Here is a 56,957-nt window from a genome sequence, read left to right on the forward strand (position 1 = left end):
CTCTGCGAATCCTTGTACCATGACTGCCTTGCCAACCTTGAAGAAAGTAACCATGGCTGGGTAAACGATCCAACGTCTGCTATCAATTTACAGCTCAACGAGCTGATTGAGCATATCGCAACCTTCGCACTTAATTATAAAATTAAGTACAATGAAGATAATAAGTTGATAGAGCAAATTGATGAATACCTGGACGACACTTTTATGTTGTTCAGCAGCTACGGCATTAACGCACAGGATTTGCAGAAATGGCGTAAATCAGGAAACCGTCTATTTCGCTGCTTCACAAATGTCAGCAGAGCTAATCCGGTTAGTCTTTCCTGTTAAAATTATTACAATTACTAAGGTGAATTTATGTCTGATAAACCATTAACTAAAGTCGATTATTTGATGCGCCTGCGACGCTGCCAGTCAATTGACACCCTCGAACGCGTTATTGAGAAAAATAAATACGAGCTGTCTGATAATGAACTGGCGGTATTTTATTCGGCTGCCGACCATCGTCTTGCTGAACTGACCATGAATAAACTGTATGACAAGATCCCCTCCTCGGTATGGAAATTTGTTCGCTAAGCATTGAAGAGAGATAGTAAAGGCATAACGCCCATTGTTAAGCTGAGTTTACCTTTCGTATTACGCTACAAGTGCAAACGCCAGGTTCCCGTATAAAACGTATCTCTGCGCAGGAATGTTGTGACTCCCGTCACAGCCACTTTTAGGGAACGTTCCCTTTTTGGCTAATCCTCTTTACGCTACGTAAAATGATTCCAGAGAGGTTCCTATGAGTGAAGAAAAACAGAAGATGATTGCAGGTGAATATTACCGCCCTGGCGATGACACGCTGAGGGCTGACCGTTTACGCGCGCGTCACCTTATTCACCGCTATAACCATACCGCACCCGATGAGAAAGCCGAACGTCGCGCCTTGTTAGCTGAGCTGTTGGGCCAAAGTGAAGGGGCGTATATTGAACCAAGCTTCCGCTGCGATTATGGCTATAACATCTATCTGGGCAACAATTTTTACGCCAACTTCGACTGCGTAATGCTCGACGTCTGTCCTATTCATATTGGTGATAACTGCATGCTCGCGCCGGGCGTTCACATTTATACGGCCACGCATCCCCTGGATGCGACCGAGCGTAACAGTGGCCTGGAATACGGTAAACCGGTCACCATTGGTGATAATGTCTGGATCGGTGGGCGTGCAGTCATTAATCCAGGCGTGACCGTTGGCGATAATGTGGTTATCGCTTCCGGTGCGGTAGTGACCAAGGACGTGCCGGCCAATACTGTAGTGGGCGGAAATCCGGCGAAAATCATAAAAATGCTCTAAGCGCATCCTGAGTAACTGTTATGCTTTTTCCTGGCATAACTGTTACTTTCTTCGCGTAAATCCCTCTCATAAAATAGGCAGATCACCTGTATTTTCAACAATCATAAAGGCAAAAAATGACAGAGATACAGCGCCTGCTTACCGCCACCATTGACGAACTCAATTCTCGCGAAAAGCGCGACAATCGCCCGCGCTTTAGCATCAGCTTTATTCGCAAACACCCCGGTTTATTCGTCGCCATGTACGCCGCCTGGCTGGCCACACTCATCGTCATGCTGAGATCTGAAACGCTGGTCGATTCCGTCTGGCTGCTGGTTGTGCTGTTCGTGGTGTTTAACGCGTTTTTCTTTTTCGACGTTAATCCGCGTTACCGGTATGAAGATATCGACGTACTCGATTTCCGCGTGTGCTACAACGGGGAGTGGTACAACACGCGTTATGTGCCGAAGGAACTGATCGACAGCATCCTGCATTCGCCGGCTGTCGAAGCCGGGCAAAAAGAGAAGTTGAAGAAAATGGTCACCACCAAGGGCCAGCTCTCGTTCTATGATGTATTTACCCTTTCCCGCCCCACTGCTGTGTAATTAACGCCGGATACCCGGCGCAAGCTGCGAAGCAGAGGTATTGCCGTAACCTAAAACCAGCCCGGTTTGCCCCTGCTTTGTATCAAGGTCATACCCGATCAGCGCAGCGGGTGCCAGCTGAAATGCTCTCGCCTGCTCCACCAGCCGCTGGTCGTTGATACCGTCAATCGCCAGCCGGGTCTCCCTGTCCTTAACAGGGCACTCCCCTCCTCGCGCAGGACGCGATCGTACACATCGACAACTTTACTGCCGATGGCAAAAAGAAAAGTGTTCTGGAAAGCTGGCGAGAAACGCGCGTCTAGCGTCTTTTTTTACGCCCCTGCACCGCCTTAAAGCGCGGGTTAGATTTGCAAATCACGTATAAGCGTCCCTTGCGTTTGACTATCTGGCAATCCGGGTGACGCTGTTTTGCACTGCGTAATGAGTTAAGCACCTGCATGATTAGCCTCGCTTCGCATCAAGAAAGCCGCCAAAACGCTTGCGGAAGCGCGCCGCGCTGCCATCCGTCGAGAAGGTTTTCTGCTTCCCGGTATAAAACGGATGTGATTTAGAGGAGACATCAAGGGTAACGTAGGGGTACGTTTTCCCCTCGAGCTCAATTTCACGGTCTGTTTTAATCGTTGAGCCGACTTTAAAGTATTCATTCGCCGCGGTGTCATGAAACACAACGGTGCGATAGGTTGGATGGATATTCGGTTTCATCTCTGGCCTTCATGTTTTGTTATAACATAACAAAATACTATCTGAGCTTTGTTGCAAAAACAACCCCCGTGACGCTCAGCCTATTTGTGAAAGGTTTATTCTGATACCTGCCTGAGACTGTCGCATGCTATAACTATATCATTTAGCGATAGAAAACCTTCTCCTCTGGCGCGAAAACTCCATGCCCCAGGCGGGCATATGGAAAGGATAAAGCAGCATGCGAACCCGACATCTCGTCAGCCTGGTGACAGGCGTACTGATCTTCTCAGTGCTGGTCCCTGTGTGCCTCAGTATCTGGCTGGCGCATCGTCAGGCAGAGAAGAAATTTGCGGATGCACTGGACAGCTATGCTTCGCGCGTCCTGATCCGTACCGACAGAGTCGTTGCTCAGGCAAAACAGGCGCTCACGCACCTCCAGACAGTTCAGGTCTCACCCTGCACGCCCCCGCATTTACGCGAAATGCGTCGGGTTTCATTCTCATGGAGCTATATTCAGGAAGTGATGTATATCGATAACCTGAAGCCGCTCTGCTCCTCTCTGGAACAATCCAGTAACACGGCTGTCTTACCGGCCCCGATGCGGATCACCGCAGACGGGTATCGCGCGTGGCTCACTTCGCAAAATGACCTCGGCGTTCACCGTTATATGGCCGTTCTGGGAAAAGGACATTATCTGGTGATGGTTGATCCGGCCTCGCTTGTGGATGTTGTCCCGTTTGGTGAAATTTCGATGGATGCCGCCCTGGTGGGCAGCGAAACCCACCGGATATTTGCCAGAAGCAATATTGTCGACCCGTATATTCTTTCGGTCGTTAAGGAGCAGCAGGGCGTCAACCGCGTCCAATACAACGGCTCGATGTACGTATTGAAGCCTGTACCCGAACTGGGGTTTACGGTTATCGCCTGGGCATCAGTAAAACCGCTGGCGGAATCCTGGCACCAGCAGCTGATCATCTGGCTACCGGCTGGCATACTGATTAGCCTGCTTGCTGCCCTTATTGTCCTGCGCATTCTCCGCCGTTTGTTATCCCCGCGTAACCGCCTGCTCGACGCGATCAACAACCGGGAGATCGAGGTTCACTATCAGCCCATCGTGGCACTGTCTAGCGGTAAACTGGTGGGTGCTGAAGCGCTGATGCGCTGGCCGCAGCCAGATGGCAGCAACCTGTCGCCCGATCTCTTTGTTCCGCTGGCTGAGCAGACGGGGCTTATTTCAACGCTGACGCAGCTGGTGGTGAATGAAGTATTTGAGGATTTAGGCGCCTGGCTGCATCATCACCCGGAGATACACATTTCTGTCAATCTTGCACCATCCGACTTAACATCCGCCGGGCTGCCTCGCCAGCTGAGTCAATTGCTCAACAAGTGGGGCGTCCACCCGCGCCAGATCGCTCTTGAATTGACCGAGCGCGGTTTTGCCGATCCCGCCGTCAGCGTGCCTGCCATCGCTGCGTTTCGCCGCACCGGGCACGCTATCTACATTGATGATTTTGGTACGGGTTACTCCAGCCTGAGCTATTTGCAGGATCTGGATGTCGATATCCTGAAGATTGATAAATCTTTTGTGGACGCCCTGGAGTACAAGAACGTGACTCCCCACATCATCGAAATGGCCAAATCGCTAAAACTGGCGATGGTCGCAGAAGGCATTGAAACTGAAGGTCAGCTCGAATGGTTGCATCGCCACGGCGTGGAGTACGGCCAGGGCTGGTATTTCAGCAAGGCGCTGCCTAAAGAGGATTTCATTCTCTGGGCCGGGCACAACCTCAGGAAATAAACCGATTACGCGGTGTTACGTGCGACCACGGCAGCGGCCGCACGTTTCGGCTCAGCTATTCTGCTGCCAGCTAAACGTGTAGCGCAGCCGGCGGTTTTGCAGAATAAAGGCCGGGGCTACGCTCGGGCTCCATGAGTCGTCTCCCCCTACGCCCATGTGAAACGCATCCAGATTCAACCAGCAGCCGGCCTCTTCCCGCAGCAAATGCTGATGCGTTGTCTCATGCAGCTGCTGCTGGCTATAACGGCTCAGTGAGAAATGGAACTGTCCCTGCAATTGATGGGAGCCAAACGTCAGCTCGCGGGTGTCGCAGCGCAAACCGTTCTCCGTCGGGAAGATATACGGCGTCTGCATCTCTTCCAGCGGTAACGCCCAGCGTCCCTGCTGCGCCGCCAGTTTTCTGTCCGGATAGTTCTCCAGCGGGCCAAGCCCTAGCCAGCGCACCGTTTCCGGGATATCCGCCAGCATGACGCACAGGCCCACGCGTGCGGGCTCAGGAACGTCAGACGCCACCGTTACCTGCACATCACCGTGCAGCACACCGAATTCATCAATCCGCCAGACCTTGCCGGAGATAAACAGCGCCTTACCCTGATGCTCCCAGACGTGCTGCGTGGTCACCACCACCTCACGGGCGTGTTGCTCCGCTTCACACAGGAGGAGGCGCGCGGACATCTCATACATCCCTGCCGCTTTCCAGCGTTCCACCCACGCGTTCGGATCGATGCGGGTCGCCTCGCTGATGCCAATGTCATTGTCCAGCGGCGCGCGGGTGAAGTTATCCGTTAGCGGGGAACGGAGCGTTTCAGCGCCCGCGTTCCACCACTGTGTCAGGTTTCCGGTGAGACGGCTAAACTGCCAGCGCTGCTGCTGATGAGTGATGTCCAGTATCTCGTCCTGCACCGTTAGCTGCGGAGGGGTTCCGCCTGCTTTCGGTGGCGCAAGGTACAGCGGAGCCGGGAGCGGCCACTGATCCCAGGCACAACGGTGGCCGGGCGGCGACCACGGCGTGGCCTGCGGCTGAACGATCTCCACGTTGAGCCAGACCTCGCCCGGCTCAGCGTCAAGCTCAGGCAGCGGGATCTCAACGCGCTGCGTCTCCTGAGGCGCAACAGAAAGGGTTATTTCGCCGGAAGTCAACACCGCACCGTCACGCGCCACCGACCATTGCAGATGCTCGTTGTCAGTATGACGGAACAGATAATCGCTCTGGATCTCGACGACCAGCGGAGCGGTGCTCACCAGCGTAAAGGTAAAAAACTGCTGGGCACGCTGTGCCTCGTAAAGGGCGGGATGAGGGGTACGATCGGGAAATACCAGACCGTTGAGGCAGAACTGACGGTCGTTGGGCTTATCGCCAAAATCGCCGCCGTAGGCCCAGAATGCCGTGCCGTCTTCCGCCTTTTTCGTCAGTGCCTGATCGACCCAGTCCCAGACAAAGCCTCCCTGCAACCGCGGATGGCTGCGGAATGCCTGCCAGTATCTGGCGAAGCCACCAAAGCTGTTGCCCATCGCGTGGGCATACTCGCACAGGATCAGCGGACGGGTTTCGTCCGGCATGCCGATCCACTTTTTAATCGACCATTTTGGCACCGCCGGGAACGGCTGATCCTGATCGACGCGGGCATACATCGGGCACACTATATCGGTTGCCGCCGTACTGGCGCCGCCGCCTTCGTACTGCACCGGCCGCGTGGGGTCGGTGGTTTTCAGCCAGCGGTACAGCGCATCGTGGTTCGCCCCATGCCCGGACTCATTCCCCAGGGACCAGATGATGATTGACGGATGATTCCGGTCCCGCTGCACCATACGCGTTACGCGTTCGCTCATGGCAGGCAGCCAGCGCGGATCGTCCGCCAGGCGGCTCATCGGCACCATGCCGTGGGTCTCAATATTTGCCTCATCAACCACGTACAGACCGTAGCGATCGCAAAGGGTATACCACAGAGGATGGTTCGGATAATGCGAGCAGCGCACGGCGTTGAAGTTATGCTGTTTCATCAGTTCGATGTCGCGGCGCATGGTCGCCTCATCCATCACCTGCCCCTTCTCAGGATGATGTTCGTGACGGTTCACGCCGCGGATCAGCAGCGGTTTGCCGTTAAGCTTCAGCAGGCCGTTGCTGATTTCGACGCGTCTGAAACCGACATCGCAGGCTTCAGTCTCCAGCACGTTGCCCTGCGCATCCCGAAGCGACATGGTCAGACGATAGCGTTCCGGGGTTTCAGCGCTCCATAGCGCGGGATTGTTCACGGGTATCGCCACCGTGAGCCGCTCCGCCCAACTGCCGCGTTCATCCACAATGGCCGATCCGGGCTGCTGCGTGGTTTGCGCGCAGGCTTCGCCGTTACGCCACAGGGTAAACGCCACCTCGCATTCGGCGTAGCGTGAGCCTTCCAGCGCAACGTCAACCCTGAGTACCGCCCGATCGCATTCGGCATTCAGATCGGTCACGATCTGATAATCGGCAATTCGCGTTCCCGGCTTGTGCAGCAGCGAGACGTCACGGAAAATGCCGCTCATCCGCCACATGTCCTGATCTTCCAGGTAGCTTCCGTCGCACCAGCGTAACACCATCACCGCCAGACGGTTCTGCCCCGGCCGCAGCACCGCGCTAAGATCGAACTCCGCAGGCAGACGGCTGTCCTGCGAATAGCCCATCCACTGCCCGTTACACCACAGATGAAAAGCTGAATTCACCCCGTCAAAAATTATGCGGGTTTGCCCGCTGCCCAGCCAGGCGTCATCCACCTCAAATGTGAGCGAGTAACAACCGGTTGGATTTTCAGCCGGAACATAGGGCGGATTCACATTTATCGGATAGGTGACGTTGGTATAGATGGGAGTATCAAATCCCTGCATCTGCCAGTTCGACGGCACGGGCATCTCAACGGCGTCAGCCAGATCGTCCGTTATCCATGCCTCGGGAACCTGCTCTGGCGCTGTGAAAAAGCTGAATCGCCAGACGCCGTTAAGCAGACGCTTGCTCAGCGAAGGCTTATCCTCGCGGGCGAAGGTTTCATCGCGCCAGCTATGAAACGGCGCGTGTGCGGCCAGACGATTCCACTGCGTCACGCCCGGGTTTTCCCAGTCACGACGCGCCAGAAGTGCGCTGAGGGTCAGCGGCAATGTAGAAGACATATTAACCTCTTTGCGAAGCGCTCACAATTTCAGCCAACATGCCCTGGTCAAGGGTGGCAGTAAAGTCTTTGATCGTCACCAGGCGAGCACGATCACAAAAGTGCTAGCTGCGCGCCAGTTTCTCCGCCAGCAGCGCCAGCGTTCTGAGCTGTTGCGCCAGATCTTCACGATCGGCCTGCTGTGCTGCGCGCGGCGCGGTGGAATGACGAACGATCAACGTAACGGGAAGTTGTTTCTGCCAGCGTTCTTTGTCATGGACAGGTGCCATGAGCCACTCCACGCTGCGCTCACCGGCCTCACGGAATGCCTGCCGAACGGTGGTCAGCGGAGGTGAAAACCACGCGCTGTCAGCCGTATCATCAAATCCGACAACCGAGATCTGCCCCGGTACCGCGACGCCTTTTTCCGCACAGGCGCGTAAAACGCCAAGCGCCATCTGATCGTTCGCCACAAGGATCGCCTCCGGCAGCTGCGCGCCCGCCAGGAGCTGATGGCCTTTCTCATAGCCCGAGGCCGCGCTCCAGTCCCCGTGTACCACGGCAAACGCCGCCATGCCAGCCTCAGCCAGCGTGGTGTTCCATCCCGCCAGACGAGCCCGGGCAGAGACGGAACTTTCCGGCCCGGCGAGCAGCGCAATTCGCTGGTGCCCCAGCGAAAGCAAGTGCTGCGCCCCCAGGCCAGCGCCCTGTTCGGCATTGAAAACGAGGCTGTTAACCCGAGCTGTCGGGGAAACATCGAGAAAAAGAATCGGGGTCGGCGAGGCCATTTCCTGAAGCATTTCTGCCTGTGAATCTTCCAGCGGAACGTTCACCATCAGCGCTTCCACGCGCTGCGCCAGTAGTTCCTGCAAAGCAGCCTGACACTGCGCGGGCTGCTCCACCATGGAGATGAGCACGGCTGCCCCCTGCTCCACTGCCCGGGATTTTACAGCTGAGGCGATTTGCGACGGTGCATGCAGCGCCAGATCGCTGGTCATCAGCCCCAGCGTGCGGGTGCGTTTCCCGGCCAGCTGCTGCGCGCCACGGTTAGGCACATAGTGTAGCGCCGCCATCGCCTGCCGGACCTTTTCCCGGGTTCGGGCAGAAACATGTTCCGCGTCGTTAATCACCCGGGAAACGGTCTGATAAGAAACGCCCGCCACGCGGGCAACGTCATAAAGAGTGATCGCTTTCATACATTCTGGCGTCGTAAAAGAGAAGTCACTATTTTGACACAGTTACGCCATCCTGGCCTGTGAGCGCTTCGCAAAATTACACAATCTGCTCCGGTTGCGGTGCTTTCGCCAGGCGCGGCCCCTGGCGAAACCACGGCAAACAGAGCTGGATCAGCGGTCCGATGGTTAATGCATACAGCACGGTTCCAACGCCAAATGCTCCCCCGAGGAGGTAGCCGACGATCAATACGGTCACCTCGATCGCGATACGCACGCTGCGGATCGACCAGCCCAGCCGGGCGTGTATGCCGGTCATCAGGCCGTCGCGCGGGCCAGCGCCAAAGCCCGCGCCAATATACATCCCGGTGGCAAGGGCATTCACTACAATGCCGGAAACCAGCAGGATGATGCGTACGGGCAGCGAGGTCAGTTCCGGGATCAGCGCCATTGACGCATCCGCTGCCAGACCGATACAGATCACATTGCTGATAGTACCCAGCCCCGGCAGCTGACGCAGCGGGATCCACAGCAGCAGCACCGCAGCTCCGGTTATAATAATTACCGTGCCGATGCTCATCCCGGACTGGATGGCGATTCCAAGGTGAAAGACATCCCACGGGTCGACACCCAGGTCCGAACGAATAAACATCGCGGTTGAAAGCCCATACAGCCCTAAACCGACATAAAGTTGTACCAGACGACGTACCATTTTCTCTTCTCCCAAAAACCAGATTCCATCTTCGGTGAAAATGGCACTATGATTAATGTCCAGTTTTCAAATAGTGGACTGCACATGTCATCACGTCGTTTTGGTAGCCAGTCTTTGGTTCGCCTGTTAGGGCACTGGCAACAAGCCTCTTCCCGTACCCCGCTTTGGCGCCAGCTGGCTGACGCGTTACGCCTGTTAATTTTGGATGGCAGGCTGGCGCTGAACACCCGCCTGCCCGGAGAACGGGAACTGGCCGCCGCTCTGAGCGTAAGCCGCACCACCATCAGCAGCGCGCTGGCGCATCTGCGGGAAGAGGGTTATCTGGAGAGCCGTCACGGCAGCGGTTCGCGGGCGATCCTGCCAGACAGCCGCGCCGTGCCCACGCTTTCCACTGCCAGCGCGGCGCTGGATCTCTCAACCGCCGCGCTCAACGCAGGGCCAGAGATCCACCAGGCCTATGCCCACGCACTGACGGCCATCACGCCTAATCTGGCACTGACCGGGTACGATCAGCTCGGGCTTCCGGCGCTGCGTGAAGCTATCGCCGCCCGCTACACCGCACGCGGTCTGCCCACCCGGGCAGACGAAGTGATGGTAGTGAACGGCGCCGTCAGCGGCTTCGCCCTGATCTTAAGAATGATGACCGGTCCCGGGGATCGCGTGGTGGTGGATCATCCCACCTACCCGCTGGCGATAGCCGCCATTCAGGGGGCGCTATGCCGGCCCGTGGGCGTCTCGCTGCCTGAAACGGGTTGGGATACCGACGGTTTTGCCGCAACGCTTGCCCAGACCGCACCGCGTCTGGCCTATCTGATGCCAGATTTTCATAATCCGACCGGGCGTTGCATGGATGCCGCGACGCGCCAGACCATTACCGACATCGCCGCGCAAACTCGCACCACGCTGGTGGTGGATGAAACCATGGTGGATCTCTGGTTCGATGCTCCCCCGCCGCCGCCGCTGGCCGCCTTTAACCCGGAGGCCACGGTGATTACGCTGGGCTCCGCAGGCAAAAGCTTCTGGGGTGGGCTTCGTCTCGGTTGGATCCGCGCTTCGTCCCGTACTATCGCCACGCTCGCGCAGACGCGTGACACGCTGGATCTGGGCTCTCCGGTGCTGGAGCAGCTGGCCACGCTGTGGCTTATCGAAAACAGTGAAACCTTCCTGCCTGCCCGGCGGGAAATGCTGGCAGAACGGCACGACCGCTGCGGCCAGATGCTGCGGGAACATTTTCCCGAATGGCGGTTTCAGGAAGCGGAAGGTGGGCTTTCATACTGGATTGAATTACCCGGCATGCTGGCGACGCAGCTGGCGGCACGCGCCGAGGCGACAGGCATCATTATGGGCACCGGCACGCGCTTTGGGCTTTCTGGCGCGTTTGACCGCTACCTGCGTATGCCCTTCTCACTCACTCCGCCAGAACTTGAAGAGGTATTATTGCGAATTAAACCATTGTGGCTTGCGTTAAATAAAAGTGTACCGACAGCTAAACGGAGCCTGGTGTAAAATATTCGTCAGAAACAATAAAAACTGCTGACTGTAACGCATGCAGTCAGCAGTTTTCATGACGAATAGCTTAATGTTGAGGAGGAATCGGGAAGCCTTTCAGCGAAATAATGAAACTTTCACCTTCTTTCTTTATTTTTGCACCGGTATCACACCAGTCAGACGCAATTCGAAAGAACTCATCACTTCCTACATTCCAGCCAAGACGAACATGCTTCACGTAGCCAGAACGTAAAAGAGTGCAGGCTTCATTGTAGTCACTGGCAGTCGATAGTTGATGTTTCATTTTCTCTTCTTCAGAAGTTTACGTAATGCTTTGATTTCTTTAGGAGTAAATGGGGTTACGCTCTCTTCTTCCGTATGCTGATTATCAACATCCTCTTCCGATACTCCCGCCTCTTCTACTGCTTCAAATGCCAGCAGCAGCAGTTTCTCTGTGGTCACGCTTAAATTATCATTATTATCTTCCGCATAGTGGCGAAGTCTTTCTTTTAGCGCTTCATCAATTTTAACGTTTAAAACCGCAGTTACCATGATTGTCACATCCTTACGGAACACGTGTTTAATTTAATACACGAAGATAAGTCTGTTATCCAGATATATATTTTTTAGCTTATGACAGAATAAAGGCATCCGAAAATAAAATGACAGTCTATTATTACAGGTTTATGACATTATTATTTCAGTTAAATGAAGGCTATATTACACACCAGGATAGCAGAATCGGCAAAGCAACCGTTGAACAGCTGCGGACTGTTGACGCAAGGTTTACCATTATCGGTGGCGCAGGATAGGCTAGCGATCGGCAAAGTACCCTTCTAAGGACTAAAGAAATCCTGATCGCTGCTCTGTTTGTAGTAACATTGTCGGCATGTGACGCATTCTGGCTCTTAATATTGTTCCGGATGACACAGGAGCAGTATGCAATTTGAACTTTTTTGTTACCTAGTGGAAATATGATGCGCTTGTTGGAATTGGCCGATCAGCATAGAAAAGAAGCGAATAAGCTGTTAAATCCAAAGACGAAATCTGCACTCGGTCAGTTTATGACGCCGGCTCCGATTTGTCTGTTCATGGCAAGCCTGTTTGACAACATAAAAGGTGACATAAAGCTACTCGACCCAGGCTGCGGAGTGGGCTCGCTCTCTGCGGCGTTCGTAGAACGAGCGTTGCGTCTTGGTGTCGACAAGATGGAGCTCGACGCCATCGACATTGCAGATGTGATGCTTCCGTATCTTAGCAAGACACTGAAAGCCTGTGATGAGGCTGCAAATGGAAAATTATCCCATAAAATTAGTAAGGTAGATTACATACTAGAGGCAAGTTTTCTGGCTAAAAATAGATCGACCAGTGAAGAGCCAGGGACTTACAGCCATGTGATTATGAATCCCCCTTATAAAAAAATTCTCTCCTCGAGCGCTCACCGGGCCTCTTTACGCAATGCAGGTATAGAAACGGTCAACCTATACTCTGGATTTGTGGCGTTAGCTTTAAAACAGCTGAAAAAAGGAGGAGAGTTAGTGGCGATTATTCCACGCTCTTTCTGTAATGGCCCGTACTATCAGCCTTTCCGTGAGCATTTACTCTCTGAAACGTCCATCAAGCATATCCACATTTTCGACGCCCGTAATGCGGCATTTGCTGAGGATGAAGTGCTTCAAGAAAATATCATCATTCACTGTATTAAAGGCGTTCCGCAGGGGCAGGTTATTATCACCTCCAGCCCAACGTCAGATTTTCATCTTGATGAAGAATCCGGGCAAATCACAGCCACCGATATGACGCAGCGCAAGGTGTCGATAGACAAAATAGTTAACCCAGCAGACAAACAAAAGTTCATTCATATCGCGGCAAGTCCCAGAGAACAGGACATAATCGAGAGATTATCCCCTTTTACAACAACTCTGGACGAGCTTAATGTTCAGGTGAGTACCGGGCCGGTAGTTGACTTTCGCCTTAAAAATGACCTCAGAGAAAGAATGGACTCCGGGTCAGTACCGCTACTTTTTCCTCAGCATTTGAACGGCACAGTGAAGTGGCCCCTTGATGGGAAAAAGCCTAATGCTATCAGGGTTTCCGAATCATCACGTCCCTGGTTATGGAAAAACCAGGGCTACTTCCTGATTTTAAAAAGATTTAGCAGCAAAGAGGAAAAGCGTCGCATTGTTGCAACATTGTATGATTCCTCGCTTCCGGGTGAGTTGATCGGTTTCGATAATAAAACCAATGTCTTCCATATTCAGAAGATGGGTATGGATGCAGATCTCGCTCGCGGACTTTATGTCTATCTCAACTGCACTTTACTGGACAAGTATTACCGTCAGTTTGGTGGGCATACTCAGGTAAATGCCTCTGATTTAAGAGCAATTCATTACCCTTCAGTGCAACTATTGCGAAAAATGGGTAGTGAGTTCGATGGTGATATGCTTAAACAGAATCAAATTGACGAAATTATTAACAGGGAGTTAGACCTTATGACGAAAGGAAAAATAGCTGACCCGTTGAAAGCGCAGGAAAAAATTGAGCAAGCTCTTGAGGTGTTGCGTCAACTTGGAATGCCTCGTGCTCAAATAAATGAGCGTTCTGCTTTAACTTTACTTGCATTGCTTGATCTTCATCCTGATGGCGAATGGGAAAAAATTGAACGCCCAATGTTGGGTGTGACACCGATCATGGATTGGTGTAGAGACGTATACGGTAAAGAGTATGCCCCAAACACGCGTGAAACCTTCCGCCGACAAACGCTCCATCAGTTTTGTGATGGCGGAATAGCTATATACAATCCGGATAAACCCGATCGCCCTGTTAACTCCCCTAAAGCCTGCTATCAGATAGCACCTGAACTGCATACCGTGTTACTAAACTATGGTTCTGCCAAATGGGAAACAGCGCTTGAAGAACATATGGGCAACGTACCGACCCTCGTTGAGCAGTATGCCATGGCGCGAAAAATGGAAATGGTACCATTAAAGCTGAATGACGGTACTGAATTAGAATTAAGCCCCGGTGCGCATAGCCAGCTCATCAAGGATATCATCGTTGAGTTTGGTCCTCGTTTCGCTCCTGAAGCAGAAGTTGTATATATCGGAGATACTGGCGCAAAGGAAGATTATTTCAGAAAAGATCGACTTGCGGAACTGGGGGTGAGTGTTGATCGAAAAGGTAAACTGCCTGATGTCGTTCTTTATTGGCAAAAACGCAACTGGCTACTGTTAATTGAATCTGTTACTTCCCACGGGCCCGTCGATGGAAAGCGTCACGGTGAGTTAGCCAAATTATTTGCGTCTGCTAAACCCGGGTTAGTATACGTTACAGCCTTCCCTGACCGGAAAGTAATGGCAAAATATCTGATGGAATTATCCTGGGAAACGGAGGTTTGGGTAGCTGATGCTCCAACTCATATGATCCACCTGAACGGCGATCGATTCCTTGGACCCCATACTTAAACCGAAAGCGTCATCATCGATTAATGGAGCCGGATATAATCGGCTCTACTTCAGGATGATTGTAGAAAAAGAAATGCGCTTTTAAGCAATACGACTTAGCGTAAGCACAAATGGGTGGGGGCCCTGCCAGCTACATCCCGGCACCCACGTCGTCTGCCCTGGCTGCTTCCTTCCGGACCTGACCTGGTGAACAGAGTAGCGTTGCGGGAGAACCAACAGAGCCCCCATTGAGAGCGTTGATAACCAACGCGCTGGCGCATTATCCCCGTGGAGCACCGCAATTGCAAGCCGCTGACAACCGGATGCTGGATTATTGCGCAAACTGCCCCGACAATCTTCCTTATCTTCGTATAACATTACCCTTCGCTGATTTCCCGCAGGAGAAACAATGGACGAACATGACACTTTCCCACAGCGAGTCTGGCAAATCGTAGCCTCGATCCCGGAAGGCTGCGTCACGACCTATGGGGAAGTCGCCCGGCTGGCGGGTTCTCCGCGCGCGGCGCGTCAGGTTGGCGGCGTACTAAGAAGGCTACCGAAGGGAAGCACGTTACCGTGGCACAGGGTCGTCAATCGCCATGGCGCAATTTCCCTCACCGGGCCAGACTTGCAGCGCCAGCGTCAGGCATTACTCTCAGAAGGGGTGCAGGTGTCCGGGGCAGGACAGATTGATATGCAGAAGTATCGCTGGGAATACTGACGCCCTCTCCCGTCAACATGGAGAGGGCGAAAGAGAATTACAGCTGTGTTGGCGGTGTAGGCAGAGTCGGCTGATTGGTCTGCGTTGCAACAGGCACTTCAGTTTGCTGCACCGGGACCAGGGTCAGGTCGATTTTGGTGCCGTTTTTATTGACCGCTTCCTGTACGGTATCGGTGATAAAGACCAGCTTATCGTTGATCGTTACCGCCGCGCTCAGGAGGATACGCGCATTGGGTTGCACGTCAGACGGCTTGTACGGCAGCACAAAGCTGAACGGCGCCTGTTTACCCTCTGTACGAACCGCGCGCTGCGCAAGCACTTTAGACGGCGCATCCGCCAGGGAAGCATCTGACAGCGTGACCGTTAAAACCGCATCCGGCGGCAGCGCAACCTTCTGTTTGATCCAGATCGTACCGGAAACATTTGGCTGCTGAATAGCTTGCTGTGAAAGGGTGTTAATCCCGTTTGCGCTTGCTGTTGGCACCGGCACATCGGCACTCTTACCAGCACAGGCGGACAACGCTACCGCAATTGCTACACCACTGAGCATAGGCACGAGTTTCATTGAAGTCTCCTTATCATCAATGCACCAGCGGGATCGATCCCATCTGATGTCGTTTTATTCACACAACGAATACAAGTGTGGCACAAATCACGGATTTATGCCTAATTTCGTCCGGATATTAAGATTATTCTACCCATCGGACCACTTTCATTTCTGGGTTATACTCAGCGTATCTTTCGCCACGGCGTTTATTGAGGACCACTATGAGTCAGGCACTGAACAATCTGCTGACATTGCTGAACCTGGAAAAAATAGAGGAAGGACTTTTTCGCGGACAGAGCGAAGATTTAGGCTTACGCCAGGTTTTTGGCGGCCAGGTCGTGGGGCAAGCGCTGTATGCCGCAAAGGAGACCGTCCCGGCAGACCGTCTGGTGCACTCGTTTCACAGCTACTTTTTACGCCCCGGTGACAGTGCTAAACCGATTGTGTACGACGTGGAAGTTCTGCGTGACGGTCAAAGCTTCAGCGCCCGTCGCGTGGCGGCCATCCAGCATGGGAAACCCATCTTCTACATGACCGCCTCGTTTCAGGCGCCTGAGCAGGGTTATGAACATCAAAAAATGATGCCTCCAGCCCCGTTGCCGGACGATCTGAAATCGGAAACCGAGATTGCCCGCGCGCTGGCGCATCTGCTTCCGCCTCAGGTTAAAGAGAAATTCCTTTGCGATAAACCGCTGGAGATCCGCCCCGTCGAGTTCCATAACCCGATGAAAGGTCATACCGCCGAACCGAAACGCCAGGTGTGGATCCGCGCCAACGGGACCGTACCGGAAGATTTCCGTGTACATCAGTATCTGCTGGGATATGCGTCGGATTTCAACTTCCTGCCGGTGGCGCTACAGCCGCACGGCGTGGGCTTCCTGGAAAAAGGGATGCAGGTGGCCACGATTGACCATTCCATGTGGTTTCACCGCCCGTTCGATATGAATGAATGGCTGCTTTACAGCGTGGAAAGTACGTCTGCCTCAAGTGCGCGGGGTTTTGTACGCGGAGAGTTTTATACGCAGGATGGCGTGCTGGTGGCGTCGACGGTCCAGGAAGGGGTGATGCGTAACAGAGGATGATGTTGCCCTCACCCAGCCCCTCTCCCTGCGGGAGAGGGAATAAAGACTAAAACGGCAACCAAAGGTTGCCGTTTCGCTTTTTATTATGCGTTGTATGCGTTCTCACCGTGGCTATTGACGTCCAGACCTTCGCGCTCCTGCTCTTCCGGCACGCGCAGCCCAACGGTCATATCAGCCAGCTTGTAACCGATAAAGGCCACAACGCCGGACCAGACAACGGTGATCGCGATGCTTTCCAGCTGTACCAGCACCTGATGCATCATGGTCACGCCTTCCGCGTAACCTACGCCACCCAGAGATTGTGCAGCAAAGATACCGGTCATGACGCAGCCGATAATGCCACACACGCCGTGCACGCCGAATACATCACAGGGATCGTCAACGCGTAAAACACGTTTCAGTGCGGTAACGCCCCACAGCCCCGCAAGTCCTGCGACGATACCGATCAGCAGCGCACCGCCCACCCCCACGTAACCGCACGCTGGGGTAATACCCACCAGACCGGCAATTGCTCCAGAACAGGCACCCAGCAGCGATGGCTTGCCGCGGACGGCCCACTCGCCAAATACCCACGAAAGGATAGCGCCAGCGGTTGCCACCACGGTATTCACGAAGGCCAGCGCGGCGATTTCGTTAGCGGCGCTGGCTGAGCCTGCATTGAAGCCGAACCAGCCAAAGTAGAGGATGGCGGTACCGGTAAACACCATCGGTAGATTGTGCGGCTTGAATGCTTCCTTCCCGAAGCCCACGCGCTTGCCAATCAGATATGCGCCTACCAGACCTGCTACCGCGGCGTTGATGTGAACAACGGTGCCACCCGCAAAGTCCAGTGCGCCATGAGAAGCCAACAGACCGCCGCCCCAGACCATATGCGCAATCGGGATATAGGAGAGCGTCAGCCAGACCACAACGAAAATCAGTACCGCAGAAAAGCGAATACGCTCGGCCAGTGCGCCCACAATCAGCCCCACCGTGATGCAAGCGAATGAGCCCTGGAACGCGACATGAATATATTGATAGAAGCTGCCCATCACCGCGGTTAGCTCGATATTTTTCAGCATTGCCCAGTTAACGTTGCCGAAGAAAGCGTTGCCCTCCCCGAAGGCCAGCGAGTAACCGTAAACCACCCACAGCACGCACACCAGCGCGAACGTGACGGCAACCTGCGTCAGCATGGAGAGTACGTTTTTACCGCGGATCAGGCCGCCGTAAAACAGCGCGATCCCCGGAATTGTCATGAACAGCACCAGCGCGGTGCAAATCATCATAAAGGCATTATCGGCTTTGTCTGCCACAGCAGGAGCAGCCATTGCCAGGCCCGGCAGCAGTGCCAGCGACCCCAGACCTGTTTTCATTGTTGCTATCTTCATTTTCTCGATCCCTATCACTGTGTGCCAGGAGTTACTTACAACGCCGCTTCGTCAGATTCGCCGGTACGGATGCGAATGACGCGCTGTAGTTCAGCAACGAAAATTTTGCCGTCGCCAATTTTTCCGGTGTAGGCCGCTTTGCTGACGACATCAATCACCTCATCAAGCTGATCGTCGGCGATCGCTACATCAATCTTCACTTTTGGCAGGAAGTTAACGCTGTATTCCGCCCCACGATAAAGCTCGGCATGCCCCTTCTGACGCCCAAAGCCTTTCACCTCGGTGACAGTCAGCCCCTGAATACCCATGGAAGACAGCGCTTCACGCACGTCTTCGAGTTTGAATGGTTTGATTACCACCGTAACCAGCTTCATATATCCCCTCCAGTCAGAATTCGGTAATGGCCGTAGCTAACACGAAAGGGATATTGCAAAGGGTGTGCCAGAACTGAAATATGAGGAGGAAAGCGCCGCGGCGCGCATGCGCCGGTAAGAGGTGAAAAAAAACGCACCATGGCAGTGCAGGGTGCGTTTCAGTTTTGCACCAACGGTTAAGACTGTTAGCGCATTGCCTTGTTATGGTGCATCAGGCGCTGAGTGACTCCTCCTCGCGCACGCTGGCGGCCAGCTCATCGCCTGCCAGCTGCAACTGATACATCTGCCAGTAACGTCCTTTCGCCTCAAGCAGCTCTCTGTGCGTACCCCGTTCAACGGCCTGGCCACGGTGCAATACCAGAATGGTATCTGCATCGACTATCGTTGAGAGGCGGTGGGCGATCACCACCAGCGTGGTACGATCCCGCACGGCAGCCAGCGCCTGCTGGATCGCCTGCTCGGTCCCGGAGTCAATGCTTGCGGTCGCTTCATCCAGAATCAGCACCTGCGGCGTCTCAATCAGCACGCGCGCCAGCGCCAGAAGTTGCTTCTGCCCGACAGAGAGGTTGTTGCCCTGCTCGCCCAGCCGGGTATTGATGCCTTCAGCTAACCCGCGCGCCAGATCCGCCAGCTGCACCGTTTCCAGCACCTCCCAGACCTGCTCTGGCGTGAAAGGCCTTCCCAGCGTTACGTTGGCATAAAAGGTATCCGCCAGCACCACCGGATCCTGCTGCACCATCGCGACGCCCTTACGCAACGCGTCATGGCTAAGCGAGGCGAGAGGCCGACCGTCCAGACGGATCTCCCCCTGCGTCAATGGATAGTAGCCCATCAGCAAACTGGCGAGTGTGCTTTTACCACTGCCGGTATGCCCAACCAGGGCGACAAAACCGCGCGACGGTACCTCAAGGTTGATATCCTGCAAGACCAGCTGGTCGTCGCGGTAGGCAAACGAGACATGGTCAAACGCTATGGATCCACTTTCCAGCGGGCGTTCATCATTGCCATAGGTCTGACGCGGCCTGTCCATCAGCTCGAACACACGCTCGCCCGCGACCACCGCCTGTTGCAGCATCGATTGCTGCGTGGTGAGTTCAATCAGTGGTTCGTTAAGGCGGCCAAGGTAGCTGATAAACGCATAGAGTACCCCTACTTCAATGGTTCCGCGCGTCGTCAGGCCAAACAGCATCAACAGCCCGCACAGCACCAGTGCCGAAAAGAGGCTCAGCAGCGGACGTAGCAGGAAGCCGTCGAGACGTAACGTCTGCATTCGCGCCATATAGTGTGAGCGGCTGGCCTCTCCCATTCGCTCGCCAAAACGCGCCTGCTGGCGAAACTGCTGAATAACGCTCATGCCGTTGATCACTTCGTTGAAGCCATCATTGATATCTGCGAGGTAAGTGCGCACGCGACGAACAATCGGCGTGCTGTAGCGCTGGTAAATCACCATCACAATCAGTACCGCCGGGAAAATGGCGATCGCCACCAGCGCCATTCGCCAGTCCAGGCTGAACATCGCCACCAGCATCGCGCCAATCAATGCGGCACTACGCAGAACCGTTGCGACCACGGTCACATACAGGTCGCGGATCACTTCGGTGTCATTGGTGACGCGTGAAATGACCTGCCCGACCGGCTGAGTATCAAACTCGCTCAGCGGCTGGCGCAGCGCGGCATCCATCACATCCGTGCGTAGCTGCTGAACCACGCCCACGGCGGCCCGGTTAAACAACAGTGACTGCGCATAGTGCAACCCCGCCGCCGTCAGCTGTAGCCCGACATACGCCACGCCCAGCCCCACCACCAGCCCCAGCGGCAGATAGCTTTTCGCCACCATGTTATCGATGAAATAACTGATAAGCAGCGGACCGGTCACCTCCGCAATCGCGGCGATCCACAGCAGCAGTACGGCGAGGGAAAGCGGTTTACGCCACGGTGAGCCATAGGCAAGCAGCCGTTTTAACGTCGGCCACATCTGTCCAAACTTACGCATCGGCGATCTCCTCATCCAGCGCAGCTTCAAGCTGTTGATAGCGGTACATATCCCGATACCAGCCGGTCTGCCCGGCAAGCTGGTCATGCTGACCACGCTCTGCAATATGCCCGTGCTGAAGCACCAGAATTTCACTGGCTTCGGTAAGCGCCGACAGACGGTGCGCGCTGATGATGACCGTGCGCCCCTCTCCCCACTGGCGAAGGTTATGCAAAATTTGATGTTCAGTGCGCCCGTCAACCGCGGAAAGCGCATCATCCAGTATCAGGATCTCAGCGTCCAGCAGCAGCGCGCGGGCAATAGAGATACGCTGTTTTTGTCCGCCGGAGAGCATAACGCCACGCTCACCCACTTCCGTATCATAGCCCTGCGGCAGACGCAGAATATCCTCGTGGACGCTGGCTAAGCGCGCCACATGCTCGATCTGGTCCTGTGTCGCCGTCGGGCACCCAAGCGCGATATTATTTGCAATGGTGTCTGAAAACAAAAATGGCGTCTGGCTGACGACCGCCAGACGGCTGCGCCAGTCATCCAGCAGCAGGTGCGGCAGCGGAACGTCGTGGAAACGGATATCGCCCTCGCTCACGTCAAAATGACGCTGAATAAGTGACAGGATGGTACTTTTCCCGGACCCCGTCGGGCCGCAGATGCCCAGCATCTGACCTGGATGCAGCGTGAAGCTGACGTTTTCAAGCACCGGATGTTCCGTTTGCGGGTAGATAAAGGCGCGGATATCAGCCTTGAGAATACCCGGACCTTCCGGTACCGGCTCGCTGCCATCGTTCACGACCGGCACTTCCGCCAGCATGGCGCGGATGCGGCTGTAAGCGGCGCTCCCGCGTTCAACGATATTAAACATCCAGGCCAGCGCCAGCATCGGCCAGATCATCAGCCCAAGGTACATCGCAAAGCTGGTTAACTGGCCGAGGGTCATGGTGCCTCGCACCACCATCCAGCTGCCGCCGCCCACCGCCAGCAGGTTCGCCATGCCAATCGCAACATAAATTGTCGGATCAAAGCGGGCGTCGATACGCGCCACGCGCATGTTTTTCGCACCGGTATCGGCAGCGTCGGCGGCAAACAGCGCGGACTGTCTGTCTTCCAGACCAAATGCTTTAATCATGCGGATGCTGGTCATGCTCTCCTGGGTACGATCGTTCAGGGACGAGAACGCCGCCTGCGCCAGCTTAAAGCGTTCATGCAACTGCTCCCCATAGCGGTTAATCGCTAACGCCATCAGCGGCATCGGCAGCAGCGCCAGCAGCGTGAGCTCCCAGCTAATTTGCGTAGACATCACAATCAGTACCGCACAGCCCATTACCAGGGAATCGACCAGCGTTAACACCCCTTCACCGGCGGCAAACACCACGCGGTCTACATCGTTAGTAGCGCGGGCGATGAGATCTCCGGTACGGTGCCGTAGATAAAACTCAGGATGCTGGCGACTCAGCTGACGATAAAAATCTTCGCGCAGCTCAACGGCAAGCTGATAGGACGCGCCGAACAGCAGTACGCGCCAGACATAACGCAGCAGGTAAACCACCACGGCCGTCAGCACCAGCGTACCGACCCACATCATCACCCGTGCAGCGGTGTAATGTTGTTCCGTAACGCCATCCACGACGTATCCCACCACTTTGGGCGGGATCAGTTGCAGGATGGCAATGATAATAAGCAGGGCCACCGCGCCGAGGTAGCGTTGCCACTCCCGACGGAAGTACCAGCTCAATTGGGCAAATAATCGCACGCGGTATTTTCCTGAAGGTATTTTATGAAGTTATTCAATGGGTAATGCTGTGGTGTATTTAATCTGTTCCATGGCGAAACTGGAGGTGACATCGGACAAGCCCGGTACGCTATTGACCAGCCGCTTGTAAAAATCATCGTAGCGCTTCATGTCTGCCACCTGAACGCGCATCAGATAGTCGTATTCCCCCGCCATGCGCCAGAAGCCGAGCACCTCGGGCATGTCGGAAACCTGGGTGACGAAGCGGCAGTACCATTCGCTGCTGTGGTGCTGCGTTTTTATCAGGACGAAGGCGGTCAGTCCAAGCCCCAGCTTTTCGGGATCCAGCAACGCCACACGCCCCAGCAGAATGCCATCATCTTCCAGCTTCTTGAGGCGCTTCCAGCACGGTGTTGTGGTCAGATTAACGGCATCTGCCAGCGCCTGCAAAGAGAGGGTGCAGTCGCTTTGCAGCAAAGAAAGCAGCTTGCGGTCAATTTTATCTAGCATACCCACCTCGAAGAGAAAATTATTCTCCTTACATTCTATTTTAAAGGTCAGATAGCAACAATTTTTTCTGTGCTTTTCGCTATGCTGGGCACAAAATGACAAACGGATAATTACGATGAATAGCACTTGGGTTAAACATGCCATCAGCGAAATAAATGCCGACTATCAGCGCTCGGCAGATACCCATTTGATCCGCCTGCCTCTGCCTGGATTTCACGGTATCCAGCTTTACCTGAAGGATGAAAGCACCCATCCTACCGGCAGCCTGAAGCATCGCCTGGCGCGTTCACTCTTTTTATACGGTTTATGTAACGGCTGGATTAAGGAAGGCACCCCGATTATTGAATCGTCGTCCGGATCAACGGCCGTCTCGGAAGCCTACTTTGCCCGCCTGCTCGGTCTGCCGTTTATCGCCGTCATGCCTGCCTGCACGGCAAAACGTAAAGTCGAACAGATCGAATTTTACGGCGGACGCTGCCACTTTGTGGAAAGCGCCTGCGAAATTTATGCAGCCTCCGAAATGCTGGCCCGCGAACTGAATGGTCACTACATGGACCAGTTCACCTTCGCCGAGCGCGCCACCGACTGGCGCGGCAATAATAACATTGCGGACAGCATTTTCCGCCAGATGACCCACGAGCCGCACCCCGTCCCCTCTTACATTGTCATGAGCGCGGGCACGGGCGGAACCTCCGCCACCATCGGACGTTATATCCGCTGTCAGGGTTATGATACGCAGCTGATGGTGGTTGACCCGCAGAACTCGGTCTTCCTCGATTACTGGCAATCCCGCGATGCCTGCCTGCGCAGCCCAGTCGGTAGCAAGATCGAAGGGATTGGTCGCCCGCGCGTCGAACCTTCATTCATTCCGGACGTCGTGGATGAGATGCTCCGCGTGCCGGACGCCGCCAGCGTCGCGACGGCGCACTGGCTGGAGACACAGCTTGGGCGTAAAGTCGGGGCTTCTACTGGCACCAATATGTGGGGCGCGCTACAGCTGGCCGCGAGGATGCGTGAAGAAGGCCGTACCGGCTCTGTCGTCACGCTGCTGTGCGACAGCGGGGAGCGCTACCTGGAAACCTATTACAACGCAGAATGGGTGCAGGCCAATATTGGCGACGTTGAGCCGTGGAAAGCGCAGATTTCGCAGCTGGTGAAATAAAAAAAAGCCAGGCTTTAGCCTGGCTTGCTGGAAGGATCTCACTATTCGGGGGAATATGGGAGGTTATTTTTGTCCAGCCAATGCGTCAAAAAATGGGACACCGCTTCGTTACGACAGTGTCCGATAACCGGTAAATGCGGGAGCGCGGCGATAAGCTGCGGCATCGCGTTCCCCATAATCAGCCCACGGCCAACGCTGCTCAGCATCTCGTGGTCGTTCATGGCGTCGCCAAAGGCCATACAGTCCTGCATCGTCAGCCCCAGATGATTGCTCAGCATCGTCAGCGCAGATCCTTTGTTACAGCCCACCGGCAGCACTTCAAGGCAGTCCACCGCCGAGAAGGTCAGGTGCGCCCGGTCGCCCAGCGCCTCGTTAAGCTGAATACGCAGACGGCAGAGATCGTCGCGATCGCCACAGAAGCAGATCTTGGTCACCTTGTGTGCCGGAATGCGGCGTAAATCGATGAGCTGATATTTAAAGCCGCTGTAAACGTGTGCGTGCAGCAAGGCCGGGATCTCACGCCCGGTAAACCAGCCTTCATCATTAAAAACATGCACGCTGGCCTGCGTATCCCAGGTGCTGTGCAGGACAATGTCCGCCACTTCCGGATTCAGATCCTGACGGTGAAGCACATCGCCGTCGACGGAGTGAATGCGCGTCCCGTTGCCGGTGATCAGGAACGCATCGAGGGCAAATGTCCCCAGCAAATGGCGCATCTCCAGCACATGACGACCAGTGGCAAACGTCAGGGTGACTTCACGCTCGCGCAGGCGCTTAAGTGTGTTCAGGGTTTTCTCCCCTAAACGGTGATCCGGCATTAACAGCGTGCCGTCCATATCAAATGCAGCGAGCCGAGCCATGATTACTCCCGAAATGTGATGCGGTTAACTTGTGCATCAGTATTACGTGAGATATACGGAAGTAATAGTGAATAGATGATAATTATTGTTCCGGGTTTTCCATGCGCCAGCTTAACCGTCTTAACCAGTATCAGCGTCTGTGGCACCCGTCCGCCGGCGCACCGCAGCAGGTGACCATCAGTGAGCTTGCCAGCCGCTGCTTTTGCAGCGAGCGACATGTTCGCACCCTGCTGCGCCAGGCGCAGGAGGCGGGCTGGCTAAGCTGGAACGCCCGCTCCGGACGGGGAAAGCGTGGGGAATTACGCTTTCACGTCACCCCGGACTCGTTGCGTAATACGATGATGGAAGAGGCCCTGAAAAGTGGACAGCAGCAGAATGCGCTTGAGCTGGCCCAGCTCGCGCCTGAAGATTTGCGATCGCTGCTGCATCCGTTTATGGGCGGGCACTGGCAGAACGATACGCCGACGCTGCGTATTCCCTACTATCGCTCGCTGGAGCCGCTTCAGCCGGGGTTTCTCCCTGGCCGGGCGGAGCAGCATCTGGCGGGACAGGTATTCTCTGGTTTGACGCGTTTTAATGGTAACAGCAGTGAACCCACGGGCGATCTGGCGCATCACTGGGAAATCTCCGCTGACGGCCTGCGCTGGCATTTCTACATTCGCTCCACCCTGCACTGGCATAACGGCGATAAAATAGAGACGGCACAGCTCCGGCAAAGCCTGACAGCGCTGTTATCGCAGCCAGGCATGAGGACGCTTTTTCGCAGCGTCCAGGGTATCGAAACCACGCGCCCACAGTGCCTGACGTTTATTCTGCATCAACCTGACTACTGGCTGGCGCACAGGCTGGCAACCTACTGTAGCCGTCTGGCGCATCCCGACTACCCCGTGGTGGGCAGCGGTCCCTTCCGGCTGAGCGTTTTTGAGCCTGAACTGGTGCGTCTGGAAAGCCACGAGCAGTATCACCTTGGGCATGCGTTGCTTAAGGCTATCGAGTACTGGATCACGCCCCAGCTTTTTGACTACAGTCTGGGCACCAGCTGTCGCCACCCGGTGCAAATCGCCATTGGCGAGGCCGACGAGCTGGCCAGCCTGCGGCTGGTGAGTAATAGCACCAGTCTGGGCTTCTGTTACCTCACCCTGAAGCGGAGCCCGCGTCTGAGCGAGCTACAGGCAAAGCGGCTGATTAATATCATTCATCTCTCAACGCTGCTGCACACGCTTCCACTAAACGAAGGGCTTATCACGCCTACCGAGGAACTGCTTCCCGGCTGGGCGATCCCTCAATGGCCTGATTTAACCGACGTTGCGCTGCCAAAGACATTAACGCTGGTCTACCACCTGCCGGTTGAGCTTCACACCATGGCCAGCCAGTTAAAAGAATACCTTGCGCGGCAGGGTTGCGAGCTGACCGTCATCTTTCACGACGCCAAGACGTGGGACGGATGCCAGCAGCTTGCCGATGCAGACATGATGATGGGAGACAGACTGATTGGCGAAGCGCCATCGTACACGCTTGAACAGTGGCTCCGCTGCGATGCACTCTGGCCACATCTGCTGAGCGCACCGGCATATGCTCATTTGCAGGCCACGCTGGATGCGGTGCAGACGCAGGCGGACGAGCGGGATCGAGACGCAGGACTACAGGCTATCTTCAGTCGGTTAATGGAGTCAGCCATCCTGACGCCGCTCTTTAACTACCAATATCAAATCAGCGCGCCTCCGGGCGTCAACGGCATACGCCTTAACACCCGCGGCTGGTTTGACTTCACCGAAGCCTGGCTTCCACCTCCAAACGCGTGAAGAAGCTGGTCGCCGCTTTAGCCAGGCGTTAACATGGCGCTTTTACCGTAACTGTCGAGATGATCTATGAAACGTGCCGTCGTCGTGTTCAGCGGAGGACAAGATTCCACAACCTGCCTTATCCAGGCGCTTCACCAGTATGATGAAGTGCACTGCGTCACTTTTGATTATGGTCAGCGTCATTGCGCTGAAATTGATGTCGCTCGTGAACTGGCCCTGAAACTGGGCGCCCGCGCTCATAAAGTGCTGGACGTGACGCTGTTAAATGAACTGGCCGTCAGCAGCCTCACCCGCGACAGTATTCCGGTGCCTGATTACGAACCGGATGCCAGCGGCATTCCGAATACCTTCGTACCGGGCCGCAACATTCTCTTCCTGACCCTGACGGCGATCTATGCCTACCAGGTGAAAGCCGAAGCGGTGATCACGGGCGTGTGTGAGACCGACTTCTCAGGCTATCCGGACTGCCGGGATGAATTCGTGAAAGCACTCAATCACGCCGTCGATCTGGGAATGGCAAAAGAGACCCGCTTCGAAACACCGCTGATGTGGCTGGATAAAGCCGAAACCTGGGCGCTGGCCGACTACTGGGGCAAGCTGGATGTCGTTCGCAATGAGACCCTGACCTGTTACAACGGCATTAAAGGCGACGGTTGCGGACAGTGTGCCGCCTGCAACCTGCGCGCAAACGGGCTGAATCATTATCTTGCGGATAAAGCGGGCGTGATGGCCGCAATGCAGAAAAAGACCGGGCTGAAATAAGGGTTACCTGACCGTGCTGTCGAACGATAAATGTCGACAGCACGGGGCTTCCTGACTATTTCCTACGCGATCATCAGCTCCAGCTTTTCGCGCAACTCCCCTTCAAGCGGCAACGCTTTCTGGGTTTTGAGATCGATACAGACAAAGGTGATCAGCGCATCAGCCACCACCTGCCCTTCTGGCTCCAGCGTAACGACCTGGCTCAATACACCACTTTTGCCATTCAGCTGTTGAACCTCACTTTTCACGGTGAGCACATCCCCCAGCACGGCCGGGCGGCGGTAGTTAATATTGATATTGACGACCACAAACGCGATGTTGTGTGCAGTCAGCCACTGAAAGCTTTCGCTGTTCTCCAGGCCGTCCCAGCGCGCCTCTTCAAGAAATTCAAGATAGCGGGCGTTATTGACATGCTGATAAACATCGAGGTGATAACCTCGGACTTTGATTTGTGTTTGCATAGCGCAATAGCCTTTCGTTGTTATAGGTTCAGAGGTCATAACTGGTATGACCTCTTTATCCTGGCAAATTTTTGCCGCAGTGCAAGTGATTACGCGATTACAGCGTCAAGTGTGCGAGATTGCGCTCAACCAGCGCGCTGCCCATACCCGGCACCTGTTTGAGATCGTCAAGGGTTTTAAAAGGACCATACTCTTCCCGATAGCTGACGATGGCCTGTGCTTTTTTGAGACCCACGCCGTTCATCGCACGAGCCAGATCTTCTGCGGACGCAGTATTGATGCTAACCCGCGTACCCTCCTCTTCGGCAGCTTTCGGGCTGGCCGTCGCGTTAGCTTTAACGTTAACCGGAGATGTTGATTCCGCCTGGTTTTGTGCAGCCTGCGCTTTCGCCGCAGGTGTCGCCGCCAGCGCTCCCGCACTCATCCCGGACGTGGCAATGGCCAGTGTAATTAACAGTGCTTTGATTCCACATTTCATGCTGTTTTCTCCTTGTTTGTTGACAGCCACGCCACAATAGCCGCACGGGAAAACAGGGACAAACAGCAGATTACAGAAATGGAAAAGGCCGCGTAAGCGGCCTTTAGTTTTTGCAGAACGTTACTAAAATCTGCGAGCAGATACGTAATTATTGCTCCTGAGTGACCACATCACCCAGCTTGATTTTGGCTTCTTTACGCAGGTTGCTCATCATCGCTTCGAACGCAATCTGGGCATTGTTCTGGGTAATGCCCTGAACCATGGCCTTCTTCTGCGCCTCTGGCAACGTACCGGCTTTCACTTCATCCAGTGCCAGAAGAACCACGTTACCCTGCATATCGGTCGTGGTGCCATAGACCGGTTTGTCTTTCGCCGGCAGGCTAAGGCCAAACGCCGCCTGGCTGACAGGATCTTGACCGGTACGGCTCAGCGTTTTTGCTTCGCCAAAGCTCAGGCCAGCCGCTTTCAGCGCATCGTTCTTACCGGCTTTCAGGTCGGCCAGAATTTTCTCTGCATCCAGTTTTGCCTGCTGTGCCGCTTTGTTGTGTTTCACCAGCGCCACGACCTGATCCTTCACTTCCGCCAGGGGCTTCACTGCCTCGGCTTTGTGCTCGCTGACGCGCAGTACGAACGCACGGTCACCGTCAACGGTGATGATGTCTGAATTGCTGCCCGGTGTACCGTTCTCACCGACCAGACCACCATTGAAAATGGCATCTGAAACCGGTTTGAAGTTCAGTTCTTCCGGCAGGCTTTCGTGGCTGAACCAGCCCGTCTCAACCGCTTTCACGCCAGCAGCCTGCTCAGCGCCCGCCAGTGATTCGTTGTCGTTGCTTGCGGCATCGCTCACTTTCTGTTGCAGAGCATAGAAGGCGTCCAGCGCTTTCTCTTGCTTCACTTTCGCAGCGATATCATCACGAACGTCAGCCAGCGGCTTGGTTTTCGCCGCCACGACATCGTCCAGACGTGCCACCAGGAAACCAACGGAGGATTTGATTACACCAGACAGTTGGCCTTTCTCTTTCAGGCCTGCATTTTTCAGCTCGTCCGGGGTAGTGGACTCTTCCAGCCAGCCCATATCACCGCCGTTTTTGGCAGAAATAATGTCGGTGGATTTTGCTTTCGCGACGGTGGCGAAATCAGCGCCTTTGTTCAGCTCGTCCAGTACGGCTTTCGCTTCTGCTTCCGTTTTGGTCTGGATCACGCTGTAACGGTTACGCTGCGGCTGAGTGAACTGATCCTGGTGCTGGTCGTAATAAGACTGGATCTCCGCGTCAGTCGCATTTTCCTGCATCGCAGCCGCATCCAGCTTGATGTAGCTTACGCGGAACTGTTCCGGCGAGATGAAATTGTTCTTGTTTTGCTCGTAGTAAGCATTCACGTCAGCGTCGCTGACCTGCTGCTTCGCCGCCAGTGCGTTGACGTCAATCGTCGCTTCACGCACCACGCGTTGCTGCGCCACCAGGGACGCCAGCGCTTCAGTTTCACCTTTCAGCATGAAATCGGTGCCCACCACCGCGTTGATCAGCTGTTGCGTAGTCAACTGGTTACGCAGCGCCTGAGCGTACTGGTCAGCCGTCATACCCATCTGGTTAACAATGCTGTTGTAACGCGCGTTGTCGAACTTCCCATTAGACTGGAAAGCCTGAGTGGAAAAGATGGCTTTTTTTACCTGCTCATCACTGATACCCAACCCCAGACTTTTTGCGTACTGATCCAGCAGCGCTTCGTCGATAAGGCGGTTCAGCGTCTGCTGACGCAGGTTTTTCATATAGCCTTCATTGGCTGCAAGTTCAGAGTATTGGTCGCCCAGCTGTTGCTGCATGCGGTTACGTTCACCAGCAAAAGCATTCTCGAACTGCCCACGGCTAATTTCCTGGCCATTCACTTTTGCGGCGTAGTTCGCGCCACCGCCGATGAGGTAACTACTCACGCCGGTCAATATGAACGACACGATAATGATACCGAAAATAATCTTGAGCACGAGACTGTTAGCAGCCGTGCGTAAGCTGTCCATCATGGTGTAACAACACTCCGCTGTAGGTGACTGGTTACCTGACGCTAACGGAAAATCCTGACCGTCGCGCGTAAAGGCGTATTGTGACAAGAAAACAGGGCAATTGTCAGCCCACAACTCGCATAAACTCGCACAAATCAGGTCTGGACAAACAAAAAAGGCACATCAAACGATGCGCCCTTGTACTTTTCAGCTTCCCTGGAGCGGGAAAGCAATCAGTTTACTGCGTCTTTCAGCGCTTTACCTGCACGGAAACCCGGCACTTTAGCGGCAGCAATGGTGATTTCTTTACCGGTCTGAGGGTTGCGGCCAGTACGGGCTGCACGCTCTTTAACCGCAAAAGTACCGAAGCCTACCAGTGCAACGTCGTCCCCAGCTTGCAGAGATTCAGTAACAGAAGCAATTAAAGCATCTAAAGCACGTCCCGCTGCGGCTTTAGAAATATCAGCACCCGCAGCAATTTTGTCAATCAGTTGAGATTTATTCACTGTTCTCTTCCTCTCTTTATAATTTATATCGCACCTGAATCCTTCACAGCGCGACCGCGCAGCAGTTATATCAGTCCTGCTATGACCTTACAACACCCGTTGTTGATGGCTAACCCAATCAGCAATCTAAATTAGCTATACAAAAAAAGGCTGGCAAGTACGAAATGACTTACCAGCCTTGTTTTTATTGGCGCTCTTTGCGCAAGGTCACTATTTTGCGGTTACAACCTGCATTCCGGACGGTTCATTTTGCAGTGCGAGAGTCAGAACTTCCTCAATGCGTTTCACCGGATGGATCTGCAAGTCGGCAATAACGTTGTCCGGAATCTCTTCCAGATCGCGTTTATTTTCGTAAGGAATCAATACGGTTTTGATCCCACCGCGGTGTGCCGCCAGCAGTTTTTCTTTTAACCCACCGATTGGCAGTACCTGTCCACGCAGCGTAATTTCACCGGTCATGGCTACATCCGCACGAACCGGGTTACCTGTCAGGCAGGAAACCAGTGCCGTACACATAGCAATACCCGCGCTTGGGCCATCTTTCGGCGTCGCCCCTTCCGGAACGTGAACGTGAATGTCGCGTTTTTCGTAGAAATCAGGGTTAATACCCAGTTTTTCCGCGCGCGCGCGCACCACGGTCAGCGCCGCCTGGATGGACTCCTGCATCACTTCACCCAGCGAGCCGGTGTAGGTCAGCTTGCCTTTGCCCGGAACGCAGGCGGTTTCGATGGTCAGCAGATCGCCACCCACTTCCGTCCATGCCAGACCGGTCACCTGGCCAACGCGGTTTTCGTTATCCGCACGGCCATAGTCGAAGCGCTGAACGCCCAGGTAGGCATGCAGATTGTCGCCGTTAATCACGATGTGCTTCAGGCTCTTATCCAGCAGAAGCTGTTTCACCGCCTTACGGCACAGTTTCGAGATCTCACGCTCAAGGCTACGCACGCCCGCTTCACGGGTATAGTAACGAATAATGCCGACAATGGCGCTGTCCTCAACGGTCAGCTCGTTAGCCTTCAGCGCGTTACGCTCAATCTGCTTCGGCAGCAGGTGCTGTTTAGCAATGTTCAGCTTCTCGTCTTCGGTATAGCCGGACAGACGGATCACTTCCATACGGTCCAGCAGCGGTGCCGGAATGTTCATGGAGTTGGAGGTCGCGACGAACATCACATCGCTCAGGTCGTAGTCGACTTCCAGATAGTGATCGCTGAACGCGACGTTCTGCTCTGGGTCAAGCACTTCCAGCAGCGCCGACGCCGGATCGCCACGCATGTCCGAAGACATTTTGTCGATCTCATCGAGCAGGAACAGCGGGTTTTTGACGCCCACTTTTGCCATCTTCTGGATCAGCTTGCCCGGCATCGAACCGATATAGGTACGACGGTGGCCGCGGATTTCCGCTTCATCACGCACGCCGCCCAGCGCCATACGGATGTATTTACGTCCGGTCGCTTTGGCGATGGACTGCCCCAGAGAGGTTTTACCCACGCCTGGAGGCCCTACCAGGCACAGGATTGGGCCTTTGATTTTGTTCACACGGCTCTGTACGGCGAGGTACTCAAGAATGCGGTCTTTCACGCGTTCCAGGCCGTAGTGGTCGGTGTCCAGGATCTCCTGGGCCTGACGCAGGTCTTTTTTGACCTTGCTGCGGGCATTCCAAGGAACCTGCACCATCCACTCGATATAGCCACGTACAACCGTCGCTTCCGCCGACATCGGAGACATCATTTTCAGCTTCTGCAACTCAGCTTCGGCTTTCTCTTTCGCCTCTTTCGGCATCTTCGCCGCATCGATCTTACGCTTCAGCGCTTCGTTTTCATCCGGTGCGTCGTCCATCTCGCCGAGCTCTTTCTGAATGGCTTTCATTTGCTCGTTCAGATAGTACTCACGCTGCGATTTTTCCATCTGCTTTTTGACGCGGTTGCGAATGCGCTTCTCAACCTGAAGCAGATCGATCTCAGACTCCATCATCGCCATCAGGTATTCCAGACGTTCGTTAACGTCGGACATTTCGAGCACGGACTGTTTGTCAGCAAGCTTCAGCGGCATGTGCGCGGCGATGGTATCCGCCAGACGTGCAGGATCGTCGATGCTGTTCAGCGACGTCAGCACTTCAGGTGGGATTTTCTTGTTCAGTTTGATGTAGCCTTCGAACTGGCTGATCGCGGTGCGTACCAGTACTTCCTGCTCGCGCTCATCAAGTTCCGGTGAATCAAGGTACTCTGCCTTCGCAGAGAAATGCTCGCCATCGTCTGACAAAGTGGTAATACGCGCACGCTGTAGGCCTTCCACCAGCACCTTTACGGTGCCATCTGGCAGCTTCAGCATCTGCAAAATAGAGGCCACGGTCCCGACGGTGAAAAGATCGTTTACACCCGGCTCATCCGTTGATGCTTCCTTCTGCGCGACCAGCATGATTTTTTTATCATGATCCATGGCGGCTTCGAGGCAACGGATAGATTTTTCCCGCCCTACAAATAAGGGTATGACCATGTGCGGATAAACCACCACATCGCGCAACGGCAATACGGGGATTTCAATGCGTTCAGAACGCTCAGGATTCATAGAGCTCTCTCTTAGTTTAGTGTCCGCCAGGTAAACTGGTCATGTAACTGTGCTTCACACAACCATTAACATGTAATCCAGTATATGGGGATGTTTCCCATACATTCAACGCCATGAATACGGAAAAAGTAAAGGGGAGATAAAATCCCCCCTTTTTGATTAACTGATTGTATGAAATGGTGAATTATTCGCCAGATGCCTGCTGCGCTTCCGGTTTACCGTAAATCAGTAACGGCTTGGTCTGGCCACCAATGACGGACTCATCGATCACAACTTTTTCAACGTCTTCCATAGAAGGAAGATCGTACATTGTGTCGAGCAATGCTGCTTCTACGATAGAACGCAGACCACGGGCACCGGTTTTACGCGCCATCGCTTTCTTGGCAATCGCGTCCAGTGCTTCGTCGCGGAATTCCAGCTCAACGCCTTCCAGATTGAACAGCGCCTGATACTGTTTGGTCAGCGCGTTTTTCGGCTCTTTCAGGATCTGAATCAGCGCATCTTCGCTCAGTTCGTTCAGGGTCGCTACAACCGGCAGACGGCCGATAAATTCTGGAATCAAACCAAATTTGATCAGATCTTCCGGTTCAACCTGCGCCAGCAGCTGGCCTTCATTTGGTTTTTCAGACGTGGCTTTCACCGTTGCGCCAAAACCAATGCCGGAGCCGGTTTCCACACGGTGAGAAATCACTTTATCCAGGCCTGCAAACGCACCGCCACAGATAAACAGGATCTTGGAGGTATCAACCTGCAAGAATTCCTGCTGCGGATGTTTACGCCCACCCTGCGGTGGAACAGCCGCAACCGTACCTTCAATCAGCTTCAGGAGCGCTTGCTGCACGCCTTCGCCCGATACGTCACGGGTGATGGACGGGTTGTCTGATTTACGAGAGATTTTGTCGATCTCATCGATATAGACGATCCCGCGCTGGGCTTTCTGTACGTCGTAATCGCACTTCTGGAGCAGCTTCTGGATAATATTTTCAACGTCTTCACCCACATAACCGGCCTCGGTCAGGGTGGTAGCGTCCGCCATAGTGAACGGAACATCCAGCAGGCGCGCCAGCGTTTCCGCCAGCAGGGTTTTACCGGAACCGGTCGGCCCGATAAGCAGAATGTTACTTTTGCCCAGTTCTACGCCATTGCTGGTATCGCCGTTACGCAGACGTTTGTAGTGGTTGTATACCGCCACCGCCAACACTTTTTTCGCCTGCTCCTGACCAATGACATAGTCGTCCAGGTGGTGGCGAATTTCGTGTGGCGTTGGTAACGCGCTGCGCTCACGGTGCGGCGCGACTTCTTTAATCTCTTCGCGAATGATGTCGTTACATAAATCGACGCATTCGTCGCAGATATACACGGACGGCCCGGCAATCAGTTTACGCACTTCATGCTGGCTTTTGCCGCAAAAAGAGCAGTACAGCAGTTTGCCCGAACCATCTTTGCGTTTATCTGTCATGAGTCCAAACCTCTTTTTAAGTTCTATGTGCCGCACATGACGACGCAAATGCCATTCTCAGACGCAAGCTGCTTACAGGCAACGTGCCGCCCTACCTTAGTATAGCGGCACACTCGCGTCGCGGGCATCAATTACGATGGGTCAAAATGGAGTCGACTAAGCCGTACTCAACTGCCTCTGGTGCAGAGAGGAAGCGATCGCGTTCGGTATCGCGCTCGATCTGCTCGAGAGGTTGACCCGTATGCTGCGCCATAAGTTCATTCATGCGCGCTTTTACTTTCAGAATTTCTCGGGCGTGGATTTCAATATCCGTCGCCTGACCCTGATAACCCCCCAGCGGCTGGTGAATCATCACGCGGGAATTTGGCAGGCAGAAACGCTTACCTTTCGCCCCTGCGGTTAACAGGAAGGCACCCATGGATGCCGCCTGCCCCATACAAATGGTGCTGACATCCGGCTTGATGAATTGCATGGTGTCATAAATAGACATACCCGCCGTAATCACACCGCCCGGCGAGTTAATGTACAGGTAAATGTCTTTTTCCGGGTTTTCCGCTTCCAGGAACAGCATCTGCGCCACGATCAGGTTAGCCATATGGTCTTCTACCTGGCCGGTCAGAAAGATAACGCGTTCCTTGAGCAGACGGGAATAGATATCGAAAGAACGCTCACCGCGTGAGGTCTGTTCAATAACCATTGGCACCAGCGCCATATGGGGTGCAAAGTTATCTCGTTCGCCACTGTATGACATTTCCGTCTCCTGGTTCAAAATTGAAAACACCTGCTGTACTGATTGTAACCTTATGGACGGATTATCAGCCAGTCTCAATCATCGTGATTACATACTAATGGGGGTCGCCACGCCCTATTTCAAGCATAACAACGTTTTGTTGTAACGCTAACACTGAAAGGGCGTTTTAGCACCCTTCCAGGACCAAAGCTGTGATAAAAAAAACCCGTCGCCGGAGGGCAACGGGTTTTTTGTTCAAACTTTAAACCGTTGGGGCGAAATTACGCCTGCTGGTTCATCAGTTCGGTGAAAGAGGTCTCTTTTTCGGTCACTTTCGCTTTCGCCAGTACCGCTTCAACAGCCTGCTCTTCCAGTGCGACGTTGCGCATGTTGTCCATCAGCTCTTTGTTCTTACCGTAGAACTCGATCACTTCTGACGGATCTTCGTATGCAGAAGCCATCTCTTCGATCAGACCTTTCACACGTTCTTCGTCAGCTTTCAGCTCGTGGGTACGAATCACTTCGCCCAGCAGCAGGCCAACAACAACGCGGCGTTTCGCTTGCTCTTCAAACAGCTCGCGTGGCAGTTCCATCGCCTGCTGCTGGTTGCCACCGAAACGCTGTGCAGCCTGACGGCGCAGAACGTCGATTTCGCTGTCGATCAGGGCAGCTGGCACGTCGATGTCGTTCGCCTTCACCAGACCTTCAATCGCCTGAGACTTCACGCGGTTACGTACAGCGCCGTTCAGCTCGCGTTCCATGTTTTTACGCACTTCGGTGCGCAGGCCCGCAACAGAACCATCTTCCACGCCGAAACGCTTGATGAATTCTTCAGTCAGTTCTGGCAGTTCGCGCTCTTCCACTTTTTTCAGGTTGATGACGAACTTCGCTGCTTTACCTTTCAGATTTTCAGCGTGGTACTCTTCAGGGAAGGTCACGTCGATGGTGAACTCTTCGCCCGCTTTGTGACCTTTGATACCGTCCTCGAAGCCTGGGATCATACGACCCTGGCCCATCGCCAGTACGAAATCAGACGCTTTACCGCCTTCGAACTCTTCGCCGTCTACTGAACCGGTGAAGTCGATGGTTACGCGGTCTTCCGCGTCAACAGCGCCGTCTTTCTCTTTCCAGTCCGCCTGCTGCTTACGCAGAGTATCCAGCATGCCGTCAACGTCTTCGTCAGTCACGGAAACGATCGGTTTTTCAACTTCGATAGATTCCAGACCTTTCAGCTCAACTTCCGGGTACACTTCGAACTCTACGGAGTAGGTGAAGTCTTCGCCCTGCTTGTATTCGCCTGGAACGTAGTTCGGCGCGCCGGCTGGATTGATTTTTTCTTTGATGATCGCGTCGATAAAGTTGCGGCTCATCAGTTCACCCAGCACATCCTGACGCACGGAAGCGCCATAACGCTGAGCAACTACATTCATTGGTACTTTGCCCTTGCGGAAGCCGTCAATACGTACTTTTTTTGCTACGTTGACCAGCTCGCTTTTCACAGCAGTTTCGATGCTGTCAGCAGCGATAGTAATCGTTACACGGCGGCCAAGGCCTTGAGTGGTTTCAACTGAAACTTGCATCTTGTTACCTCAAAAAAATCACAGTGCTCGGTCAACTCTGAATCTGTCTGTTATACCGGGATGCTCTCTTATGTGCAGATTCACATTCCCTGTCGCCAGAATCATCCCGAAGACATTCAATAAGACGCGGCATTATAGCGGCATCACTTAGGTGAGTCGAGAACGGTTGGGGCATGTTGCTGCGGCTTTTTTCACACTTTAAGGCTATTTTTAGCCTTAAAAACGCGCCATCCGCTCAAAACTCAGACAAAACAAAACGGCCCAAAGGCCGTTTTGACGAAATCTGTAAGCAACATACTGGAAAAACTCCGGCGGTTGCAAATCCGATTTATCAGGCGATGGTGCCTGCACCCCGACAAGGCGGTGATGCGAATACCGTATCCTGTAACCCTTCCCATTCCTTAATGGTGTAGGTATGCAGCGCCAGCGCATGTACGGTTGTGGAGAGTTCTTCCGTCAAGGTGCTGTAGATCAAGCGGTGTCGGTTCAGGAAACGTTCTCCCGTGAAGCGATCGCTGACCAGAACCACTTTAAAGTGGCTTTCAGAACCTGCCGGCACGTTATGACGATAGCTTTCGTCGACAACTTCGAGAAACACAGGGTTGAACGCTGCCCTTAATTTTTCTTCTATCTGTTCACGTATCATCATGAAATCACTCCTCCGACAACGCTAAGATGTCACCCATCCCTTTAAATATTAGCCGCTTTTACCGGTTCCATTACACCTTGACAACAAATATTTAGCTTTCGTCTGATTTTCTCATCCAAACGAATGAAGTTCACTATGTGGTTCATACGTTTTGTCACTTACAGGCAAAGAAAAGCGGAAAGCTGGTCAGTTTTCAGACAAGGCGATGAATTTACATGCATTGACCACTTCCCCTGGCCGTTGGCGATGTTATGATGGCGGCAATTTTTCTCTCTTTGCTTACGATTCGTTGAGAACCCGAAAATGTTAAAAAAAATCTTCTTTCCGTTGGTAGCACTCTTTATGCTCGCCGGTTGCGCGACCCCGCCGACGACCATTGACGTTTCACCAAAAATTACGCTGCCTCAGCAGGATCCAAGCCTGATGGGCGTTACGGTCAGCATTAATGGCGCCGATCAGCGTCAGGACCAGGCGCTGGCGAAAGTGACTCGTGACAACCAGCAGGTCACGCTGACCGCCTCCCGCGACCTGCGCTTCCTGTTGCAGGAAGTGCTGGAGAAACAGATGACCTCCCGCGGCTACATGATTGGCCCAAGCGGCGCAGTTGACCTGCAAATCATCGTGAACAACCTGTACGCTGACGTCTCCCAGGGTAACGTTCGCTACAACATTGCCACCAAAGCCGATATTGCCATCATCGCTACCGCGAAGAATGGTAACAAAATGAACAAAAACTATCGGGCGAGCTATTCCGTTGAAGGCGCATTCCAGGCCTCCAACAAAAATATCGCTGACGCGGTTAACAGCGTGCTGACTGACACCATTGCCGACATGGCACAGGACACCAGCATTCACGACTTCATCAAGCAGAACGCCCGTTAATCCTGCTGTCTGGCCCGGTGCTTCACCGGGTCAGTTCATAAGAACATGTCCAGTCACTACTTACGCATTTTCCAGCAACCGAAATCAGCTATTCTGCTGATCCTTGGTTTCGCCTCCGGTTTACCTCTTGCACTCACCTCCGGCACGCTACAGGCGTGGATGACGGTTGAGAATATCGATCTTAAAACCATTGGTTTCTTCTCGCTCGTTGGCCAGGCTTACGTCTTTAAGTTCTTGTGGTCGCCGGTGATGGATCGTTATACCCCACCGTTCCTCGGACGGCGTCGCGGCTGGTTAGTGATGACGCAGGTGCTGCTGTTGCTGGCCATTGCCGCAATGGGCTTCCTTGAGCCGTCAACACAGCTGCGCTGGATGGCCGCGCTTGCGGTGGTCATCGCCTTCTGTTCCGCTTCGCAGGACATTGTTTTTGACGCCTGGAAAACGGACGTTTTACCAGCAGAAGAGCGTGGTGCCGGTGCGGCAATCAGCGTGCTTGGCTACCGCCTGGGTATGCTGGTTTCCGGCGGCCTGGCTCTGTGGCTTGCCGACCGCTATCTCGGCTGGCAGGGAATGTACTGGCTGATGGCCGCGCTGCTGATACCCTGCATTATTGCCACATTATTCGCGCCTGAACCGAGCGATGTGATTCCGGTCCCCCGCTCGCTGGAGCAGGCCGTCGCCGCACCGCTCCGCGACTTTTTTGGTCGCAATAATGCCTGGCTGATCCTGCTGCTTATCGTCCTTTATAAGCTCGGCGATGCTTTCGCCATGAGCCTCACCACCACCTTTCTCATTCGTGGCGTCGGGTTTGACGCAGGGGAAGTTGGCGTGGTGAATAAAACGCTGGGGTTGTTTGCCACGATTGTCGGCGCGCTGTACGGCGGCGTATTAATGCAGCGCCTGACGCTGTTCCGCGCTCTGCTGATATTCGGCATTCTCCAGGGCGCATCGAATGCCGGTTACTGGCTGCTGTCGATTACCGATAAGCATATGATCAGCATGGCGACGGCCGTATTCTTTGAAAACCTGTGTGGCGGTATGGGCACTGCGGCCTTTGTCGCCCTACTGATGACGCTGTGCAATAAATCATTTTCCGCTACCCAGTTTGCGCTGCTCTCTGCCCTTTCCGCCGTCGGGCGCGTATACGTTGGCCCAGTCGCGGGCTGGTTTGTTGAAGCCCACGGCTGGCCGACGTTTTATCTCTTCTCGGTGGTGGCGGCTGTGCCAGGGATTTTATTGCTGCTGGTCTGTCGCCAGACGCTGGAATATACCCAACGAACGGAACACTTCATGCCGCGCACGGAGTATCAGGCCGCCTATCGGTTTGCCCTGCGCCTGCTGATGGCAGGTTGTTTTGCGCTGGTAATGTGGCTCGCGGTACTCATTATGAATGCGACGACCACCTTATCGCTTCCTTTTGAAACCCTGCTGCTTGATGCTGGCATGTTTCTCGCCGTGGTGGGGATCCTGACCGGTGGGATGCTGGATTTCATGTCACTGCGGAAAACGCAGATGACATGAAGTAAAAAGCGAAAGGTTATTTCCCGTTGTAATAACGACACGAAATTATAACGGTGAAATAACCGCCCTCGGCAAAAAAAATATTTGTTGTTTTGTGCGGGATAGCATTCGGAAATTATTGGAGCTTATTTCGCTACGCTATTTTCCGTTAAACGATTCAGCATTCGAAAGATTGAATTTTCGTTTTTTAGATGTCTTTTTATTGATAATTAATTGTTAATTATTTGTGTATTTTCCGCAATGGTTATACCAATTGTCCCTTTTGCGGTATGCTGGGGCACCCTTTCGTTATAACGCCCACTCCGTGCGGCTTCCCCCGGGAAACGCGACATAATTTGCAACACTTGTGACATGTGCGGCAGAACCCGGTAACACCTTCCTGACACAGGGCTAATGATGTTTACAGTAATGTAACCTTCCCGTAAAATGCCCCCACACTTTAAACGCCACCAGACTCCCGTGGAATTGAGGTCGTTAAATGAGACTCAGGAAATACAATAAAAGTTTGGGATGGTTGTCATTATTCGCAGGCACTGTATTACTCAGTGGCTGCGATTCTGCACTACTAGACCCCAAAGGACAGATTGGACTGGAACAACGTTCATTGATACTGACGGCTTTTGGCCTGATGTTGATTGTGGTTATTCCTGCCATCTTGATGGCTGTTGGTTTCGCCTGGAAGTATCGTGCGAGCAATAAAGATGCGAAGTATAGCCCGAACTGGTCACACTCCAATAAAGTGGAAGCTGTGGTCTGGACGGTACCTATTCTGATCATCCTGTTCCTTGCTGTACTCACCTGGAAAACCACTCACGCACTTGAGCCGAGCAAACCGCTGGTTCACGATGAAAAACCCATTACCATTGAAGTGGTCTCCATGGACTGGAAATGGTTCTTCATCTATCCAGAGCAGGGCATTGCTACCGTGAATGAAATCGCCTTCCCGGCGAACACTCCGGTGCAGTTCAAAGTGACCTCCAACTCCGTAATGAACTCCTTCTTCATCCCACGTCTGGGCAGCCAGATTTACGCGATGGCCGGTATGCAGACTAACCTGCACCTGATCGCGAATGAAGCAGGCACCTACGACGGTATCTCCGCCAGCTATAGTGGCCCGGGCTTCTCGGGTATGAAGTTCAAAGCTATCGCTACGCCAGACCGTGCCGCTTTCGACCAGTGGGTTGCAAAAGCGAAGCAGTCTCCAAACACCATGTCTGACATGGCGGCGTTCGAAAAAGTGGCTGCACCTAGCGAATATAACAAGGTGGAGTACTTCTCTAACGTGAAACCGAATCTGTTCAAAGATGTTATTGGCAAATTTATGGATCACGGCATGAGCATGGACATGACCCAGCCTGAAGGCGAGCACAACACGCACCAGGGTATGGAAGGCATGGACATGAGCCACGCGGAAACCGCTCACTAAGGGGCCGAGGAAGAAAATGTTCGGAAAATTGACATTGGATGCGGTGCCGTACCATGAACCCATTATCATGGTTACGATTGCTGCAATTATCATTGGTGGCGCGGCCTTAGTTGGCCTGATCACTTACTTCGGTAAGTGGAGCTACCTGTGGAACGAGTGGCTGACTTCGGTTGACCACAAAAAACTCGGCATCATGTACTGCATCGTCGGTATCGTCATGTTAATTCGTGGCTTTGCGGATGCGATCATGATGCGTAGCCAGCAGGCGCTTGCGTCTGCGGGCGAAGCCGGCTTCCTGCCGCCGCACCACTACGATCAGATCTTTACCGCCCACGGCGTTATCATGATCTTCTTCGTGGCGATGCCGCTGGTAATCGGTCTGATGAACGTTGTCGTTCCGCTGCAAATCGGCGCGCGCGACGTTGCGTTCCCGTTCCTGAATAACCTGAGCTTCTGGTTCACGGTTGTCGGCGTTATCCTGGTTAACCTGTCACTGGGTGTGGGCGAATTTGCTCAGACCGGCTGGCTGGCCTACCCGCCACTTTCGGGAATTGAGTACAGTCCGGGCGTGGGCGTTGACTACTGGATTTGGGCGCTTCAGCTCTCCGGTGTCGGTACCACTCTGACCGGTATTAACTTCTTCGTGACCATCCTGAAGATGCGTGCACCAGGAATGACGATGTTCAAGATGCCGGTATTTACCTGGGCATCTCTGTGCGCCAACGTCCTGATTATCGCGTCGTTCCCAATTCTGACCGTCACCATCGCGCTGCTGACCCTGGACCGCTATCTGGGTACCCATTTCTTCACGAATGATATGGGTGGCAACATGATGATGTACATCAACCTGATTTGGGCCTGGGGCCACCCGGAAGTGTACATCCTGGTTCTGCCGGTGTTCGGTGTGTTCTCCGAAATCGCGGCAACCTTCTCGCGTAAACGTCTGTTTGGTTACACCTCGCTGGTGTGGGCAACCGTATGTATTACCGTTCTGTCGTTCATCGTCTGGCTGCACCACTTCTTCACCATGGGTGCGGGCGCGAACGTAAACGCCTTCTTCGGTATTACCACCATGATTATCGCGATCCCGACCGGGGTTAAGATCTTCAACTGGCTGTTCACCATGTATCAGGGCCGTATCGTATTCCACTCAGCCATGCTGTGGACCATCGGCTTCATCGTTACCTTCTCCGTAGGTGGGATGACCGGCGTACTGCTCGCGGTACCGGGCGCGGACTTTGTTCTTCACAACAGCCTGTTCCTGATTGCGCACTTCCATAACGTTATCATCGGCGGCGTCGTCTTCGGCTGCTTCGCTGGTGTGACCTACTGGTGGCCAAAAGCGTTCGGTTTCACCCTGAACGAAAAATGGGGTAAACGCGCGTTCTGGTTCTGGATCATCGGTTTCTTCGTGGCGTTTATGCCGCTGTACGTGCTGGGCTTCATGGGGATGACCCGTCGTCTGAGCCAGCAGATCGATCCGCAGTTCCATCCGATGCTGTTGATTGCAGCGGGCGGCGCAGCGCTGATTGCCTGCGGTATCCTGTGCCAGCTGATTCAGTATTACGTGTCTATCCGTGACCGTAACCTGAATCGCGACCTGACCGGGGACCCATGGGGTGGCCGTACGCTGGAGTGGTCTACCTCTTCTCCACCTCCGTTCTATAACTTTGCCGTAGTGCCGCACATTCATGAGCGTGATGCATTCTGGGAAATGAAAGAAAAAGGTGAAGCGTACAAGCAACCTGAACATTACGAAGAGATCCATATGCCGAAAAACAGCGGTGCGGGCATCGTGATTGCCGCCTTCGCAACGGTATTTGGTTTCGCAATGATCTGGCACATCTGGTGGATGGCGATTGTTGGCTTCGCTGGCATCGTAATCAGCTGGATTGTGAAGAGCTTTGACGAGGACGTGGACTACTACGTACCAGTCCGTGAAGTTGAAAAGCTGGAAAACCAGCATTTTGACGAGATTTCTAAAGCGGGGCTGAAAAATGGCAACTGATACTCTGGCGCACTCGACTGCCCACGCGCATGAACATGCGCACCATGATACAGGACCGACGAAAGTCTTCGGTTTCTGGATCTACCTGATGAGCGACTGCATCCTGTTCTGCTGTCTGTTCGCGACCTATGCCGTTCTGGTGAACGGCACAGCGGGCGGCCCGACCGGTAAGGACATCTTTGAACTGCCGTTCGTTCTGGTTGAAACCGCACTGCTGTTATTCAGCTCCATCACCTACGGCATGGCGGCTATCGCCATGTATAAAAACAACAAGAGCCAGGTTGTCTCCTGGCTGGCGTTGACCTGGCTGTTTGGTGCTGGCTTTATCGGGATGGAAATCTATGAATTCCATCACCTGATCATGGAAGGCTTCGGCCCGGATCGTAGCGGCTTCCTGTCAGCGTTCTTCGCGCTGGTAGGCACCCACGGTCTGCACGTGACCTCGGGTCTGATCTGGATGGCAGTGCTGATGTTCCAGATCTCCCGTCGCGGCCTGACCAGTACTAACCGTACCCGTATTATGTGCCTGAGCCTGTTCTGGCACTTCCTGGACGTGGTATGGATCTGTGTGTTCTCTGTTGTCTATCTGATGGGGGCGATGTAATGAGTCATTCTAACGATCATGGCGCTTCCCACGGCAGCGTAAAAACCTACATGACAGGTTTCATCCTGTCGATCATTCTGACGGTGATCCCGTTCTGGATGGTGATGAACGGTTCTGCGTCCAAGCCGGTTATTCTGGGAGCAATCCTGGTGACCGCTGTGATTCAGATTCTGGTGCATCTGGTTTGCTTCCTGCACATGAACACCAAGTCCGATGAAGGCTGGAACATGACGGCCTTTATCTTTACCGTGATTATCATCGCTATCCTGGTAGTCGGTTCCATCTGGATTATGTGGAACCTTAACTACAACATGATGGTTCACTAAGAGCGGCGAGTATGTTTAAGCAATACCTGCAAGTCACGAAACCAGGCATCATCTTTGGCAACCTGATCTCCGTAATCGGAGGGTTCCTGCTGGCCTCTAAAGGCAGCATTGATTACGCCCTCTTTATTTACACGCTGGTCGGTGTGTCACTGGTGGTTGCGTCCGGTTGTGTATTTAACAACTACATCGACATGGATATCGACAAGAAGATGGAAAGGACCAAAAATCGGGTGCTGGTTAAAGGCCTGATTGCCCCTTCCGTCTCGCTGGTGTACGCCACCTTGCTGGGTATTGCTGGCTTTATGCTGCTGTGGTTTGGTGCAAACCCGCTGGCCTGCTGGCTGGGGGTGATGGGGTTCGTGGTGTATGTGGGCGTCTACAGCCTGTATATGAAACGTCACTCCGTCTACGGCACGTTGATTGGTTCTCTCTCCGGCGCTGCGCCGCCGGTGATTGGCTACTGCGCCGTCACGAACGAGTTCGACAGCGGTGCGCTGATCCTGCTGGCTATCTTTAGCCTGTGGCAGATGCCGCACTCCTACGCCATTGCGATTTTCCGCTTTAAGGATTATCAGGCGGCGAACATTCCGGTTCTGCCGGTCGTGAAGGGCATTTCGGTTGCCAAGAACCACATCACGCTCTACATCATCGCTTTTGCCGTGGCAACGCTGATGCTCTCTCTGGGCGGTTACGCTGGATATAAATATCTGGTGGTAGCAGCCGCGGTGAGCGTCTGGTGGCTCGGCATGGCCCTGCGCGGTTACAAAGTGGAAGATGACAAGGTCTGGGCACGCAAGCTGTTTGTGTTCTCGATTGTCGCCATTACCTCCCTGTCCGTGATGATGTCCGTAGACTTCATGGTGCCTGATTCACAAAACCTGCTGACTTACGTCTGGTAAGCGACAACAGGTTAATAAAAGGGTGCTTCGGCACCCTTTTTTATTCACAAAATCAATTAATCACGCATGTAATATTTGTTAAATAAGCCTTTATTTACCCCGCCCCTTCCCCGCACTACACTATGGCCTGCTTTTGAACTGAGGTGGTAATGAACGATTATAAAATGACGCCAGGCGAGCTACGCGCAACCTGGGGCTTAGGGACCGTCTTCTCGCTAAGGATGCTCGGCATGTTTATGGTCCTGCCTGTTCTGACCACCTACGGTATGGCGCTACAGGGGGCGAGCGAGGCGTTGATTGGCCTGGCCATTGGCATTTACGGTCTGGCCCAGGCGGTATTCCAGATCCCGTTTGGTCTGCTCTCCGACCGCGTGGGACGCAAACCGCTGATTGTTGGCGGGCTGCTGGTGTTTGTGCTCGGCAGCATCATCGCCGCCCTTTCCCACTCCATCTGGGGCATTATCCTTGGTCGCGCCCTGCAAGGGTCCGGAGCCATTGCCGCCGCCGTGATGGCGCTGCTGTCAGATTTAACCCGCGAGCAAAACCGCACCAAAGCCATGGCGTTTATCGGCGTCAGCTTCGGCGTTACTTTTGCTATTGCCATGGTATTAGGTCCGATTATTACCCATGCGCTCGGTCTGCACGCCCTGTTCTGGATGATTGCCGGGCTGGCAACCATCGGGATCGCACTAACGCTGTGGGTCGTGCCTGACAGCAAAAACCACGTCCTCAACCGTGAATCGGGGATGGTTAAGGGCTGCTTCAGCAAAGTGCTGGTCGAGCCACGCCTGCTGAAGCTGAACTTCGGTATTATGTGCCTGCATATCCTGCTGATGTCGACCTTTGTCGCCCTGCCCGGCCAGCTGGCCGCAGCGGGCTTCCCGGCGGCCGAGCACTGGAAAATCTATCTGGTCACGATGGTGATTTCGTTTGTCTCCGTGGTGCCATTCATCATTTATGCTGAAGTGAAGCGTAAGATGAAACGCGTCTTTATTGGCTGCGTGGCATTGCTGCTGGTTGCCGAGATTGTCCTCTGGGGTTCTGGCCCACACTTCTGGGAGCTGATTGCCGGTGTGCAGCTGTTTTTCCTTGCGTTTAACCTGATGGAAGCTCTGCTGCCGTCGCTGATCAGCAAAGAATCTCCGGCCGGTTACAAAGGCACGGCGATGGGCATTTATTCCACCAGCCAGTTCCTCGGCGTGGCGATTGGCGGCTCGCTTGGCGGCTGGGTGGACGGCTTGTTTGACTCTCAAACCGTGTTTCTCGCGGGCGCGCTGCTGGCGACAATCTGGCTGTTGGTCGCCAGCACCATGAAAGAGCCTCGCTACGTCAGCAGCCTGCGCGTAGAAATTCCAGCTAATGTGCCGATTAGCGATGCGCTGAAACAGCGTCTGGAAGCAAAAGAAGGAGTGACGGAGGTACTGATTGTCCCTGAAGAGCGCAGCGCTTACGTCAAAATAGACAGCAAGGTGACCAACCGCTTCGAAGTGGAGCAGGCCCTGCAAGGATCCCCCGCTGGCTAATGTGATTCAAGCCCCCTTCTTTGGGCTGCACCCCAAAAGTTGGATGCCCAACTGAGTAGGGTGCAGTTTATATGGCTAAGCCAACCTACCCCCTCGAAACCAGAGTAGCGGTAGTTAAGCATTTCCTGGCCAAACGCGATGGCGCACATCGTACCGCTATTATAAAAGACGTTATGGCTACCGCATGCTCGCACTCTTGCTGAGTAGGCAGGAGCAGTTAATAAACCGTCAAACAATGCAGCGGATGATGGCGGCGAGGTCGATCCGGTCTCTGATAAGAGTGGAGAAATATCGGTCCCTGACGGATGAGAAGGGCAAGCTCACGACTCATATACTTGACCGGGACGTTGGTGCCTCAAACGTCAACAAAAAATGGATAACGGATGTTAACGCGTTGTTGGTACAGGAAAAAACTGTACCTGTCGCCAGTACTCGATCTGTTTAATCGTGAAATCAGCTCCTGAGTATTATCGAATAAAAAAAGCGATAGAGGACAATATCTATTATTACAATAACGGACGGACAAGCCTGAAATAAGAAGCCATGAGCCCGGCAGAATACCGAACCCAGGATCTTAAAACCGCTTAACATGAAATAACCAGCTGTATGGGGGCATTCAATTATGGGCTTTATTAAATAGTTTGATCATTCATACACTTTCTATCTTAAATTAACATCCCTTCACCCTCTGAAACATTAAGAAATAATCACATATTTTTAAACGCAAAAATGGCCTTCCCATTAAATAGTACTTAATCCATCTGTTAATTTTGTTTAGTTGTTTAGCGTGAATTATAAAATATAATTTTTCACGGGCCTGTTTTGAATGTATTTCATGGACAAACAGGCGTGACTTATAAAGATATCACTATATCTTCCCACTTATTATTTGCACATGTTATGGATTAACACATGAAAAAGATTCTTCTCGCGTCCGCGCTTGCTCTTTCCGTCACCTCCGCCTTTGCCGCCGATCCGAGTGCCGTTCTGAAAGTTAAAGGCACCCTGACCAATGCCGCCTGTTCTCCAGAGCTGTCTGGCGGCGGCGTAGTGGATTACGGCACCATTCATCTTGGCGAACTGTCAGCAACAGAGACAAATCAGCTGGGTCAGAAAAAAATCAATTTGACCATTACCTGTTCAAGCGACACGAAAGTCGGCTTCCAGGTTGTCGACGATCGCAGTGCGACTGATGCCCAAATCACGGTAGAAAACGCCTATGCAAACGGCGAATCAGCAGATGCTGGTGATTATCGCACTTTTGGTGCGGGTCTTACTGCCGAAAACGTGAAAATTGGTAGCTGGGCACTGGCAGCGGATCCTGCCAACATTATGGTAGACGGTAAAGCCGCTGATTTCCTGTCTAGCCCTATGTGGATCAATGAGGGTTTGCCAGCCTGGAAAAATAATAACCCACGGGCACGTGTCGAGCATGCATTGCAGGTTTACACTGTTGCTGCCACCGGTACGCTGGAGCCTGTTGCATTTAAAACCGCAACTATTCCGCTGGTGACGAGCCTGGCGATTCAGGGCACCACCACGCTTGCCATTACCGACGACACGCAGATTGACGGTCAGGCAACCATTTCGCTGATGTACCTTTAATCATTTAACGGTTATCGACATATATAAAAAAGAGCCGTTTTATACGGCTCTTTTTATTGATAATAATTAATCGCGGAAGTTTTTAAACTGGAACGGCTGACCTAAATCGCCGCCGCGTACCAACGCCATAACGGACTGAAGATCGTCGCGAGATTTACCGGTCACACGAATTTCTTCGCCCTGAATCTGCGCCTGGACCTTCAGCTTGCTATCTTTAATGAGCTTAACGATCTTCTTCTGCACCGCGCTCTCAATACCCTGCTTCAGCTTTGCTTCTACAAACCAGTTCTTACCGCTGTGCACAAATTCGTCCGGTACATCGAGAGACGTCCCTTCGATGCCGCGTTTTAACAGCTTGGCGCGCAGAATGTCGAGCAGCTGGTTCACCTGGAAATCTGACTCGCTCAGCACTTTAATGGTCTTATTTGCGTCATTCAGCTCAAACGACGCTTCAACGCCACGAAAATCAAAACGTGACTCAACTTCGCGGGTTGCGTTCTCAACGCCGTTGCGAACTTCCTGGATATCAACTTCGGAAACAATATCGAAAGATGGCATCTTTTTTCTCCCTTCACTTTTGTTGCGTTGCATAATACCCGCTACGAGGCATAACTCAACAGAAGCTTAGCTGTATAATTAAGCTGTAACACCTGGCGCAGTTGCAGGTGAGGAGGAACAATGAAAATTACAGTGCTCGGATGCGGAGCGCTTGGCCAGCTGTGGCTGACCGCGCTTTGCAAGCACGGACATGAAGTCCAGGGCTGGCTGCGTGTGCCCCAGCCCTATTGCAGCGTCAACCTGATCGGAGAAGACGGAATCATCTTTAATGAATCCCTCACCGCGAACGATCCTGATTTCCTCGCGCAAAGCGACCTGCTCCTGGTGACGCTCAAAGCGTGGCAGGTTTCCGACGCGGTAAAAGCGCTGGCCGCTCAGCTCCCCCCCACTTCCCCCATTCTGCTGCTGCATAACGGCATGGGAACACTTGATGAGCTGCAAAGCGTTCCACAGCCTCTGCTGATGGCAACCACCACGCACGCTGCACGTCGCGACGGCAATATCATCGTGCATGTTGCCAGCGGCGTGACGCATATCGGTCCGGCCCGCGAGCAGGACGGCGATTACAGCTATCTGGCCGACATCCTGCAAACGGTATTGCCGGACGTCGCCTGGCACAACAACATCCGCCCTCAGCTGTGGCGCAAGCTGGCGGTAAACTGTGTGATCAACCCGCTGACGGCCCTGTGGGACTGCCCGAACGGCGAGCTAAAAAACCATCCGCGGGAGATAGAAACGCTGTGTAAAGAAGTGGCTTCGGTAGTAGAGCGCGAAGGCTTGCACACTTCTGCGGAAGATTTACGCTATTATGTCGAGCAGGTTATTGATAGTACTAAAGAAAATATCTCTTCGATGCTACAGGACGTACGTGCGTTACGCCACACCGAAATCGACTATATCACCGGCTATCTGTTAAAGCGCGCCCGTGCGCACGGTATCGCGGTGCCTGAAAACGCCCGCCTGTACGATCAGGTTAAACGTAAGGAGAATGAGTATGAGCGCGTCAGCACTGGTATGCCTCGCCCCTGGTAGCGAAGAGATGGAAGCTGTCACCACCATAGATTTAATGGTGCGGGGCGGTATCACGGTGACCACCGCGAGCGTTGCCAGCGACGGCAATCTTGCGGTCACCTGTTCACGCGGGGTCAAAATCCTGGCGGATGCACCGCTTGTGCAGGTAGCGGACGGAGATTACGACATTATCGTTCTGCCCGGCGGCTTAAAAGGCGCGGAGTGTTTCCGCGATAGCCCGCTTTTGGTCGAAACCGTGCGACAGTTTCATCTGTCGGGTCGTATCGTCGCAACCATCTGCGCTGCCGCCGGAACGGTGCTGGTTCCGCACGACATTTTCCCCATCGGCAATATGACCGGCTTCCCTGCCCTGAAGGACACGATCCCGGAAGACCAGTGGGTGGACAAACGCGTGGTCTGGGATCCGCGCGTTAACCTGCTCACCAGTCAGGGGCCGGGCACCGCGATTGATTTTGGCCTGAAGATAATCGACCTGCTGGTCGGGCGCGAAAAAGCATACGAAGTGGCGTCATCGCTGGTGATGGCGGCGGGGATTTATAACTACTACGAATAAAAAAGCCGGGCGGCGCCAGGTAAAAGCAAAACGGCAACCTCAGGTTGCCGTTTTTAATGTTTGCGCCCTCTCCCCGTGGGAGAAGGTCGAGTGAGGGCATCAGGCCGCACTCCCCGACAATAAACTACGGGCGATACACCTTCACGTTCGAGAAGCCCTGCTCACGCAGATACAGCGCCTGCAAACGGCTCATGACCCCACGTTCGCACCACAGCAGATACGTTTTGCTCTGGTCGAGATCGCCAAACTGGGTGCTCAGCTTGTAGAACGGCAGCGAAACCACCTCCACGCCTTCCACCTGCAACGGTTTGTCATCCTGCTCGTCAACAGAACGGATATCCAGAATCGTATCGTTAGCACCGAAGCCGCTGACCGTCTCCACCTCAACCACTTCCTGCTCGGTCTGCTGGGCGATCTCACGAATATCGATGTTGGACGCTTCCGCCACCACTTTTTCCAGAATGCTGAAATCGAAGTTCTCCTCTTCCGCTTCGATCTTCGCCTTCACCGCTTTAATGGTTGGACTTTTTGAGATCACACCGCAATATTCTGGCATGGTGCGGGCAAAATCTTCAGTACCGATTTTACGCGCCAGATCGATGATGTGCTCTTTATCGTGAGAGATCAGCGGACGCAGGATCAGCGTATCAGACACATTGTCGATAAGACGCAGATTGGTCAGCGTCTGGCTGGAGACCTGCCCCAGCGCTTCACCGGTGACCAGCGCCTGCACGCCGTAGCGCTCAGCCACTTTGGACGCCGCGCGTACCATCATGCGCTTCAGCACCACGCCCATCTGACCGTCATCCACTTTTTCGAGGATTTCACCCACCACCGGCTCAAAGTTGATCGCCACAAAACGTACGCGGTGAGAGCTGCCGAAGCGATTCCACAGGTAATGCGCCACCTGACGTACGCCAATTTCATGCGCTGCGCCGCCCAGGTTAAAGAAGCAGTAATGAACGCGGCAACCGCGTCGCATCAGCATATAGCTGGAGACGCCGGAGTCGAATCCGCCGGAGATCAGCGACAGCACATCTTCCTGAGTGCCGATAGGGAAACCGCCAATACCTTCGTAGCGTCCCTTTACCAGCAACAGACGATCGTTTTCGATCTCAAGGTTAACGGTGACATCCGGGTTAGTCAGGCGTACGCGCGCCGTCTCGACGTGCTGGTTCAGACCGCCGCCGACGTAGCGTTCAACTTCAATAGAGCTAAACTCATGCTTACCGCGGCGCTTCACGCGTACGCAGAAGGTTTTCCCTTCGATCTGGTCGCGGTACTGCACCAGCGCCTTTTCGAAGATATCGTGCATATCGCTGAAAGGAACGTCTTCCACTTCCAGAATATGGTGAATACCCGGGATACGGGTCAACGCGTCGCGAATATCAAGACGTTTGTTTTCGTCTTTCGCGCGGACTTCCACGTGATCCCAGTGACGCACCACGGCGAGCGTTTCGTCGTAGTGTTTTAATACGTTACGAATGTTCCCGGTGAGAATTTTAATAAAGCGCAAACGCACGGATTGGCTTTTGATGGTGATTTCAGGGAACAATTTAATGATAAACTTCATGGCGGCAATGTTTCTTAGGCAAGCTTATAAAGGCTTGTAGTGGAAAATGATACAGCAGCCCACACCCGTGGCTGCATCCAGGCGCGCAAGTATACCACCATCGCGCCACTCGCGTTATTTGATAATTGCCCCGAGTCCGTTACCATGTCAGGGCGAAAAATTTAAGAGTCAATTCACTATGCCGAAGAAAAACGACGCACCGGCCAGTTTCGAAACTGCGCTGAGTGAACTGGAGCAGATCGTTACCCGTCTTGAGAGCGGCGATCTCCCGCTGGAAGACGCGCTCAACGAATTTGAACGCGGCGTGCAGCTTGCGCGCCAGGGGCAGGTAAAACTCCAGCAGGCTGAGCAGCGTGTACAGATCCTGCTCTCCGACAGCGAAGACGCTAAAACCACGCCCTTCACACCGGACGCCGAGTAAATGGATTTTACCAACGCGCTTCAGGCGCGCGTCATCCGCGCCAACGCCGCGCTGCGCCGTTTCATTGAGCCGCAGCCTTTTCAGAACACTCCACTGGTTGAAGCCATGCACTATGGCGCACTCTTGGGGGGTAAACGCCTGCGTCCGTTCCTGGTGTATGCCACGGGCAACATGTTCGGTATCAGCGATAACACGCTGGACGCCCCGGCAGCCGCCGTGGAGTGTATCCACGCCTATTCGCTGATCCACGATGATTTGCCGGCCATGGACGATGACGATCTGCGTCGCGGTCAGCCAACCTGCCATATTAAATTTGGCGAAGCGAATGCCATTCTGGCGGGTGATGCGCTGCAAACCCTGGCCTTCTCCATTCTGAGCGATGCGCCGATGGTTGAGGTGAGCGATCGCGATCGTCTGGCAATGGTGTCCGAACTGGCGATGGCCAGCGGCGTCGCCGGGATGTGCGGTGGCCAGGCGCTGGATTTAGAGGCTGAAGGTCGTCAGGTTACACTGGAGCAGCTTGAACGCATCCACCGTCATAAAACGGGCGCCCTGATTCGTGCAGCCGTTCGCCTGGGCGCGTTGAGCGCGGGGGAACGCGGGCGCAAAGCCCTGTCGATTCTGGACAGATACGCAGAAAGTATCGGTCTGGCATTCCAGGTTCAGGATGACATTCTGGATGTGGTGGGCGATACTGCAACATTGGGAAAACGTCAGGGTGCGGATCAGCAGCTTGGCAAAAGTACCTACCCCGCCCTGTTGGGCCTTGAGCATGCCCAACAAAAAGCCCGGGATCTGATAGACGATGCCCGCCGTTCGCTGAATGAGCTGGCTGCGCAATCGCTGGATACCTCGGCACTGGAAGCGCTAGCGGACTACATAATCCAGCGTGATAAATAAACTATAAATCTCGATGAGCCTTTGATGAGTTTTGATATTGCCAAATACCCGACACTGGCGTTAGTTGACTCCACTCAGGAGTTGCGTCTGTTGCCGAAAGAGAGTCTGCCGAAGCTATGTGACGAGCTGCGTCGCTACCTTCTCGACAGCGTTAGCCGCTCCAGCGGCCACTTCGCCTCCGGACTTGGCACGGTTGAGCTGACCGTGGCGTTGCATTACGTCTATAACACGCCGTTCGATCAGCTGATCTGGGATGTAGGCCACCAGGCCTATCCGCACAAAATTCTGACCGGACGTCGCGATAAAATTGGCACCATTCGCCAGAAAGGTGGCCTGCATCCGTTCCCGTGGCGCGGTGAGAGCGAGTATGACGTGCTGAGCGTCGGCCACTCTTCCACCTCCATTTCTGCGGGCATCGGGATTGCCGTTGCCGCCGAAAAAGAGAATAAACAGCGCCGCACCGTCTGCGTGATTGGCGACGGGGCGATCACCGCCGGGATGGCCTTTGAGGCCATGAACCACGCGGGCGATATCAAACCGGACATGCTGGTGATCCTCAACGATAACGAGATGTCGATCTCCGAGAACGTCGGCGCGCTGAATAACCACCTGGCGCAGCTGCTGTCCGGCAAGCTTTACTCCTCACTGCGTGAAGGCGGTAAAAAAGTCTTCTCCGGCGTACCGCCGATCAAAGAGCTGCTTAAGCGTACCGAAGAACACATTAAAGGCATGGTCGTGCCGGGTACGTTGTTCGAAGAGCTGGGCTTTAACTATATTGGCCCGGTGGACGGCCACGATGTGCTGGGTCTGGTGACGACGCTTAAAAACATGCGTGACCTGAAAGGCCCGCAGTTCCTGCACATTATGACCAAGAAAGGGCGTGGCTACGAACCGGCGGAAAAAGATCCCATCACCTTCCACGCGGTACCTAAGTTCGACCATACCAGCGGGTGTCTGCCAAAAAGCAGCGGCGGGATGCCGAGCTACTCAAAAATCTTTGGCGACTGGCTTTGCGAAACGGCGGCGAAAGACAACATGCTGATGGCGGTGACCCCTGCCATGCGCGAAGGCTCCGGCATGGTGGAGTTTTCCAAAAAATACCCGGACCAGTATTTCGACGTCGCCATTGCCGAGCAGCATGCCGTCACCTTCGCCGCGGGACTGGCAATTGGCGGCTACAAGCCGGTGGTGGCGATCTACTCCACCTTCCTGCAACGCGCCTACGATCAGGTTATCCATGACGTTGCCATTCAGAAGCTGCCGGTGCTGTTTGCTATCGATCGCGCGGGCATTGTGGGGGCTGACGGCCAGACGCACCAGGGCGCGTTTGATCTCTCCTTCCTGCGCTGCATCCCGGACATGGTGATCATGACGCCAAGCGACGAAAACGAGTGTCGTCAGATGCTGTATACCGGCTATCACTATCAGGACGGCCCCTGCGCGGTACGTTATCCACGCGGTAATGCCCTTGGCGTTGAATTACAGCCGCTGGAAAAACTGGACATTGGTAAAGGCCTGGTGAAACGCCGCGGTGAAAAAGTGGCGATCCTGAACTTTGGTACGCTGATGCCGGAAGCGTCAAAGGTCGCTGAAAACATGAACGCGACGCTGGTCGATATGCGTTTCGTGAAGCCGCTCGATGAATCTCTGATCCTGAGCATGGCGGAAAGCCATGACGTGCTGGTCACGCTGGAAGAGAATGCCATTATGGGTGGCGCGGGTAGCGGCGTGAACGAAGTGCTGATGGCGAACCGTAAAGCCGTTCCGGTGCTTAATCTCGGCCTCCCTGACCACTTCATCCCGCAAGGCACCCAGGATGAGGCGCGCGCCGACATTGGTCTGGACGCCGCAGGTATCGAAGCTAAAATCCGCACCTGGCTGGCCTGATCCCTCCCCTTTTCTGCTCCTGCTATGCTTAAACGTATTGTTTAAACAGCAGGAGCGGAACCATGCAATACACGACATTAGGAAAAACGGACCTTAAGGTGTCCCGGCTTTGCCTGGGATGCATGACGTTTGGCGAGCCTGACCGGGGAAATCATGCCTGGACGCTGCCGGAAGAGAGCAGCCGCCCCATCATCAAGCGCGCCATTGACGGCGGCATCAACTTCTTCGATACCGCCAACAGCTACTCCGACGGCAGCAGCGAAGAGATAGTGGGCCGCGCCCTGCGAGATTTTGCCCGTCGGGATGACATTGTGGTCGCCACCAAGGTGTACTACCCGTCGGGCGATCTGGCTGAAGGCCTTTCTCGCGCGCAGATCCTGCGTTCCATTGATGACAGCCTCAGACGCCTGAACATGGATTACGTCGACCTGCTGCAAATTCACCGCTGGGATTACAACACCCCGATCGAAGAGACGCTTGAAGCGTTGAACGACGTCGTTAAAGCCGGTAAAGCACGCTATATCGGCGCGTCGTCCATGCATGCCTCACAGTTTGCCCAGGCGCTCGATCTCCAGGCGCAGAACGGCTGGGCGCGCTTTGTCACCATGCAGGATCACTACAACCTGATTTACCGGGAGGAAGAGCGCGAGATGCTGCCGCTCTGCTACCAGGAAGGCGTGGCGGTGATCCCGTGGAGCCCGCTGGCGCGCGGACGTTTAACCCGTCCATGGGGCGAAACCACCGCCCGGCTGGTATCGGATGAAGTGGGTAAAAACCTGTATGGCGAAACAGAAGCCAGCGATGCGTTAATTGCCGAACGTCTGGCCGGGATCGCAGACGATATCGGTGCAACGCGCGCACAGGTGGCGCTGGCGTGGCTGCTGAGCAAGCGCGGTGTCGCCGCGCCGATTGTGGGCACATCGCGGGAAGAACAGCTGGATGAGTTGTTGAGTGCGGTGGACTTATCGTTGACGCCGGAGCAGATTGCCGAGCTGGAGACGCCGTATCAGCAGCATCCGGTGGTAGGGTTTAAGTAAATACTTGCCGGGTGGCGCTACGCTTGCCTGGCCTACAAATAAAGTGCGATCGTAGGCCGGGTAAGGCGAAGCCGTCACCCGGCTATACACTCACCCAAAGTGATCGTAACCTTTCCAGTCAAGCGTAACGGGGGCGCCGTCACGGACAAACAGCAGCCCTTCACTTTCCGGCATCACCTGCCCGATGCAGGTAAACTTAGCCCCCAGATGCGCTAACGCCACATCCAACGTTCCGCGATTCAGCTCAGGCACGGTGAAGCACAGCTCATAATCTTCTCCACCGGATAACGCCCAGCGAAGCGCCTGCTCAGGCCCGGCATGGCGACGCAACGGCTCTGACAGTGGGAACAGATCCAGATCGATCCGCGCGCCCACGCCGCTGGCTTTCAGAATATGACCAAGATCGGAGATCAGCCCGTCAGACAGATCGATAGCTGAACTGGCCCGCTCGCGCAGCGCCTGACCGTGCAAAATACGCGGCGTAGGTCGCAGGTGGCGTTTCACCAGGTAGGCTGCATCATCAGCATCTTCAACCG

The 56,957-nt window shown here is 54.1% G+C and carries 53 protein-coding genes, 1 other RNA gene and 1 pseudogene (2 of these 55 cut by a window edge); 27 read left to right on the plus strand and 28 right to left on the minus strand.

The window, feature by feature from the left end; genetic code table 11:
* The 4 genes from tomB to G6Q29_RS06390 all read left to right on the plus strand — a co-directional run.
* On the plus strand, nt 1-327 hold the 3' portion of the coding sequence (gene tomB / locus G6Q29_RS06375; RefSeq protein WP_006809850.1) for an Hha toxicity modulator TomB. The gene continues 48 nt to the left of window position 1, outside the view; only the last 327 of its 375 coding nucleotides appear in the window; the start codon falls outside the window, past its left edge; the stop codon is at nt 325-327.
* Nucleotides 328-354: 27 nt separating this feature from the next.
* Entirely contained in the window at nt 355-573 is a 219-nt protein-coding gene (locus tag G6Q29_RS06380; protein ID WP_015571250.1) for an HHA domain-containing protein, read from the plus strand.
* A gap of 208 nt (nt 574-781) precedes the next feature.
* Complete coding sequence (maa, locus tag G6Q29_RS06385; RefSeq protein WP_165464962.1) at nt 782-1,333, plus strand: maltose O-acetyltransferase; 552 nt, start codon at nt 782-784, stop codon at nt 1,331-1,333.
* 116 nt (nt 1,334-1,449) lie between these two features.
* Nucleotides 1,450-1,917 carry a YlaC family protein gene (locus tag G6Q29_RS06390; protein WP_165464963.1) on the plus strand — a complete coding sequence of 156 codons (468 nt, stop codon included), beginning with the start codon at nt 1,450-1,452 and terminating at the stop codon, nt 1,915-1,917.
* Here G6Q29_RS06390 and G6Q29_RS21690 read toward each other — a convergent pair.
* The 3 genes and pseudogenes from G6Q29_RS21690 to G6Q29_RS06400 all read right to left on the minus strand — a co-directional run.
* Nucleotides 1,889-2,091, minus strand: a pseudogene (locus tag G6Q29_RS21690) (PLP-dependent aminotransferase family protein); the annotation flags it as partial. The gene G6Q29_RS06390 and the pseudogene G6Q29_RS21690 sit on opposite strands and share 29 nt — an antisense overlap.
* A gap of 124 nt (nt 2,092-2,215) precedes the next feature.
* On the minus strand, nt 2,216-2,356 hold the full coding sequence (gene ykgO, locus G6Q29_RS06395; RefSeq protein ID WP_003859006.1) for a type B 50S ribosomal protein L36: 141 nt from the start codon (nt 2,354-2,356) through the stop codon (nt 2,216-2,218).
* A 2-nt stretch (nt 2,357-2,358) separates the two neighbouring features.
* Entirely contained in the window at nt 2,359-2,619 is a 261-nt protein-coding gene (locus tag G6Q29_RS06400) for a type B 50S ribosomal protein L31 (RefSeq protein WP_165464964.1), read from the minus strand.
* 217 nt (nt 2,620-2,836) lie between these two features.
* On the opposite strand from G6Q29_RS06400, the gene G6Q29_RS06405 reads away from it, so the two are divergent.
* Nucleotides 2,837-4,396, plus strand: a complete 1,560-nt coding sequence (locus G6Q29_RS06405) for an EAL domain-containing protein (RefSeq protein ID WP_165464965.1) — start codon at nt 2,837-2,839, stop codon at nt 4,394-4,396.
* 51 nt (nt 4,397-4,447) lie between these two features.
* On the opposite strand, the gene G6Q29_RS06410 is transcribed toward G6Q29_RS06405, so the two are convergent.
* From G6Q29_RS06410 to G6Q29_RS06420, 3 genes are all read right to left on the minus strand, one after another.
* Complete coding sequence (locus G6Q29_RS06410) at nt 4,448-7,537, minus strand: beta-galactosidase (protein WP_165464966.1); 3,090 nt, start codon at nt 7,535-7,537, stop codon at nt 4,448-4,450.
* A 103-nt stretch (nt 7,538-7,640) separates the two neighbouring features.
* Nucleotides 7,641-8,711 (minus strand): LacI family DNA-binding transcriptional regulator, encoded by a 1,071-nt coding sequence (locus tag G6Q29_RS06415; protein WP_165464967.1) that lies wholly within the window; start codon nt 8,709-8,711, stop codon nt 7,641-7,643.
* Between the two features lie 76 nt (nt 8,712-8,787).
* Nucleotides 8,788-9,399 carry a YczE/YyaS/YitT family protein gene (locus G6Q29_RS06420; RefSeq protein ID WP_165464968.1) on the minus strand — a complete coding sequence of 204 codons (612 nt, stop codon included), beginning with the start codon at nt 9,397-9,399 and terminating at the stop codon, nt 8,788-8,790.
* A gap of 84 nt (nt 9,400-9,483) precedes the next feature.
* Here G6Q29_RS06420 and G6Q29_RS06425 point away from each other — a divergent pair, with 84 nt between their 5' ends.
* Nucleotides 9,484-10,905 (plus strand): PLP-dependent aminotransferase family protein, encoded by a 1,422-nt coding sequence (locus G6Q29_RS06425; RefSeq protein ID WP_165464969.1) that lies wholly within the window; start codon nt 9,484-9,486, stop codon nt 10,903-10,905.
* A gap of 70 nt (nt 10,906-10,975) precedes the next feature.
* On the opposite strand, the gene G6Q29_RS06430 is transcribed toward G6Q29_RS06425, so the two are convergent.
* Together G6Q29_RS06430 and G6Q29_RS06435 are read right to left on the minus strand one after the other, a co-directional pair.
* A complete protein-coding gene (locus G6Q29_RS06430) occupies nt 10,976-11,191 on the minus strand; it encodes a hypothetical protein (protein WP_165464970.1) in 216 nt (71 codons plus the stop codon).
* On the minus strand, nt 11,188-11,439 hold the full coding sequence (locus tag G6Q29_RS06435) for a hypothetical protein (protein WP_165464971.1): 252 nt from the start codon (nt 11,437-11,439) through the stop codon (nt 11,188-11,190). The genes G6Q29_RS06430 and G6Q29_RS06435 overlap by 4 nt, the downstream gene beginning before the upstream one ends.
* Before the next feature lie 422 nt (nt 11,440-11,861).
* On the opposite strand from G6Q29_RS06435, the gene G6Q29_RS06440 reads away from it, so the two are divergent.
* Nucleotides 11,862-14,351 (plus strand): BsuBI/PstI family type II restriction endonuclease, encoded by a 2,490-nt coding sequence (locus G6Q29_RS06440; protein WP_242637198.1) that lies wholly within the window; start codon nt 11,862-11,864, stop codon nt 14,349-14,351.
* A gap of 121 nt (nt 14,352-14,472) precedes the next feature.
* On the opposite strand, the gene ffs is transcribed toward G6Q29_RS06440, so the two are convergent.
* An RNA gene (ffs, locus tag G6Q29_RS06445) (signal recognition particle sRNA small type) lies at nt 14,473-14,569 on the minus strand.
* A 170-nt stretch (nt 14,570-14,739) separates the two neighbouring features.
* Here ffs and G6Q29_RS06450 point away from each other — a divergent pair.
* On the plus strand, nt 14,740-15,051 hold the full coding sequence (locus G6Q29_RS06450; protein WP_165464972.1) for an MGMT family protein: 312 nt from the start codon (nt 14,740-14,742) through the stop codon (nt 15,049-15,051).
* Nucleotides 15,052-15,088: 37 nt separating this feature from the next.
* On the opposite strand, the gene G6Q29_RS06455 is transcribed toward G6Q29_RS06450, so the two are convergent.
* Nucleotides 15,089-15,616: a YbaY family lipoprotein gene (locus tag G6Q29_RS06455; RefSeq protein ID WP_165464973.1), complete on the minus strand. Its 528-nt coding sequence runs from the start codon at nt 15,614-15,616 to the stop codon at nt 15,089-15,091.
* A gap of 203 nt (nt 15,617-15,819) precedes the next feature.
* Here G6Q29_RS06455 and tesB point away from each other — a divergent pair, with 203 nt between their 5' ends.
* Nucleotides 15,820-16,680: an acyl-CoA thioesterase II gene (tesB, locus tag G6Q29_RS06460; protein WP_165464974.1), complete on the plus strand. Its 861-nt coding sequence runs from the start codon at nt 15,820-15,822 to the stop codon at nt 16,678-16,680.
* A gap of 83 nt (nt 16,681-16,763) precedes the next feature.
* On the opposite strand, the gene amtB is transcribed toward tesB, so the two are convergent.
* The 5 genes from amtB to G6Q29_RS06485 form a co-directional block, all read right to left on the minus strand.
* Nucleotides 16,764-18,050 (minus strand): ammonium transporter AmtB, encoded by a 1,287-nt coding sequence (gene amtB, locus G6Q29_RS06465; RefSeq protein ID WP_165464975.1) that lies wholly within the window; start codon nt 18,048-18,050, stop codon nt 16,764-16,766.
* A gap of 35 nt (nt 18,051-18,085) precedes the next feature.
* Nucleotides 18,086-18,424, minus strand: a complete 339-nt coding sequence (gene glnK / locus G6Q29_RS06470) for a P-II family nitrogen regulator (RefSeq protein WP_006809867.1) — start codon at nt 18,422-18,424, stop codon at nt 18,086-18,088.
* 211 nt (nt 18,425-18,635) lie between these two features.
* A complete protein-coding gene (locus G6Q29_RS06475) occupies nt 18,636-20,417 on the minus strand; it encodes a SmdB family multidrug efflux ABC transporter permease/ATP-binding protein (protein ID WP_165464976.1) in 1,782 nt (593 codons plus the stop codon).
* Nucleotides 20,410-22,164 carry a SmdA family multidrug ABC transporter permease/ATP-binding protein gene (locus tag G6Q29_RS06480; protein WP_165464977.1) on the minus strand — a complete coding sequence of 585 codons (1,755 nt, stop codon included), beginning with the start codon at nt 22,162-22,164 and terminating at the stop codon, nt 20,410-20,412. Before G6Q29_RS06480 ends, G6Q29_RS06475 begins: the two co-directional genes overlap by 8 nt.
* A 30-nt stretch (nt 22,165-22,194) precedes the next feature.
* Complete coding sequence (locus G6Q29_RS06485; protein WP_015571267.1) at nt 22,195-22,653, minus strand: Lrp/AsnC family transcriptional regulator; 459 nt, start codon at nt 22,651-22,653, stop codon at nt 22,195-22,197.
* A 115-nt stretch (nt 22,654-22,768) separates the two neighbouring features.
* On the opposite strand from G6Q29_RS06485, the gene G6Q29_RS06490 reads away from it, so the two are divergent.
* Nucleotides 22,769-23,815 carry a PLP-dependent cysteine synthase family protein gene (locus G6Q29_RS06490; RefSeq protein ID WP_165464978.1) on the plus strand — a complete coding sequence of 349 codons (1,047 nt, stop codon included), beginning with the start codon at nt 22,769-22,771 and terminating at the stop codon, nt 23,813-23,815.
* A gap of 41 nt (nt 23,816-23,856) precedes the next feature.
* On the opposite strand, the gene cof is transcribed toward G6Q29_RS06490, so the two are convergent.
* Nucleotides 23,857-24,675, minus strand: coding sequence for an HMP-PP phosphatase (gene cof, locus G6Q29_RS06495; RefSeq protein ID WP_165464979.1), 819 nt, complete (start codon nt 24,673-24,675; stop codon nt 23,857-23,859).
* Between the two features lie 101 nt (nt 24,676-24,776).
* Here cof and G6Q29_RS06500 point away from each other — a divergent pair, with 101 nt between their 5' ends.
* The gene (locus G6Q29_RS06500; RefSeq protein WP_165464980.1) at nt 24,777-26,477 is read left to right on the plus strand and encodes an SgrR family transcriptional regulator; all 1,701 of its coding nucleotides are present in this window, start codon (nt 24,777-24,779) and stop codon (nt 26,475-26,477) included.
* 66 nt (nt 26,478-26,543) lie between these two features.
* Entirely contained in the window at nt 26,544-27,239 is a 696-nt protein-coding gene (gene queC / locus G6Q29_RS06505) for a 7-cyano-7-deazaguanine synthase QueC (RefSeq protein WP_165464981.1), read from the plus strand.
* 62 nt (nt 27,240-27,301) lie between these two features.
* Here the strand turns inward: queC and G6Q29_RS06510 are convergent, their stop codons facing one another.
* The 9 genes from G6Q29_RS06510 to bolA form a co-directional block, all read right to left on the minus strand.
* Nucleotides 27,302-27,700 (minus strand): YbgC/FadM family acyl-CoA thioesterase, encoded by a 399-nt coding sequence (locus G6Q29_RS06510; protein WP_165464982.1) that lies wholly within the window; start codon nt 27,698-27,700, stop codon nt 27,302-27,304.
* A gap of 97 nt (nt 27,701-27,797) precedes the next feature.
* Nucleotides 27,798-28,178: a helix-hairpin-helix domain-containing protein gene (locus tag G6Q29_RS06515; RefSeq protein WP_165464983.1), complete on the minus strand. Its 381-nt coding sequence runs from the start codon at nt 28,176-28,178 to the stop codon at nt 27,798-27,800.
* A gap of 148 nt (nt 28,179-28,326) precedes the next feature.
* Entirely contained in the window at nt 28,327-30,198 is a 1,872-nt protein-coding gene (gene ppiD / locus G6Q29_RS06520; protein ID WP_165464984.1) for a peptidylprolyl isomerase, read from the minus strand.
* 212 nt (nt 30,199-30,410) lie between these two features.
* Nucleotides 30,411-30,683: a nucleoid-associated protein HU-beta gene (hupB, locus tag G6Q29_RS06525; RefSeq protein WP_002444653.1), complete on the minus strand. Its 273-nt coding sequence runs from the start codon at nt 30,681-30,683 to the stop codon at nt 30,411-30,413.
* A 210-nt stretch (nt 30,684-30,893) separates the two neighbouring features.
* The gene (gene lon / locus G6Q29_RS06530; protein ID WP_006809878.1) at nt 30,894-33,248 is read right to left on the minus strand and encodes an endopeptidase La; all 2,355 of its coding nucleotides are present in this window, start codon (nt 33,246-33,248) and stop codon (nt 30,894-30,896) included.
* 184 nt (nt 33,249-33,432) lie between these two features.
* A complete protein-coding gene (gene clpX, locus G6Q29_RS06535) occupies nt 33,433-34,707 on the minus strand; it encodes an ATP-dependent protease ATP-binding subunit ClpX (RefSeq protein WP_006809879.1) in 1,275 nt (424 codons plus the stop codon).
* A 127-nt stretch (nt 34,708-34,834) separates the two neighbouring features.
* Nucleotides 34,835-35,458, minus strand: a complete 624-nt coding sequence (gene clpP / locus G6Q29_RS06540) for an ATP-dependent Clp endopeptidase proteolytic subunit ClpP (protein WP_006809880.1) — start codon at nt 35,456-35,458, stop codon at nt 34,835-34,837.
* Nucleotides 35,459-35,718: 260 nt separating this feature from the next.
* On the minus strand, nt 35,719-37,017 hold the full coding sequence (gene tig / locus G6Q29_RS06545) for a trigger factor (RefSeq protein ID WP_165464985.1): 1,299 nt from the start codon (nt 37,015-37,017) through the stop codon (nt 35,719-35,721).
* A 331-nt stretch (nt 37,018-37,348) separates the two neighbouring features.
* Complete coding sequence (bolA, locus tag G6Q29_RS06550; RefSeq protein WP_003859051.1) at nt 37,349-37,666, minus strand: transcriptional regulator BolA; 318 nt, start codon at nt 37,664-37,666, stop codon at nt 37,349-37,351.
* Nucleotides 37,667-37,969: 303 nt separating this feature from the next.
* Between bolA and G6Q29_RS06555 the strand changes: the two genes are divergently transcribed.
* From G6Q29_RS06555 to G6Q29_RS06595, 9 genes are all read left to right on the plus strand, one after another.
* Entirely contained in the window at nt 37,970-38,548 is a 579-nt protein-coding gene (locus tag G6Q29_RS06555) for a lipoprotein (RefSeq protein ID WP_006809883.1), read from the plus strand.
* Nucleotides 38,549-38,593: 45 nt separating this feature from the next.
* Nucleotides 38,594-40,069 carry a muropeptide MFS transporter AmpG gene (gene ampG, locus G6Q29_RS06560; RefSeq protein WP_165464986.1) on the plus strand — a complete coding sequence of 492 codons (1,476 nt, stop codon included), beginning with the start codon at nt 38,594-38,596 and terminating at the stop codon, nt 40,067-40,069.
* Between the two features lie 478 nt (nt 40,070-40,547).
* A complete protein-coding gene (cyoA, locus tag G6Q29_RS06565; RefSeq protein ID WP_165464987.1) occupies nt 40,548-41,495 on the plus strand; it encodes a cytochrome o ubiquinol oxidase subunit II in 948 nt (315 codons plus the stop codon).
* A 16-nt stretch (nt 41,496-41,511) separates the two neighbouring features.
* Entirely contained in the window at nt 41,512-43,503 is a 1,992-nt protein-coding gene (cyoB, locus tag G6Q29_RS06570) for a cytochrome o ubiquinol oxidase subunit I (RefSeq protein ID WP_165464988.1), read from the plus strand.
* Nucleotides 43,493-44,107: a cytochrome o ubiquinol oxidase subunit III gene (locus G6Q29_RS06575; RefSeq protein ID WP_003859057.1), complete on the plus strand. Its 615-nt coding sequence runs from the start codon at nt 43,493-43,495 to the stop codon at nt 44,105-44,107. The genes cyoB and G6Q29_RS06575 overlap by 11 nt, the downstream gene beginning before the upstream one ends.
* Nucleotides 44,107-44,433 carry a cytochrome o ubiquinol oxidase subunit IV gene (locus G6Q29_RS06580; protein WP_006809888.1) on the plus strand — a complete coding sequence of 109 codons (327 nt, stop codon included), beginning with the start codon at nt 44,107-44,109 and terminating at the stop codon, nt 44,431-44,433. Before G6Q29_RS06575 ends, G6Q29_RS06580 begins: the two co-directional genes overlap by 1 nt.
* 11 nt (nt 44,434-44,444) lie before the next feature.
* Complete coding sequence (gene cyoE / locus G6Q29_RS06585; protein ID WP_006809889.1) at nt 44,445-45,332, plus strand: heme o synthase; 888 nt, start codon at nt 44,445-44,447, stop codon at nt 45,330-45,332.
* A 149-nt stretch (nt 45,333-45,481) separates the two neighbouring features.
* On the plus strand, nt 45,482-46,855 hold the full coding sequence (locus tag G6Q29_RS06590) for an MFS transporter (protein WP_165464989.1): 1,374 nt from the start codon (nt 45,482-45,484) through the stop codon (nt 46,853-46,855).
* Between the two features lie 912 nt (nt 46,856-47,767).
* Complete coding sequence (locus tag G6Q29_RS06595; protein ID WP_165464990.1) at nt 47,768-48,460, plus strand: DUF1120 domain-containing protein; 693 nt, start codon at nt 47,768-47,770, stop codon at nt 48,458-48,460.
* Between the two features lie 66 nt (nt 48,461-48,526).
* Here G6Q29_RS06595 and G6Q29_RS06600 read toward each other — a convergent pair whose 3' ends face one another.
* Complete coding sequence (locus G6Q29_RS06600; RefSeq protein ID WP_023293165.1) at nt 48,527-49,018, minus strand: YajQ family cyclic di-GMP-binding protein; 492 nt, start codon at nt 49,016-49,018, stop codon at nt 48,527-48,529.
* Between the two features lie 120 nt (nt 49,019-49,138).
* Here G6Q29_RS06600 and panE point away from each other — a divergent pair, with 120 nt between their 5' ends.
* Complete coding sequence (gene panE, locus G6Q29_RS06605) at nt 49,139-50,050, plus strand: 2-dehydropantoate 2-reductase (RefSeq protein WP_165464991.1); 912 nt, start codon at nt 49,139-49,141, stop codon at nt 50,048-50,050.
* Entirely contained in the window at nt 50,013-50,603 is a 591-nt protein-coding gene (gene yajL / locus G6Q29_RS06610) for a protein deglycase YajL (protein WP_165464992.1), read from the plus strand. Before panE ends, yajL begins: the two co-directional genes overlap by 38 nt.
* Nucleotides 50,604-50,727: 124 nt before the next feature.
* Here the strand turns inward: yajL and thiI are convergent, their stop codons facing one another.
* Nucleotides 50,728-52,176, minus strand: coding sequence for a tRNA uracil 4-sulfurtransferase ThiI (thiI, locus tag G6Q29_RS06615; protein ID WP_165464993.1), 1,449 nt, complete (start codon nt 52,174-52,176; stop codon nt 50,728-50,730).
* 178 nt (nt 52,177-52,354) lie between these two features.
* On the opposite strand from thiI, the gene xseB reads away from it, so the two are divergent.
* The 4 genes from xseB to G6Q29_RS06635 all read left to right on the plus strand — a co-directional run bounded on the left by xseB (nt 52,355) and on the right by G6Q29_RS06635 (nt 56,421).
* Nucleotides 52,355-52,597 (plus strand): exodeoxyribonuclease VII small subunit, encoded by a 243-nt coding sequence (gene xseB / locus G6Q29_RS06620; protein ID WP_003859094.1) that lies wholly within the window; start codon nt 52,355-52,357, stop codon nt 52,595-52,597.
* Nucleotides 52,598-53,497, plus strand: a complete 900-nt coding sequence (gene ispA / locus G6Q29_RS06625; protein WP_165464994.1) for a (2E,6E)-farnesyl diphosphate synthase — start codon at nt 52,598-52,600, stop codon at nt 53,495-53,497.
* A 24-nt stretch (nt 53,498-53,521) separates the two neighbouring features.
* Nucleotides 53,522-55,384 carry a 1-deoxy-D-xylulose-5-phosphate synthase gene (dxs, locus tag G6Q29_RS06630; RefSeq protein ID WP_165464995.1) on the plus strand — a complete coding sequence of 621 codons (1,863 nt, stop codon included), beginning with the start codon at nt 53,522-53,524 and terminating at the stop codon, nt 55,382-55,384.
* Nucleotides 55,385-55,446: 62 nt separating this feature from the next.
* The gene (locus G6Q29_RS06635; RefSeq protein WP_165464996.1) at nt 55,447-56,421 is read left to right on the plus strand and encodes an aldo/keto reductase; all 975 of its coding nucleotides are present in this window, start codon (nt 55,447-55,449) and stop codon (nt 56,419-56,421) included.
* Nucleotides 56,422-56,511: 90 nt separating this feature from the next.
* Here G6Q29_RS06635 and thiL read toward each other — a convergent pair whose 3' ends face one another.
* Nucleotides 56,512-56,957: the 3' portion of a thiamine-phosphate kinase gene (thiL, locus tag G6Q29_RS06640; RefSeq protein ID WP_165464997.1), read on the minus strand. 526 nt of this gene lie beyond the right edge of the window; only the last 446 of its 972 coding nucleotides appear in the window; its start codon lies off the right edge, out of view; its stop codon occupies nt 56,512-56,514.

It is taken from the genome of Enterobacter cloacae (assembly GCF_011078175.1).
Lineage (GTDB): Bacteria > Pseudomonadota > Gammaproteobacteria > Enterobacterales > Enterobacteriaceae > Enterobacter > Enterobacter cloacae_Q.

What these genes read in the sequence shown, in the direction of transcription:
- tesB (WP_165464974.1), top strand. Translation starts at nt 15,820, where the DNA reads ATGAGTCAGGCACTGAACAATCTGCTGACATTGCTGAACCTGGAAAAA.
- bolA (WP_003859051.1), bottom strand. Translation starts at nt 37,666, where the DNA reads ATGATGATACGTGAACAGATAGAAGAAAAATTAAGGGCAGCGTTCAAC.
- amtB (WP_165464975.1), bottom strand. Translation starts at nt 18,050, where the DNA reads ATGAAGATAGCAACAATGAAAACAGGTCTGGGGTCGCTGGCACTGCTG.
- G6Q29_RS06485 (WP_015571267.1), bottom strand. Translation starts at nt 22,653, where the DNA reads ATGCTAGATAAAATTGACCGCAAGCTGCTTTCTTTGCTGCAAAGCGAC.
- G6Q29_RS06450 (WP_165464972.1), top strand. Translation starts at nt 14,740, where the DNA reads ATGGACGAACATGACACTTTCCCACAGCGAGTCTGGCAAATCGTAGCC.
- panE (WP_165464991.1), top strand. Translation starts at nt 49,139, where the DNA reads ATGAAAATTACAGTGCTCGGATGCGGAGCGCTTGGCCAGCTGTGGCTG.
- G6Q29_RS06600 (WP_023293165.1), bottom strand. Translation starts at nt 49,018, where the DNA reads ATGCCATCTTTCGATATTGTTTCCGAAGTTGATATCCAGGAAGTTCGC.
- ppiD (WP_165464984.1), bottom strand. Translation starts at nt 30,198, where the DNA reads ATGATGGACAGCTTACGCACGGCTGCTAACAGTCTCGTGCTCAAGATT.
- G6Q29_RS06440 (WP_242637198.1), top strand. Translation starts at nt 11,862, where the DNA reads ATGATGCGCTTGTTGGAATTGGCCGATCAGCATAGAAAAGAAGCGAAT.
- maa (WP_165464962.1), top strand. Translation starts at nt 782, where the DNA reads ATGAGTGAAGAAAAACAGAAGATGATTGCAGGTGAATATTACCGCCCT.
- cyoE (WP_006809889.1), top strand. Translation starts at nt 44,445, where the DNA reads ATGTTTAAGCAATACCTGCAAGTCACGAAACCAGGCATCATCTTTGGC.
- G6Q29_RS06510 (WP_165464982.1), bottom strand. Translation starts at nt 27,700, where the DNA reads ATGCAAACACAAATCAAAGTCCGAGGTTATCACCTCGATGTTTATCAG.
- ykgO (WP_003859006.1), bottom strand. Translation starts at nt 2,356, where the DNA reads ATGCAGGTGCTTAACTCATTACGCAGTGCAAAACAGCGTCACCCGGAT.
- G6Q29_RS06635 (WP_165464996.1), top strand. Translation starts at nt 55,447, where the DNA reads ATGCAATACACGACATTAGGAAAAACGGACCTTAAGGTGTCCCGGCTT.
- yajL (WP_165464992.1), top strand. Translation starts at nt 50,013, where the DNA reads ATGAGCGCGTCAGCACTGGTATGCCTCGCCCCTGGTAGCGAAGAGATG.
- G6Q29_RS06435 (WP_165464971.1), bottom strand. Translation starts at nt 11,439, where the DNA reads ATGGTAACTGCGGTTTTAAACGTTAAAATTGATGAAGCGCTAAAAGAA.
- G6Q29_RS06405 (WP_165464965.1), top strand. Translation starts at nt 2,837, where the DNA reads ATGCGAACCCGACATCTCGTCAGCCTGGTGACAGGCGTACTGATCTTC.
- G6Q29_RS06580 (WP_006809888.1), top strand. Translation starts at nt 44,107, where the DNA reads ATGAGTCATTCTAACGATCATGGCGCTTCCCACGGCAGCGTAAAAACC.
- lon (WP_006809878.1), bottom strand. Translation starts at nt 33,248, where the DNA reads ATGAATCCTGAGCGTTCTGAACGCATTGAAATCCCCGTATTGCCGTTG.
- ispA (WP_165464994.1), top strand. Translation starts at nt 52,598, where the DNA reads ATGGATTTTACCAACGCGCTTCAGGCGCGCGTCATCCGCGCCAACGCC.
- G6Q29_RS06380 (WP_015571250.1), top strand. Translation starts at nt 355, where the DNA reads ATGTCTGATAAACCATTAACTAAAGTCGATTATTTGATGCGCCTGCGA.
- clpP (WP_006809880.1), bottom strand. Translation starts at nt 35,458, where the DNA reads ATGTCATACAGTGGCGAACGAGATAACTTTGCACCCCATATGGCGCTG.
- glnK (WP_006809867.1), bottom strand. Translation starts at nt 18,424, where the DNA reads ATGAAGCTGGTTACGGTGGTAATCAAACCATTCAAACTCGAAGACGTG.
- G6Q29_RS06415 (WP_165464967.1), bottom strand. Translation starts at nt 8,711, where the DNA reads ATGAAAGCGATCACTCTTTATGACGTTGCCCGCGTGGCGGGCGTTTCT.
- G6Q29_RS06500 (WP_165464980.1), top strand. Translation starts at nt 24,777, where the DNA reads ATGCGCCAGCTTAACCGTCTTAACCAGTATCAGCGTCTGTGGCACCCG.
- G6Q29_RS06595 (WP_165464990.1), top strand. Translation starts at nt 47,768, where the DNA reads ATGAAAAAGATTCTTCTCGCGTCCGCGCTTGCTCTTTCCGTCACCTCC.
- G6Q29_RS06555 (WP_006809883.1), top strand. Translation starts at nt 37,970, where the DNA reads ATGTTAAAAAAAATCTTCTTTCCGTTGGTAGCACTCTTTATGCTCGCC.
- cyoA (WP_165464987.1), top strand. Translation starts at nt 40,548, where the DNA reads ATGAGACTCAGGAAATACAATAAAAGTTTGGGATGGTTGTCATTATTC.
- cyoB (WP_165464988.1), top strand. Translation starts at nt 41,512, where the DNA reads ATGTTCGGAAAATTGACATTGGATGCGGTGCCGTACCATGAACCCATT.
- queC (WP_165464981.1), top strand. Translation starts at nt 26,544, where the DNA reads ATGAAACGTGCCGTCGTCGTGTTCAGCGGAGGACAAGATTCCACAACC.
- G6Q29_RS06410 (WP_165464966.1), bottom strand. Translation starts at nt 7,537, where the DNA reads ATGTCTTCTACATTGCCGCTGACCCTCAGCGCACTTCTGGCGCGTCGT.
- G6Q29_RS06490 (WP_165464978.1), top strand. Translation starts at nt 22,769, where the DNA reads ATGAATAGCACTTGGGTTAAACATGCCATCAGCGAAATAAATGCCGAC.
- G6Q29_RS06475 (WP_165464976.1), bottom strand. Translation starts at nt 20,417, where the DNA reads ATGCGTAAGTTTGGACAGATGTGGCCGACGTTAAAACGGCTGCTTGCC.
- G6Q29_RS06400 (WP_165464964.1), bottom strand. Translation starts at nt 2,619, where the DNA reads ATGAAACCGAATATCCATCCAACCTATCGCACCGTTGTGTTTCATGAC.
- tig (WP_165464985.1), bottom strand. Translation starts at nt 37,017, where the DNA reads ATGCAAGTTTCAGTTGAAACCACTCAAGGCCTTGGCCGCCGTGTAACG.
- G6Q29_RS06575 (WP_003859057.1), top strand. Translation starts at nt 43,493, where the DNA reads ATGGCAACTGATACTCTGGCGCACTCGACTGCCCACGCGCATGAACAT.
- G6Q29_RS06430 (WP_165464970.1), bottom strand. Translation starts at nt 11,191, where the DNA reads ATGAAACATCAACTATCGACTGCCAGTGACTACAATGAAGCCTGCACT.
- dxs (WP_165464995.1), top strand. Translation starts at nt 53,522, where the DNA reads ATGAGTTTTGATATTGCCAAATACCCGACACTGGCGTTAGTTGACTCC.
- G6Q29_RS06455 (WP_165464973.1), bottom strand. Translation starts at nt 15,616, where the DNA reads ATGAAACTCGTGCCTATGCTCAGTGGTGTAGCAATTGCGGTAGCGTTG.
- ampG (WP_165464986.1), top strand. Translation starts at nt 38,594, where the DNA reads ATGTCCAGTCACTACTTACGCATTTTCCAGCAACCGAAATCAGCTATT.
- G6Q29_RS06390 (WP_165464963.1), top strand. Translation starts at nt 1,450, where the DNA reads ATGACAGAGATACAGCGCCTGCTTACCGCCACCATTGACGAACTCAAT.
- clpX (WP_006809879.1), bottom strand. Translation starts at nt 34,707, where the DNA reads ATGACAGATAAACGCAAAGATGGTTCGGGCAAACTGCTGTACTGCTCT.
- thiI (WP_165464993.1), bottom strand. Translation starts at nt 52,176, where the DNA reads ATGAAGTTTATCATTAAATTGTTCCCTGAAATCACCATCAAAAGCCAA.
- xseB (WP_003859094.1), top strand. Translation starts at nt 52,355, where the DNA reads ATGCCGAAGAAAAACGACGCACCGGCCAGTTTCGAAACTGCGCTGAGT.
- G6Q29_RS06515 (WP_165464983.1), bottom strand. Translation starts at nt 28,178, where the DNA reads ATGAAATGTGGAATCAAAGCACTGTTAATTACACTGGCCATTGCCACG.
- G6Q29_RS06425 (WP_165464969.1), top strand. Translation starts at nt 9,484, where the DNA reads ATGTCATCACGTCGTTTTGGTAGCCAGTCTTTGGTTCGCCTGTTAGGG.
- G6Q29_RS06590 (WP_165464989.1), top strand. Translation starts at nt 45,482, where the DNA reads ATGAACGATTATAAAATGACGCCAGGCGAGCTACGCGCAACCTGGGGC.
- G6Q29_RS06420 (WP_165464968.1), bottom strand. Translation starts at nt 9,399, where the DNA reads ATGGTACGTCGTCTGGTACAACTTTATGTCGGTTTAGGGCTGTATGGG.
- cof (WP_165464979.1), bottom strand. Translation starts at nt 24,675, where the DNA reads ATGGCTCGGCTCGCTGCATTTGATATGGACGGCACGCTGTTAATGCCG.